Here is a 56,548-nt window from a genome sequence, read left to right on the forward strand (position 1 = left end):
CACCACCTGCCGCGAGATGCCCCGCTCCGGAGAATGCGGCTGGGGCAGGCCACCCGTATTTGGCTCGGCTGCGGAGTGGGCGCTGTGGGGCATGGATGGATCCTTTTCGGTGGTGCTTGGTCTTGCCTATTTGGTACTTAACCGCCAAGAACGCCGGTGCCGCCTCTCGGCAGTACCGGCGTCCCCTTGACGCAATTCCTAGGGCGAAGGCTCTTAGGCCTGCTCCTCTGGTGCTTGGGCGTCTCCGCCCAGGCCGTCGACGAAGTTGGAGGCTGCGCTCTGAGCGCCATCGATCTGGTCCTTGAACTTGTCACCGGTCTTGTCGTCGATGAAATCGCCGGCCTTCTCGATGCCGTCCTTGACTACGTCCTCGTGGCCGTGAAGCAGTTGCTCGGCCTTGCCCTTGATGTCGTCAAAAATAGACACGGGCACCCCCCCCTCGCTCGGCGGAGCCATTTTGCCCCAACAACAGTGATACTAACCCCGCTTCGAATTCGAGCCAAGGGTTCACGGAATCCAATTTTTGGGGTGTGTCGCAGCTAACTGCCGTCCCGGTGCGGATGTGAAAAGCTGAAGTGGCCAGCAGGCACCCGGACGAGGTGCGCCGTACCCGGCCAGCGACAAGACGGCGTATGGAGGTTAGATGTGGCGTGGATTGTTTTGATCATTTCCGGATTGTTGGAGGCCGTTTGGGCCACCGCTCTGGGCAAGAGTGAGGGCTTCACGAAACTGGGCCCAAGCGTGGTCTTCGGCGTGGGGTTGGTGGCGAGCATGACCGGCCTGGCCTGGGCGATGCGGACCCTGCCCGTAGGCACGTCCTACGCCGTCTGGGTGGGCATCGGCGCCGCCCTGACGGTTGGCTATGCGATGGCCACAGGCGCCGAATCCGTCTCCCTGCTCAAGATCCTATTGGTGTTGGGCATCGTGGGCTGCGTGGTGGGCCTGAAGATCCTGCACTAGGCTCCAGTTTCCAAGCGGCGCCCGACCTAGAGGCTGTCCGGCCCTCTGTCTGGAGAGCGGTGCTGGTGGCTTCCACCCTGACTTGACCAATCAAGAGCCGCCGCAACGCCTCCAGCCAGTCGCCCCGCGCCGGACGCCGGGCCGCAGCCGCCGTGTAGCACTTCGCCTAGGCCAAGCCGGGCACCGTCCTTCGTGGCGGTGCCCCGACCCGGATGCCGTTCAGACTGCGTCGCCGGAAAGTCCCCTCGGGGGACTTTCCGGCGACGCAGTCTTGCGTTTGGAGACCATTCGCATTAACCGTCGAGCCACGGACCTGCGGGGCCGTGGAGCCGCGGGAGCCCGGGACCGCTGTGGTGCGTGGAGCATGCGTGAGATTTTGGGATGGCGCTGGAGCGCTCTGCCGTCCTTCGTCTTGCTCCGTGCCGTTCGCGGCACCAAGCGCGGTGCCGCCTCCTTGGTGCAGGTCCGGGTCGACGACGGCGTGGGTGGCCGTACTCCTTTCCCTCGGGGGTACAGGGCCATGCCTTGCAGTTCAGCCCTGTGTGCCGCTGGGTGGCCCGCATCGGGGAATCCGGGTGCAAGGTCGGTGCTGTGGACAAGTGTTCTAATAGTGTCGCCTGTGGAGGAAGTGTCAGTTGTTTAGTTGACTGGAAACACTTGTAGTCATGGAATTATTTTAGAAAATATATTCGATTATCATCTGGTGCTGTCGTCTATGCTGGCGTAAAATTGGGGCATGGCGGCAGCCCGGACGGAGCCGCAAGGGGCATCGGGGCCCCGCCTCAACGGCGATGGGGGAACCATGGCGGACCGCACGGCAGCACCAATACTGGGTGACGGTCCGGCCTCCGGGCGGGCCGGTGCCGGCGGCCCTGGCGCCTTTGCCGCTTCCCGCACGAACTCCCTGACCGCGGCCGGCATTGCCGGCTGGATCGAGGCCCTGTCGGGACCCATCGGCGCCGTTTCGCCCGTGGCCGCGGGGCCGGACGGTGCCACGGCTCGCTTCTCCGATGCCGCCGATGGTTCCCTGATGCGCGGGGCCGTGCCGGACGGGGTGGCGGGGCAGGCCCGCGCGGCTGGTTTCCGAGGCACCGGCCCCTCCGCCATGCCCACCCCGGAACCTGTCTTTGGCGGTGGCCCCGATGCCGGTGCCGCTGCGTCCGGCCCGTGCGCGGCCACCACTTCTTCTTCCCCCGCCGGCGCCGCCAGCGCCCCCGGTGCCGGCGCCGCCAGCGCCCCCGGTGCCGGTGCCGCTGCCCCCGGCCCGGCCGTGTCCGCGGTGTCCGCCGGTGCGGGCCTGATTGACCAGATCCGGGCGTTGGAGGAGCTCAAGGGCGCCGCCGCGGCCCGGCAGGCGGTCCTGGCGACCGTGTTCGACGGGCTGCAGCGGGCGGGGCAGGAGGCCTTGGGCGTGCCCGCCACACGGCTCGGGAAGGGTGTGGCGGAGCAGTTGGCGCTGGCGCGGCGGGACCCGCCGGCCCGGGGTGCCCGGCATCTGGGCCTGGCGAGGGTGTTGGTGCGGGAGATGCCGCACACCCTGCACGCCCTGTCGCTGGGGCGGATCACGGAGTGGCGGGCCACTTTGCTGGTGCGCGAGACCGCGTGCCTGTCGGTGCCGGACCGGATGGGCGTGGACGAGGCGGTGGCCGGGGACCTGGACGTCCTGGAATCCTTGAACGACCGGGCCCTGGTGGGGCGGGTGCGGGCGTTGGCGTACCGGGCGGACGCGGCCGGGTTCGTGGCCGCGCGGGAGCAGGCGGTGGGGGAGCGGACCGTGTCGTGCCGGCCGGCGCCGGGGGGAATGGTGTTCCTTTCGGCCCTGCTGCCGCTCAAGGCCGGGGTCAGTGCCCTGGCCGTCCTGGACCGGGAGGCGTCCTGGCTGCGGAACACCGGGGATCCGCGCAGCCGCGGCCAGGTCATGGCCGACACGCTCGTGGAACGGCTGACCGGTGCCGCTGAGGCGGCCAACACGGTGGTCGAGGTCCAGCTGGTGGTCACGGACGGGGCGCTGTTCGCCAACGGGGACGACCCGGCCTACCTGCCCGGGTACGGGGTAATCCCGGCCGCGGACGCGCGCCGCCTCGCCACCCCCGCCGCCGACAGCGGCAGCAACGGTCCAACTGCCGGCTCCGCGACAGGTGGAGGCGCGGACGGAGCCGGGGGCGGCGCAGCCGCAGCCCCCTCTGCAGCCCCCTCCGCCGGCAGCGCCAAGGGCAGCGCCGGTGCGGCCACTGCCGCGGGCCCCGCCGCCGGTGGTCCTGCGGTTCCGGGGGCGGTGTTGGGGGCGTCGGACCGGGTGCGGATCCGGCGGCTGTTCACCGCCCCGGGCACCGGGGAGCTGGTCGGCATGGATTCGAGGGCGCGCCGGTTCCCGGCCTCGCTGCAGCGCTTCATTAGGGCCCGGGACCAGGTCTGTAGGACCCCGTGGTGCGGGGCGCCGATCCGGCATGCGGACCACGTCACAGCGTGGGCCGGCGGAGGGCCCACGTCCCTGGCCAACGGCCAGGGGTTGTGCGAACGGTGCAACCAGACCAAGGAACTTCAGGGCTGGGCCGCGGCAGTCATCGCCGGTCCCCGGCACACGGTGGTGACGACCACCCCGACCGGGCATTCCTACACGAGCACCGCGCCGCCGCTGCCGGGCACGCCTCCGCCCGGGACGCCGTCGTGGTTTCCGGCCGGGCAGGACGTACCGGAAGGGCTGGACGGGCTGCCGGACGTCCTTCCGGGGGCGCCGGGGCAAGGTGCCGGGTTCGTGGACGCGTACGGATCCCCGGCATCGCCCGGGTTCCCGTACCCGTCCTTTGTCCTGCTGGACCCGCCGCCGCCCTTTGATCCGCTGGACCCGGGCTTCCCGGACCCTGGTGCCGGCTGGGATGCCGGCCGGCCCGACGGGGCCTCGCTCGAGGAGGACGCGGCCCTGCTGGCCGGGTCCGAGGACTGGGACTGGATGGTCCTGCGGCCGCAACGCGACAGCACGAGCAACGCCCAACGCAGCGGACGGCGCAGCCAGCTCAACCGCAGCAGGAGGCGGCAGCGCTGGGCGGTCAGGGTAGGGGTGACGACGAGCCTCGGGGTGGGCCCGTCCACCGGCAACGCATAAGTCATCCAGGCTTGGCCGTCCGCGACCAACGGTGGTGACCCTCGACAAAGAGATAGGCCGGCCCTTTCGCCCTCTGTGCTTATGGCAGCTGCAACTCGGACATACCCAATTGCTGTCGCGGAAAAGGCCAGTCCCGCAGCCGATTGCGGGCCGGATCGGAGGATAGTGTCCAATCCGGAACGCTCTATTGGTGACATACCCCCTGGGGGTATGATTCAGGTACTGGTGCGGGAGACGGCTTCGGCGCCTGCGGAACGGTCGGGAGGTTTCCCATGATCTTGAAGCAGTACTACATAGACTGCCTCTCGCAGGGCTCCTATCTGGTGGGGGATGAGTCGAGCGGGCAAGCCGTGGTGGTGGACCCCCGCCGGGACATCCTTGAATACCTGGCGGACGCGGCAGCCAACGGCCTTCGGATTGTTGGCGTCATCAATACGCACTTCCACGCAGACTTTGTGGCCGGCCATCTGGAACTGGCCGAGGCCACCGGTGCCTGGATCGGCTATGGCAGCAAAGCCGCCACCGAATACCCGATCCGCACCTTTGCCCACGGGGAGCGCGTGTCACTGGGTGAGGTCGAACTTGAGATCCTCGAGACGCCGGGCCACACCTGGGAATCAATTTCCGTCCTCGTCCGTGAGCATGCGGGGGATCCGGTCCCGTATGCCGTGCTGACCGGCGATGCCCTGTTTGTTGGCGACGTCGGCCGGCCGGATCTGGCGGCCTGTGTTGGCGCCGATCCGGGCGAACTGGCCCGGGCCCTATACGGCTCCCTGCACAATGTGCTGATGGCCTTGCCTGATGCGGTCCGCGTGATGCCCGCCCATGGTGCCGGATCGGCCTGCGGCAAGAACCTGTCGGAGGAGCGTGAGTCCACCATTGGGGTGCAGCGGGCCACCAACCCGTCCCTGGCGCCCATGGCCGTGGAGGACTTTGTGGAAATGCTCGCCACGGGCCAGCCGGCCATTCCGCACTATTTTTCCACCGACGCACTTCTCAACCGGAATAATCGGGGCGTCATGGAGCAGATCCCCGCCGTACGGGAACTTTGCCCGGCCGACGTCGGGGCACTGGTGGATGCCGGCGCCATCATCTTGGACACCCGGAGCCCGAGGAGTTTCGCGGCTGGGCACCTGCCCGGCTCGCTGAATGTTGGCCTTGATGGACGCTTCGCCGAGACCGCGGGCATGGTTCTGGACTCTGCCGATGTGATCGTCTTGGTCACTGCTGCCGGCAGAGAGTCGGAGGCCGCGCTGAGGCTTGGCCGGATTGGCTACGACGGCGTGGCCGGCTACCTGGACGCGTCAGGGGCTGGATTCGCCGCGTTGGGGCATTCATTGGTCGCTGCCCGGCGGATTGCCGCGGCGGACCTTGGGTCCACGGCATCCCGGGAACTCGCCGTCGTCCTCGATGTCCGCAACCCGGGGGAGCGGGAGGCCGGGTCCATCCCGGGCTCCGTGCATATTCCGCTGGCGGAGCTTTCCGGCCGCTTCGCGGAACTGCCCGCCGACCGGCCGGTCATTGTCCACTGTGCCAGTGGTTGGCGTTCCAGCGTGGCGGCCAGCCTGCTGGCCCGGCATGGTTTCACGGACGTGTCCGACGTCGGCGGCGGCTACAACGCGTGGGCGGCACTGGATCCCGCTGCCCCATAGGCGGCAACTGCACCAGGGATTCGGGGTGGATCGCACGGGCCTACCGCGCCGGGCAAAGCAAAAGGCCCTCCGGACAGCGTTTCCGCTGGCTGGAGGGCCTTCTCTTTTGGTGGGCGATACTGGGTTCGAACCAGTGACCTCTTCGGTGTGAACGAAGCGCGCTACCACTGCGCCAATCGCCCGTAGGAAGACATAGTGGGCAATCACTTTTTCCTTCGTGATGCCCGCCGTTCCTGCGTGCTCAAAAAGCGTAACCGAAAGTTTCCCAAGTGCATAATCGGCGGCCCGGCCGTGTCGCAGCGACCGGATGCGCGCCTTGTTCCGGCGCCTTGAGCGAATGGGCCCACCCCTTGTGCTGGAGCTGGGAAGGGCTGGCACTTCGGTGCAGCAGCCTGCGCGTAGGGGAACGCGGTGGGCGGTGCAGAGGTTGCTTTGAATCGCCCCACACAGGGAACCCTCCAATGCGGAGTGCGCGTAAGGTGCCGAGCGGGAACGCGGCGGGCGGGGCGGGGGCCGCCGTCCCGCGCGCGCCGATGCATATGGGGGTGCCTGGTGGTGCCCGACGGCGGTGTGCCGGAAGCCTGCTCCCAACAAAGCGGGCCCGCGCCGCCTCCCCGCCTGTGCTGTTGATGCGGCTGTGGGTGCGGCGCGCTGGCAATCGCCATTCATCACCCACAAATGCGGGAAAACCGCCAGGATCCGGGCAATTGACGGGAGTGAAGGAAGAATCCGCCCTGGAATGTGGCGCAGGCAACATCGGCAAAATGGCTCGAAAGTGCCGGATTTGGCCCAAATCGGCCGGTAAATCACAACCATGTAATACACATCGTATTGGGCAAAATCCGCGCCAATGCTGGGATCCGGGCGGGTCGGGGCTGTCGCGGAGGGCCCGGAAGGCCGCTCGATTTGGTGGTTCGGGAAATGGTCGGGTACAGTTTTCAACGCAAGGAACACGGCAGACCGGTTCGAAAGAAACCGGGAAGCAAAGTTCCTTCTGCGGATGTGGCTCAGTGGTAGAGCATCACCTTGCCAAGGTGAGGGTCGCGAGTTCGAATCTCGTCATCCGCTCGCAGAACACTGTCTTAGTGTGTTTGCATCCGGCCTCCTGTAAGGATGCCGAATGCGGACTGCTAGCATGGTGGGGTGGCCGAGAGGCGAGGCAACGGCCTGCAAAGCCGTGTACACGGGTTCGAATCCCGTTCCCACCTCCAGCTCTTGGCGGTTTGCAAATCCCATTGCAGAATGGGCGATTGGCGCAGCGGTAGCGCGCTTCCCTGACACGGAAGAGGTCACTGGTTCGATCCCAGTATCGCCCACTCAACAGGACGAAAGTCCAGCGTTGAACCTGGTTCTCGATTGGTTATCGGGAATGCAATCAGGTAAAGTGGTACAGCATCAACATGCGGATGTGGCTCAGTGGTAGAGCATCACCTTGCCAAGGTGAGGGTCGCGAGTTCGAATCTCGTCATCCGCTCGTATGAAAAGCAGACTGCCGGACTCCTTGGGGTCCGGCAGTTTTGCACAGGCGGGGAAACCCGTTCTGGGCGATTGGCGCAGCGGTAGCGCGCTTCCCTGACACGGAAGAGGTCACTGGTTCGATCCCAGTATCGCCCACCAAAACACAGAGGGAACCACCTGCGGGTGGTTCCCTCTGTGTTTAACCCCAGCCCACCGCCGTCGCAGGCTTCCGGGCCGCCCTCCCGGTGGAACCGTGTCGTTGGCTAATGGAATAGTGGATGCATGACTAGCCCCGCTTTGGCCCACTCCACGGAATTCGGCCGGATGTACGCCCGCTCGCTGACGGAGGCGCCCCTGGTCCCGTCCATCACCACTGTGATCTCCCAGCAGGCCATCAGCCTGGATGGCTGGATCGGCTACATGGCCGCCACCGCCATGGCCCAGCACCCCAAGCTGTCCGACGCCGCCGGCAGCCCGGGTGCACTGAAGGCCCTCGTCCGGGAATCCAGCAACGCCGCCGAGCAATTCCGGGACTCCGCTGCCGCCCGCGGGGACCGCGTGCACAATTACTGCGAGCAGGTCTCCCTGCGTGAGCTCGGCATGCCGCACCAGATGAAGGAGGCGCGCGAGGTTCTGGCCCAAAACGGCGAGGAGGCCTACGCGGCCCGCTTTGATGCGTGGTGGCAGGAATACGAGGTCAAGCCCGTGGCTCCGGAGCTGACGGTGTGGAACACGGAGGTGGGTTACGCCGGCACCCTTGACCTGGTGGCCACCATCGGCGGACGGCTGTGCCTGATCGACTACAAGACCAAGGGGACGGACCGCAACGGCCAGGTGAAGCCGCTGGATGCCAAAGTGGTCATGCAGCTGGTGGCAGGCATGAAGGCGGAGGAGTCCATCGTGGACGCCGCGGCCGGCAATTGGGAGCAGTGGAAGTACGGCACGGATCCCATCCTGCTGGGTGTGGCCATTGGCGAAACCGAGGTCCGTGCCATGCGGGCCAATCCGGACGTCCTCAAGCACCACTGGTTCAAGTTCTGTGCCCTGCGCCGTGTCTGGCAGACGTCGATGGATGCCGCCGGCGCCGGCCAGGCGCTGTTTCCCATTGCTCCGCCCGGAAAATAGAGCCGCCGGCGGCACTGCCAACTAGACTTAGGAGCCAAGTAGTTGCGCGCTGTCGTTAACGCGGCCCGCGCCCGCCAATTCCACAGTGAGGACACCGGCATGGCCATCCTGAGCATTCGCATCATCGGGGACCCGGTATTGAGGACAGTTGCCGAGGACGTGACCGAGTTTGGCCCCGAACTGGCCAAGCTCATCGAGGACATGGTGGAGACCATGGTGGATGTGCAGGGCGCCGGCCTGGCCGCTCCGCAGATCGGCGTCGGCAAGCGCGTCTTCACCTACTCGGTGGACGGGCACAGCGGCCATGTGGTCAACCCCGTGGTCGCGGCCAGCGATGACTTCCAGCCCGACGTGCCCGAGGGCTGCCTGTCGGTGCCGGGGCTGGGCTTCAGCGTCCGCCGCCCGCGCTGGGTGCGCCTGACGGGCGTGGACATGCACGGCACGCCGCTGGACCTGGAGGCCACCGGCATGCTGGCCCGCTGCTTCGTCCACGAAACCGACCACCTGGACGGCAAGCTGTACGTGGACCGCCTCGAGGGCGAAGACCGCAAGAAGGCCATGCAGGCCATCCGCAACGCCAACTACGATTCCGTGGCCGAGCGGACCACCACCAAGCGCGCACGCACGGTGGAGTCCAGCTTCGGCGGCCTGGGGGCACGTGCGTGAAGGTTCTTTTTGCCGGCACGCCTTCGGTGGCCGTGCCGAGCCTTGACGTGCTCATCGGCGCCGGGTTCGACGTCGTCGCCGTCCTGACCCGCCCTGACGCGCCGATCGGCCGCAAGCGCGTGCTGACGCCCTCGCCCGTGGCCGCCCGTGCGGCGGAGCTGGGCATTGCGGTGATCAAGGCCTCAAAGATCGACGACGACGCCCGTGCCGCGATTGCCGCTGCCAAGCCAGATGTCGCCGCCATTGTGGCCTATGGTGCGCTGATTCCGCCCGCCGGGCTGGCCATCCCGGAGCACGGCTGGATCAACCTGCACTTCTCCCTGCTGCCGGCCTGGCGCGGGGCCGCCCCGGTGCAGCATGCCGTGATCCACGGCGACGAAATCACCGGTGCCTCCACCTTCCTGCTGGAGGAGGGGCTGGACACCGGCCCCGTCTATGGCACCATGACCGAGGCCATCCTGGCGCAGGACACCAGTTCGGTGCTGCTGGAACGTCTCTCGCACAGCGGCGCCGTGCTGCTGGCACAGACCCTGACCGGCATCGGTGCCGGCATGGTCACGGGTGTGCCGCAGCGCGGCGAGGTCACGCTGGCCCCCAAACTTGGCCTGGAGGATGGGCACGTGGACTGGGCCCGGCCCGCCCTGGCCATCAACCGGCAGATCCGCGGCGTCACCAGCGAGCCCGGCGCCTGGACCATGCACCAGGGCGCCCGCTTCAAGCTGGGCCCGGTGGCCCCGAGGCCCGACGCCGGTGATCTGGCCCCGGGGCACCTCGCCTTCGAGGGCAAGTCCGTCCTGGTGGGCACCGGATCGCATCCGGTGGAACTGGGCCAGGTCCAGCCCGCCGGCAAGAAAGCAATGAACGCAGTGGACTGGGCCCGAGGCCTGGCAACAAAGGAAGATGTGGTGTTTGAATGAGCAGCTCGACGGGCGGCCGCGGCAATGAACGCGGTGGCAGCAACCGCGGCAATGCCGGCAGTGGCGGCAACGGCGGGGGGCAGCGCGGCGGCGGTTCCGGCGGCGGAGCGAGCCCGGATGGCGGAGGTGCGTCCGGCATGAAGCGCCGCGACGCGGCCGGCCGTGAGCGCAACCGCAGCACCACCCGCAGCTTCACGGCCTCGGCCCCGGGCCAGCGCACCCGTGCGGCGGACCCCGCCCGGTTGGTGGCCTTCGAGGTGCTGCGCGCGGTCTCGGGTGAGGACGCGTACGCCAACCTGGTGCTGCCGTCGCGGATCCGGGCGCACCGGCTGGACAAGCGCGACGCCGGTTTCGCCACCGAGCTGAGCTATGGCGCGCTGCGCGCCCAGGGCACGTACGACGCCATTCTGGCCCGCTGTGTGGACCGTCCGCTCAAGGACCTTGACCCGGCCATCCTGGATGCCCTCCGCCTGGGCGTCCACCAGCTGGTGGCCATGCGCGTTCCGGCGCACGCGGCCCTGGACCAGACCGTGGGCCTGGCCCGCGCCGTCATCGGTGCCGGCCCGTCGGCTCTGATCAACGCCGTGCTGCGCAAGGTGAGCGCCCTTGACCTCGCCGGCTGGGTGGCGCTGCTGACCGAGGGCCAGAGCGACGCCGTCAAGGTCGCCGCCATCGAGCACGCCCACCCGGAGTGGATTGTGCGCGCCCTGCGCCAGTCCCTGGTGGGCCACGGCCGCGATGTTTCCGAGATCACGGCGCTGCTGGAGGCGGACAACGCCGCCCCCGTGGTGAACCTGGTGGCGCTGCCCGGCCTGGGTTCGCTGGATGAAGCGCTGGAGGCCGGTTTCACCCCCGGGCCGCTGGTGGCGGATTCCGCCCTGTCCACCGGTGGCGATCCGGGCCGGCTGGCGAGCATCCGCGACGGCAGCGTCCGTGTCCAGGACGTGGGCTCGCAACTGGTGGCGCGCGCCCTGGCCGCGGCCGAGGTCTCAAGCGCCAGGAACGACGGCGGCGAACGCTGGCTGGACCTGTGCGCCGGCCCCGGCGGCAAGGCCGCCCTGCTCGCCGCCCTGGCCGCCGAATCCGGCGCCACGCTGCTGGCCAACGAGCCCGCGCCGCACCGCGCCAAGCTGGTCTCCCAGGCCCTGGCCGCCGTGCCGCGCGAGGCCTGGACGGTGCGCACCGGCGACGGTCGCGAGGTGGGCACCGAGTCGCCCGAAACCTTCGACCGTGTGCTGGTGGACGCCCCCTGCACCGGGCTCGGCGCCCTGCGCCGCCGGCCGGAATCTCGCTGGCGCCGCAAGCTCTCCGACGTCTCGGAGCTCGGGCCGCTGCAGCGCGAGCTGCTCGAATCGGCCATCGCCGCCGTGAAGCCCGGGGGAGTGGTGGCCTACGTGACGTGCTCACCGCATCCGGCGGAGACCACCGCCGTCGTCGAAGACCTGCTGCGCAAGCACAAGGGCCTGACGCTGCTGGACGCCGGCGAGGCGCTGGACTCCGTGGCACTGGGCTCGGTGGTCCAGGCCGGAGGCCTCAAATCCGGCCACGACAAGATGGCCCAGCTGTGGCCGCATCTGCACCAGACCGACGCCATGTTCCTGGCACTCATCCTTAAGGAAGGCTAGCCCTATGACTGCCAACGCCCGCTGCTGCATCAACCCCAGCATCCTCTCCGCGGACTTTGTGAACCTGCAGGCCGAGCTGGACCGGATCTCCACCGCCGACGCTGTGCATGTGGATGTCATGGACAACCACTTCGTGCCCAACCTGACCATCGGACTGCCGGTGGTGGAGCGGATAGCTCAGGTCAGCCCGGTGCCGTTGGACGTGCACCTGATGATCGCCGACGTCGACCGCTGGGCCCCGTCCTACGCCGACGCCGGCGTGCACAGCGTGACGTTCCATGTGGAGGCCTCCAACGCACCGATCAAGCTGGCCCGGGAGCTGCGTGCGCGCGGATCCAAGGCGGGCATGGCACTGCGCCCGGCCACGCCGGTGGAGCCGTACCTGGACATGCTGGACGAGCTGGACATGCTGCTGATCATGACGGTGGAGCCGGGCTTTGGCGGGCAGTCCTTCCTGGATGTCACCTTGCCCAAGATCCGCCGGGCCCGCGCCGCCATCGAGGGCTCGGGCGCCAGCGTGGCCATCCAGGTGGACGGCGGCATCACGGCTGAGACCATCACCCGCGCCGCGGAGGCCGGTGCCAGCATCTTCGTGGCCGGCTCCGCCGTCTACGGTGCAGCGGACCCGGCACAGGCCATCGAGGCGTTGCGGGCCAAGGGCCAGCTGGCGCTGGGCTGACCCGGCGCTGCCGTGCCGCGGCCCATTGGCGCCGCCGATGGAGTCCATCTGTTACTTCCATGGAATAACTGTGACGGCCACTGAGTCGGCAGTGGCATAATGATTTTGTACTAACGTGCTCCGGGGTCGGTGTAAGTCCGAACCGGCGGTTATAGTCCGCGACCCGAAAGCATCCAGGCTGGCAACGGCTGGGGTGTGGACGGTTGAACCGGTGGAATTCCGGTACCGACAGTTAAAGTCTGGATGGGAGAAGCACGTACAGTCTTGGCCTGCCTTGGCCGGGGCGCCCTTTGGGGCACCCTGTCCGCGGAGGGTCCTGCTGTCGTTACCCCCGGAGCCATCGCGGTCTTCGGAAAGGACAAGTAACGATGGACCTCCTACGATGGCTCTTTGACGCCAAACTCGAATTTGCCGGCGGCGGATTCCTGTTGTGGCGCGAAGTGCTGGGAAACCTCTTTGGCCTGGCCAGCGCCTTGGGCGGCATGCGCCGCAAGGTCTGGGCCTGGCCCGTGGGCATCATTGGCAATGCCCTGCTCTTCACGGTCTTTATGGGCTCCGTCTTCGGCTCGCCCGTCTACGCCAACCTGCTCGGCCAGGCCGGCCGGCAGATCATGTTCATCGCCGTCTCCATCTACGGGTGGTACCGCTGGAAGCAGGCGCGCGCCGCCGCCTCCGGTGGAGACCCGGCGTCGGCCGATTCACACGGGGTCGCGGTCCAGCCGCGCTGGGCCTCCGTCAAGGCCCGCCTCGGCCTGGTCCTCGCCATGGTGGGCGGCACGGCCATCCTCACCCCCATCTTCAATGCCCTGGGCTCCTACCCGCCGGTCTGGGCCGATGCCTGGATCTTTATGGGCTCGCTGCTGGCCACCTACGGCATGGCCAAGGGCTGGGTCGAGTTCTGGCTGGTCTGGGTGGCCGTGGACCTGGTGGGTGTGCCGCTGCTCTTTGGCGCCGGCTACTACGCCTCGGCCTTTATGTACATCTTCTACGGCGGCTTCACGCTGGCCGGCTTCTTCATCTGGTGGCGCGTGCGCAACCGCAATGAGGCCCTCGCCGGCGCTGCCGCCACGACGACGCCGAGCCCCAGCCGATGAGCGCCCCCGCCGGGACGGGTTTCGCGCCTGCCGAGACCGCCGCCATGGAACAGGCACTGGCCCTGGCCGCCCGGGGTGTCCGCGGCGCCAATCCGCTGGTGGGTGCCGTGGTGGTCGACGCCGACGGCGGCATTGCCGCCACGGGCTACCACCGCGGCGCCGGCACCCCGCACGCCGAGGCCGATGCCCTGGCCGCGCTGCGGGCGGCCGGCGGCCTGAAGGACCCCGCAGGGGCCACCATCTTTGTCACGCTGGAACCGTGCAACCACCATGGCCGGACCGGTCCCTGCGCGCAGGCCATTTTGGATGCCGGGATCGGCCGCGTGGTCTACGCCGTGGATGATCCGCACCTCCCGGCCGCCGGCGGCGCCGGACGGTTGCGCGGTGCCGGCGTCCAGGTCCGCGCCGGACTGCTGGGCGGTCCGGCCGAGGAGCTGAACCGGCGTTGGTTCGCCGCAGCCCGCGCCAACCGGCCCTTCGTGACGCTCAAGCTGGCCCAGTCGCTGGACGGGCGGATCGCCGCCGCGGACGGCACCAGCCAATGGATCACTTCGCCCCAGTCGCGGGCGGACGGCCACGCGCTGCGGTCCCGGGTGGATGCCATCCTGGTGGGCACCGAAACGATGCTGGCCGACAATCCGCGGCTCAACGCCCGCACCGCCGACGGCGAGGCCTCGCCACGGCAGCCGCTGCGCGTGGTGATGGGCCTGCGCGACACGCCCGCGGGCGCCGCCGTCCGCAGCCTCGCCGGCACCGTGCCGGCGACGGATCCGGACACCGGTGGTGGTCCAGTCGGCGACGGCGGCTTCCTCGCGGTCCGCACCCGCTCGCCCCAGCAGGTGCTGCGAGTGCTGGGGGAGCGCGGCGTGGCCCACCTGATGGTGGAGGGTGGGTCGCGCGTCGCCGCGGCCTTCCTCGCCGCGGATCTGGTGGACCAGCTCGTCATCTACCTGGCCCCCACTCTGATCGGCACCGGACTCCCAGCCCTGGCGGACCTGGGCATCGGCACGTTGTCCCAGGCCCAGCACTGGGTGTGGGACGGCACCGGCGGCGGGGCCGCCGTCGGGCTGGGCCCCGACCTCAAACTCACACTGACCCCGGCCGCACCGGCCATTACAACCACCGAAGGATCCTGAGATGTTTACCGGAATCATTGCCGAACAGGGACGGGTTGTCAGCGTTGACACCGATCCCGCCACGGACAGCGCCACCCTCCTGATCAGCGCGGGAAGCACGCTTGAAGGGCTGGAACTGGGCGGTTCGCTGGCCGTCAACGGCGTCTGCCTGACCGCCACAGCCCTCCACGGCCGCATGGTCCAGGTGGATGTCATGGGCGAGACTCTCATCCGCACCACCACCGGCGAGCTGAACTCCGGGGACCCGGTGAACCTGGAGCGGTGCGTGCCGGCCGGCGGCCGGCTGGACGGGCACGTGGTCCAGGGCCATGTCGACGGCGTGGGCGAGCTGCGCGAGCGCGAGAACCTGGGCAAGTGGGAGCGCCTGCGCTTTGGCGTCCCGTCCCCGCTGGCCCGCTACATTGCCGAGAAGGGCTCCATCGCCGTCGACGGCGTGTCCCTGACCGTCACGGCCGTCAGCCCGGCGGCCGACGCCGAGCCGTGGTTCGAGGTGGGCCTGATCCCCACCACGCTGGCCGAAACCGGCCTCGGCGCCAAGGCCCTGGGCGGGCGCGTGAACCTCGAGGTGGACGTGCTGGCCAAGTACGCCGAACGCCTGCTGGCGTTCGCGGTCCAGCCGGTGGCGGCACAGACGGAGGCGGGCAAGTGAGCACGAGCATCCTGCTGGACACCATCGAAGAGGCCGTCGCGGCCATGGCCGCCGGCCGGGCCGTACTGGTGGTCGACGACGAGGACCGTGAGAACGAGGGCGACATCATCTTCGCTGCCGAGCACGCCACCCCCGCCCTGATGGGCTGGACCATCCGGCACACCTCGGGCGTGGTCTGCGTGCCCATCGAGGGCGGCCGGGCCGATACGCTGGGCCTGCCGCCCATGGTGGCTGTCAACGAGGACGCGAAGGGCACCGCCTACACGGTTTCCTGCGATGCCGCCGAGGGCGTCAGCACCGGGATCAGTGCGGCCGACCGCGCCTTGACGGCCCGGGTGCTGGCCGACCCCGCCGCCACCCCCGGGTCGCTGACCCGGCCCGGGCACATGTTCCCGCTGCGGGCCGTGCCCGGCGGCGTGGCAGTGCGCCGCGGCCACACCGAGGCCGCCGTCGACCTCGCCCGGCTGGCCGGCTGCGCGCCGGTGGGCGTGATTGCCGAGCTGGTCCACGACGACGGTTCCATGATGCGCCTGCCGGAACTGCGGGTCTTTGCCGACGAGCACCGCTGCCCGCTGGTGTCCATCGAGGACCTGGTCCGGTACCTGGCCAGCCGGGGCGGAGCGGAGCATTGAGCGCCGCCGCGACGCCGGCGGTGACCGGCGGGCCCGTGGTCCAGCTGCCCACGCCGCTGGGCACCTTCGCCACCCAGGCCTGGATCGACCATGCCAGTGGTGCCGAGCACCTGAGCGTCAGCGTTCCGCAGCCGGCGGACTACGCGGGGGAGCCGCCGCTGGTGCGGCTGCACTCCGAATGCCTGACCGGGGATGTCTTTGGCTCCTACCGCTGCGACTGCGGCGAGCAGCTGGACTACGCCCTGGGCCTGATCCGCGCCCAGGGCGGCACGCTGGTCTACCTGCGCGGCCATGAGGGCCGGGGCATCGGCCTGGCCAACAAGCTGGCCGCCTACGCCCTGCAGGACGGCGGCGCCGACACCGTCGAGGCCAACGAACAGCTGGGCCTGCCGGTGGACTCGCGCGACTACCAAGCCGCCGCGGAGATCCTGCACCAGCTGGGGCTCGGCAGCATCCGGCTGCTGAGCAACAACCCCCTCAAGCACCAGCACCTGGCCGACCACGGCATCAACGTGGTGGCCATGGTTCCCACCGAGGTCCCGTCCCGGGACGAGAACATCCGCTATCTGCAGACCAAGCGCGACAAAATGCACCACAACCTGTCGCTGCCCACCACCCACCCCACGGAAGGACCACACCTATGAGCGGCCACGGAGCACCCACCATCGGATTCAACGAGCAGGACAAGGCACGCACCAGCGCGCTGCGGCTGGCCATCGTGGCCGCCAGTTGGCACACCCAGATCATGGACGGTCTGCTGGATGGCGCCCTGCGCGCGGCCACCGACGCCGGCATCGAGTCCCCCACGGTGATGCGCGTCCCCGGCAGCTTTGAGCTGCCCGTCGCCGCCGCGCGGCTCGCGGGGGAGTACGACGCCGTCGTCGCCCTGGGCGTGGTGATCCGCGGCGGCACGCCGCACTTCGACTACGTCTGCCAGGCCGCCACCATGGGCCTGACCGAGGTCAGCATCCGCACCGGCGTCCCCGTGGGCTTCGGCGTGCTGACCTGCGACACCGAGCAGCAGGGCCTGGACCGTGCCGGACTGGAGGGCTCCAGCGAGGACAAGGGCTACGAGGCCACCTCGGCCGCACTGGCCACCGCGCTGCTCTTCGCCGCCCCGTAGCCGAACCGCCCGCCCCCCGTGGATCTGTCCATACTCTGGCCACAAACCGGACCCGGTTCAGGTCCCGGGGGGCAAAGCAAGTAGGCTAGAAGCGTGAAAACCTTCGAATCCCTGTTTGCTGAGCTGAGCGAGAAGGCCGCGGCGCGGCCTGCCGGTTCCCGTACCGTCACCGAACTTGAATCCGGCGTCCACGGCATTGGCAAGAAAGTGGTTGAGGAAGCTGCCGAGGTCTGGATGGCTGCCGAGTACGAATCGGATGAAGCCACGGCCGAGGAGATTTCCCAGCTGTTCTACCACCTTCAGGTATTGATGATCGCCAAGGGCCTGACGCTGCAGGACGTGTACAAGCATCTCTAGCCACTGTCCGTGGCCTGATGTGTACACCCTTTTCCTGCAACACCCCTTTTGATCCGAAAGAACACTGATGCTCAGAGTTGCCGTCCCCAACAAGGGATCCCTGTCCGAAGCCGCCTCCGCCATGCTTGCCGAGGCCGGCTACCGCCAGCGCCGCGACACCCGCGAGCTGGTCATGGTGGACCCCGACAACGACATTGAATTCTTCTTCCTGCGCCCCCGCGACATCGCGGTGTACGTTGGCCGGGGAACCCTCGACGTCGGAATCACCGGCCGTGACCTCCTGCTGGACGCGCAGGTCGAAGCGGAGGAATTGCTTCCCCTCGGCTTTGCCGCCTCCACGTTCCGTTTTGCCGGTCCCGTCGGTGACTTCACCGACGTCGCGCAGCTTGAGGGCAAGCGCCTCGCCACCAGCTACGACGGCCTGCTGCGCGATTACCTCGCCGAGCGCGGCGTCCAGGCCAAGGTGGTCCGTCTCGACGGCGCCGTGGAGTCCTCCGTGCGCCTCGGCGTCGCAGACGCCATCGCCGACGTCGTCGAAACCGGCAACACGCTCAAGGCCGCCGGCATGGAGATCTTTGGCGAGCCCATCCTCAAGTCCGAAGCCGTCTTGATCCGCCGCACCGGCGATGGCGGTGCCGCGAATGGCACCGTGAAGGAGATCGAGGTGCTCATCCGGCGTTTGCAGGGCGTGCTCGTCGCCCGCCAGTACGTGCTCATGGACTACGACATCCGCAAGGACCTCGTGGAGGACGCTGCCGCCCTGACGCCCGGGCTGGAATCGCCCACCGTGTCACCGCTGCGCGACTCCGAATGGGTCGCCGTGCGCTCCATGGTTCCGAAGAAGGAAACCAACCGGATCATGGACGAGCTCTACGACCTGGGCGCGCGCGCCATCCTGGTCAGCAGCATCCACGCCTGCCGCATCTAGGAGGACGAGCCACATGGCTGTAGCAATCCGAGTCATTCCGTGCCTGGACGTCGACGCCGGCCGCGTGGTCAAGGGCGTCAAGTTCCAGGACCTGCGCGACGCCGGGGATCCGGTCGAACTGGCGCGCCGCTACGATCTGGCCGGCGCGGACGAGCTGACGTTCCTGGACGTCACGGCCTCCTCGGGCAACCGGCAGACCACCTTTGATGTGGTGGCCCGCACGGCGGAGGAGGTCTTCATTCCGCTGACGGTGGGCGGCGGCGTCCGCGCCGTCAAGGACGTGGACACGCTGCTGCGCGCCGGCGCGGACAAGGCCTCCATCAACACCGCGGCCATCGCGCGTCCGGATGTCATCAACGAGATCACCCACCAATTCGGTTCCCAGGTGCTGGTGCTCTCCGTCGATGCCCGCCGCACGCGCGAGGGGCACACGCCGTCGGGCTTTGAGGTGACCACCCATGGTGGCCGCCAGGGCACCGGGATTGACGCCATCGCCTGGGCCCGCGAGGCAGCTGACCGCGGCGTGGGGGAGATCCTGCTGAACTCGATCGACGCCGACGGCACCAAGGAGGGCTTCGACCTGGAGCTCATCCGCCTGGTCCGGGCCGCTGTCCACGTGCCGATCATTGCCTCCGGCGGCGCGGGCAAGCCGGAGCACTTCCCGCCGGCCGTGGCCGCCGGGGCGGACGCCGTGCTGGCCGCCTCCGTGTTCCACTTTGGCCCCAGCGATGCCATCGCCCAGGTCAAGGCCGCCATCCGCGCCGCGGGCTACGAGGTCCGCTAACGCACGCGAACCGGCATTTGTGGGCAGTGTTTTCAGGAAACACTGCCCACAAATGCCGGTTCGGCGGGTTTAAGGGCCGACCTCGGCGGTCTGGAGGAGGGCGACGGCGTCCTGCTGGCCCTCGAAGGTGACCAGGGCGTGGCTGGTGCGGCCGTGGGCGTGCATCAGCAGCTCGCCGGGCTCGCCGATGATCGCCACCGACACGGGAGCGCGCTTGGCCACATGGCGGGGGCCGGAGGGGCGGACCAGCACAATGCCCAGGTCCACGCCGCGGTACAGGATGGCCGCACGCTTTACGAGCTCGTTCCAGAGCGCGTTGGAATAGGCGGCGTCGAGGGCGCGGGGCGCCCAACGGTCGGTGGCCCGGCGGATGTCCTCGGTGTGCACAAAATATTCGATGAGGTTGGCGCTTTCATCCAGCGCCTTCAGCTTCATGGGGGAGAACCTCGACGGTCCGGCGCGGAATTTCTCCACCAGCGCCGTGTAGTCCGCCGGCGAGCCCGATGCCTCGGCCAGCCTGGCGGTCGCCTTGTCGGAGACCTTGCTCAGCGGTTTGAACAGCAGCCCCATCCCCACCTTGGCGCTGCGTTCGCGCAGGTACAGGTGTGCGGCCAGTTCCTGGGTCCGCCACCCCGCACACAGCGTGGAGGCTCCCGGCCCGGCGGCAAGCAGGGTTTCGGCAAGGACTTCGCGGGAGGGATCTACAAAATGCATCACTTGTGAAATTAGCACGCAAATGGGGCCAACGGCCGCTTTGAACCGCCGCATTCTGCCCGGCGGCGGGGACGGCGGCGGGGAAGGTGGGCCGGGGTGCCGGAACGCCTGCACGGGTGGCACTAGAATTGCAGTGATGCAAAGCGTTCCCAATACCGAGTCTCCGTCCGCCGCCACCGAAGTGGCCGCGGCACCTGTCGGCCGTTTCGATGCCCCACCGGCCGCCCTTCCCGCCGAGCTTGCCGCCGTGCTCAAGCGCGACGCCGCGGGCCTGGTGGCCGCGGTGGTCCAGCAGTTCGACACCAACGACGTGTTGATGCTTGGCTGGATGGACGACGAGGCCCTGCGCCGGACGCTGACCACCGGCCGGGTGACGTTCTACTCCCGGTCGCGGCAGGAATATTGGCGCAAGGGGGACACCTCCGGGCACATGCAGTTCGTCAAGAGCGTCGCCCTGGATTGCGACGGCGATGCCCTGCTGGTCCGCGTGGACCAGGTGGGCGCGGCCTGCCACACCGGCACCCGCACCTGTTTTGACGGCCGCGAGCTGGCCGCCGTCGTCGGCGACCGCCCGTCCGGCTAGACCGTTAGCAGCATCGGGCCCCACCGGCCCGGCCGCACTTTGCGAAGGAAGACACACATTTCATGCAGGATCTAGGCGTCATCAGCCCCACCCTTGAGGAATTCCGCGAGCTCGCGCGCACCCGCCGGGTGGTGCCCGTGCGGCTGAAGGTATTGGCCGATGCGGAGACGCCCATCGGGCTGTACCGCAAGCTGGCCGCCGGACAGAGCGGAACCTTCCTGATGGAGTCCGCCGCCGTGGGCGGGGTCTGGTCGCGCTATTCCTTCATTGGCGTCCGCTCCCGGGCCACCCTGACCACCCGCGGCGGCGACGCCTGCTGGCAGGGCGAGCCGCCGGCCGGCGTGCCGCTGGAGGGCAATCCGGTGGATGCCATGCGCCGGACGCTGGAGATCCTGGCCACGGAGCGCTTCGAGGGGCTGCCGCCCTTCACCTCCGGCATGGTGGGCTTTGTCGGCTGGGAGAGTGTGCGGCACTGGGAAAAGCTGGTGTCGCCGCCGGAGGATGACCTGGAGCTGCCCGAGCTGGCACTGAACCTTGTCTCGGACATGGCCGTGCATGACAACGCCGAGGGCTCGGTGATGCTCATTGCCAACGCTATCAACTTCAACGGCACCGAAGACAACGTCGACGACGCCTGGCACGACGCCGTGGCGCGTGTGAACGCCATGCTGGACACCGTCAGCACCGCCGTCGCCCAGCCCATCTCGATCCTGGTCGAGCCGGCCGCCGGCTTCGAGGAGCTCGTGCACGAGCGGTGGGACGAGCCGTCCTACCTTGCAGCGCTCGACCGCGGCAAGGAGGCCATCGTGGACGGCGAGGTCTTCCAGGTGGTGATTTCGCGCCGTTTCGAAATGGACTGCGAGGCCTCCGCGCTGGACGTCTACCGCATCCTGCGCAAGACCAACCCGAGCCCGTACATGTACCTCTTCAGCTTCGAGGACGCCGACGGGCGCCCGTACTCGATCGTGGGCTCCTCGCCGGAGTCCCTGGTCACCGTCACGGGCGATGAGGTCATCACGCATCCCATCGCCGGTTCGCGTCCGCGCGGGAAGACGGTGGAGCTGGACAAGGACCTGGCCACCGAGCTGCTGGCCGACGCCAAGGAACGCTCCGAACACCTGATGCTGGTGGACCTCTCGCGCAACGACCTCTCCAAGGTCTGCGTGCCCGGCACCGTCGATGTCACCCAGTTCATGGAGGTGGAGCGCTTCAGCCACATCATGCACCTGGTTTCCACCGTCGTCGGCACGCTTTCCCCGCAGGCCAGCGCCTACGACGTACTGGCCGCGACGTTCCCGGCAGGCACGCTCTCCGGTGCGCCCAAGCCGCGCGCCCTGCGCCTGCTCGACGAGCTTGAGCCGCACCGCCGCGGCATCTACGGCGGCGTGGTGGGCTACCTGGACTTCGCCGGCGACATGGACATGGCCATCGCCATCCGCTCCGCACTGCTGCGCGACGGCCGTGCCTATGTCCAGGCCGGTGGTGGCATCGTGGCGGACTCCGTCAATGCCACCGAGGCGCTGGAAACCGTCAACAAGGCCGCCGCCCCGCTGCGCGCCGTGCACGCGGCCGCCTCGCTGCGCAACCTGGCCGCCCATGCGGCACCGGTCGACGCCGGCAAGGGCGCACTGTGAGCCAGCCCTGGTTTGCCCGCAAGTCCACGCTGGTGATGCTGGCCGTGCTGGCGGCGCTGGCCGTCTTCGGCACCACCACCCAGACCTGGCTGCACATTGACCTGTCCGCGGGGGAGGTCAAGCAGGCGGACCTGAACGTGCCCGGCTCCAAGGCCGCCGTGGCCGTCTCCGCCTTGGCCCTGGTGGCCCTGGCCGGCTCGCTGGCCGCCGCCATCGCCGGACGGATCGGACGGATCGTCTCCGCCGCCATCATGGCCCTGGGCGCCGTGGGCATTGTGGCCGCCTCCCTCGGGGTGGCTCTGGACCCGGCCGGCGCTGCGGTGGGCCCGGTCGGCACCGCCACCGGCGTCGTCGGCGGCGGGATCAACGCCACCACCACCGTCTTCCCGTGGCTCGCCGCCGGCGCCGCCGTCGTGCTGGCCGCGGCCGCCGCGGCGATCATCATCGCAGGGCGCGGGTGGAGGGTGCGGAGCAAATATGACACGGTTCCGGCCGCCGGCAAGGCCGGAACTGCGGCCGCCGCGGCACCCGCCGGGCCGGACGATGACATCGAGCGCTGGGACAGGCTGAGCCGGGGCGAGGACCCCACGTCCTAGCCCGGCGCACGGTTCGGTTCTACCGGACGAGTAATGGCAGAATGTAAAGCAGTATCCGCACCAAAGGGAGATTCATCATGAGCAACAAGACCGCTACTCAGACCAACACCGCCGGCGGCGAGGTTGTTGTCCACAACGGCGATCTGGGCCACGGGAACAGCCCGGCCGCCTGGACCTGTGTTGTTGTCATGCTGATCGGCGCCCTCATCAGCTCCGTCGCCTTCGTCATCGGCGTGGACGCCACAGTGCTGTTCATCGTCGGCCTGGGCGTCATGGTTGTCGGCCTGATCGTCGGCCTGGCCATGCGCGCCGCCGGCTACGGCGTGGGCGGCAGCAAGCTGAAGAACACCGGACACTAGGCGTGAGCGTCCTCGACGACATCATTGCCGGGGTCAAAGAGGACCTTCAGGTACGCAAGGCCGCCGTCAGCCTGGCCCAGCTGCAGGAGCGGATCGCCACGATCCCTCCGGCACTGGATGCCTATTCCGCCTTGGGCGTGGGGGACTTGGCCCGCAGCGAGCTTCGGGTCATTGCCGAGGTCAAGCGCCGCAGCCCCTCCAAGGGTGAGTTGGCCAGCATTGCCGACCCGGCGGCCCTGGCCAGCCAGTACGCCGACGGCGGAGCCTCGGCGATCAGCGTGCTGACAGAGGAGCGCCGCTTCTCCGGATCCCTGGCCGACCTCGACTCCGTGCGCGCCGCCATCCCCGGCGTCCCGCTGCTGCGCAAGGACTTCACCTGCGATCCCTACATGATCTGGGAGGCCCGCGCCCACGGCGCGGACCTGGTCCTGCTGATCGTGGCGGCCCTGACCGACGCCGAACTGGCCGAGTACCTGGCCCTGGCCCACGAGCTCGGCATGGCCGCGCTGGTGGAAACCCACACGGACGAGGAAGTCGCCCGGGCCGTTGCCGTCGGGGCCAAGGTCATCGGCGTGAACGTGCGCAACCTCAAGACCCTTGACGTGGACCGCGGTGTCTTTGCCCCGCTGGCCCAGCTCATTCCCGACACCGCCGTCGTCGTCGCCGAATCCGGTGTGCGCGATGTGGCAGATGTCAGCGGCTATGCCGCCAGCGGCGCGGACGCGATCCTCGTGGGCGAGGCCCTGGTCATCATCGGCACCCCGCGTGAGCGGATCGGCGAGTTCAAAGCGGCCGGAGCGGCGGCCATCAGCGCCCGCTAGCCAGCCCCGGCTCCACCGCTAGTCATTAGCTTTTTTTGCACCAGTAATCAGAAAAGGACGGTGGAACTGATGGCCAGCATGCCAGCAGATTCGTCTCAGGCAGGCACCCCCGGGGACGCCCCCGAACAGGGGACCGAGACGGTGGACGCATTCTTGGCGGGGGGGCGCGCCGAGGCCGCTCCGGGAAGCCTGCGGCATGCGCCCGGGCCCTACTTTGGCGCCTACGGTGGCCGTTGGATGCCCGAATCCCTGATTGCCGCCCTGGACGAACTCGAGGACACCTTCGAGAAGGCCAAGGCCGATCCCGACTTCCTCGCCGAGGTTGCGGAGCTCAACAAGAACTACTCCGGACGCCCGTCGCTGCTGACCGAGGCCAAGCGCTTCTCCGCCCACGCCGGCGGCGCACGCATCTTCCTCAAGCGCGAGGACCTCAACCACACCGGATCGCACAAGATCAACAACGTGCTGGGACAGGCCCTGCTGGCCAAGCGGATGGGCAAGACCCGTGTCATCGCCGAGACCGGCGCCGGCCAGCATGGCGTCGCCAGCGCCACCGCCGCGGCCCTGCTGGGCCTGGAATGCGTGGTTTACATGGGTGCCGAGGACTGCCGCCGCCAGGCACTGAACGTGGCCCGCATGCAGCTGCTCGGAGCCACGGTGGTCCCGGTGACCAACGGCTCCCAGACGCTCAAGGACGCCATCAACGACGCCCTGCGCGACTGGGTGGCCAATGTGGACACCACCCACTACCTGCTCGGCACCGCCGCCGGGGCCCACCCGTTCCCGTCCCTGGTGCGCTTCTTCCACGAGGTGATCGGCGAGGAGGCCCGCGGGCAGATTCTGGCCCAGACCGGCCGGCTGCCCGACGCCGTCTGCGCCTGCATCGGCGGCGGGTCCAACGCGATCGGCATCTTCCACGGCTTCCTGGACGACGCGGACGTGAAGATCTACGGCTTTGAGGCCGGCGGCGACGGCGTCGAGACCGGCCGCCACGCGGCCACCATCACCCTGGGCCGCCCCGGTGTGCTGCACGGCGCCCGCTCCTACCTGATGCAGGACGAGGACGGCCAGACCATCGAGTCGCACTCGATCTCGGCGGGCCTGGACTACCCGGGCGTCGGCCCGGAGCACTCCTACCTGCACGACATCGGGCGCGTCAGCTACGAGCCCATCACGGACAGCGAGGCCATGGAGGCCTTCCGCCTGCTCTGCCGCACCGAGGGCATCATCCCCGCGATCGAGTCCTCGCACGCCCTGGCCGGCGCCATCAAGGTGGGCCAGCGGCTGACCGAGGGCAAGGAGAACCCGGCGGACGTCATCATCGTCGTGAACCTCTCCGGCCGCGGCGACAAGGACGTGGAGACCGCCGCCGACTGGTTCGGCATGCTGGACGAGGACGGCAACGTCAAGGGCACCACCCTTTCCACCCGCGCCCACAAGGGCCCCGCCACGCAGAGTGAGGACGCACAGGCATGAGCAGCACCGCACCCCTGAGCACACCGGCCATTGCCAGCAAGTCCGCGGCCGCCATCGACCGGGCCAAGGCCGCCGGCCGCGCCGCCCTGGTGGCGTACCTGCCCGCCGGCTACCCCGACGTCCAGGCCACCATCGACGCCGGCATCGCCATGGCGCGCAACGGCGCGGACCTCATCGAGATCGGCATCCCGTACTCCGACCCCGTCATGGACGGACCCGTCATCCAGGCCGCCACAGTGGAGGCCTTGGCCAAGGGCTTCCGCGTCGCGAGCGTGTTCGACGTCGTCGCCGGCATCACCGCCGCGACCCACGCCGCCGTGCTGGTGATGACCTACTGGAACCCCGTGATGCGGATGGGCGTGGACGAGTTCGCCCGGCGCCTGGCCGAGGCCGGCGGCGCCGGCCTGATCACGCCGGATCTGATTCCGGACGAGGCCGCCGAATGGTTTGCCGCCTCGGACAAGTACGGACTGGACCGCGTCTTCCTGGTGGCCCCGTCCTCCACACCCGAGCGCGTGGCCATGACAGTGGCAGCCAGCCGCGGCTTCATCTACGCCGTCTCGATCATGGGTGTCACGGGTGCACGGGATTCCGTCTCCAGCGCCGCCGAGTCAGTGGTGGCCGCCGCCCACAACGCCGGCGCCGAGCGCGTCTGCGTGGGTCTGGGCGTTTCCCGCCCCGAGCATGTGCGCGAGATCGCCGCCTACGCTGACGGCGTGATCGTCGGCACCGCGCTGGTGGCTGCGCTGCGCGACGGCGGCGTCCCCGCCGTCGCCGCCCTGACCCGGGAACTGAGCAGCGGCTTCGCCCCGGCGGCCGGCGAATGAGCCTCGCGCTGACCCTTGCGGCGGCGTTGCCGGCCAGCATCCCCAGCCCGACCTGGTCGGGCTTTGACCTCGGTCCGCTGCGCATCCACGCCTACGCACTGTGCATCCTGGCCGGCATCGTGGCGGCGATCGCCGTCACCAATGTGCGCTGGAACCGCCGGAAGGCCCCTGAGGGGTCGCTGTGGGACATCGCCATCTGGGCCATTCCCTTCGGCATCATCGGCGGGCGCCTGTACCACGTCTTTTCCTCGCCGGACGCGTACTTCGGCCCGGGCTACAACGGCACCGGCAACCTCTGGCTGATCCCGCAGATCTGGCTCGGTGGCCTCGGCATCTGGGGTGCCGTGGTGCTCGGCGTGGTGGGCGCGTGGATCGGCTGCCGCCGCGCGGGCGTCAAACTCTCCGCCTTTGTCGACACCGCCGCTCCCGGCCTGTTGCTGGCCCAGGCCCTCGGGCGCTGGGGGAACTACTTCAACCAGGAGCTCTTCGGCGGCCCGACCACGTTGCCGTGGGGCCTGCAGATCGACCCCGCGAATGTGAACTTCCCGCCCGGCTACCCGGCGGACACGCTGTTCCACCCCACGTTCCTGTACGAATTCCTTTGGAACCTGGCCGGTGTGGCCGCCCTGCTGCTGCTGGACCGCAAGTTCCGCTTCCGCCGCGGCCGGCTCTTTGCCCTCTACGCGCTGATCTATACCGCCGGGCGCGTGTGGATCGAGCTGCTGCGCATCGACGACGCCGAGCAGATCACCTTCTTCGGCATCACCACCCGGCTCAACGTCTGGACCAGCATTTTCGTCTTTGTTGGCGCCCTGCTGGTCTTCCTGTTGCTGACATTTGTCCGGCGGAATGCCGTTGATGAGTCGGTCATGTTGAAGAAGTACCAAAATTCAGCAGTCCTTAGTGCAAGTGCACAAGAGGAAGCCGTGGCGGGAATTGCTCCGGAAAATGGCGAAAATGGCCCCGCGGGGGAGGGTGTCCAGCATACGGACAATTCTGCGGAAACTGTAACGCAGCCGACACAGCGTGATAATCTCGCCGATACCGGAGACATGAGTGTCCCCGGCCCCGAGGCCCCTGCCAAGGGAACTGCCGACTAAGCGTCGCGCGGCTCCTTGTCTGGGTATGGAGCCAAGGGGACATCGCAGCCGGCCACGGGTTACCGCCCGCGGCCGGATGCGAACCACGCCGACGTGGAAGAACCGCCGCCAGCGGCCGGTGAAGGAACAATCTTCGCCAGCCCCGGCGGCGGAATGGCAGCCTGCACGCGCCTCTAGTTGCGATGCCGGCACTGCCATACAATTCGATACAACACCGCCTCCGGTAGTCACGCGTGTCCGGAGGTGCGCTAGGGCCAACGTCGTCCCCTCCATACGCTCAACCAGGGGGAAGGACAGATTGTCATGACTCGAATCCCAACAGGCAACAGTTCCCCGGAGGCTGTTTCTCCGTTCAAACGCTTTGCCGCCATGCCAGAAGCCCGCGGCCTCTACAACCCGGATGCGGAAAAGGATGCCTGCGGCCTGGCCATCATTGCCACGCTGCGCGGCGAGCCCGGGCACGACATCGTTGCCTCGGCCCTGACCGCGCTGCGCAATCTGGAACACCGCGGCGCCGTGGGCGCCGACGAGGGCACCGGTGACGGCGCCGGCCTGCTGACGCAGGTCCCCGATGAGTTCTTCCGTGCTGTGGTGGACTTTGAACTGCCGGCCGCCGGCTCCTACGCCGTCGGCACCGCCTTCCTCCCCGCCGAACCGGCCGAGGCCGTCGTGGCACGGACCGGTCTGGAAACCCTGGCGGCAGCAGAGGGCCTGGTAGTCCTGGGCTGGCGCGAGGTGCCCATCGTGGCCGACCTCGTGGGCGCCATGTCCCGGGCCTGCATGCCGCACTTTGTGCAGTTGTTCATCGCCATCGACCCGGCGCGCGGCGCCGAGGGCGAGGCCAATGCGCTGGACGCCCGCGCCTTCCGCCTGCGCAAGCGGGCGCAGAATAAGTACGGCGTCTACTTCCCGTCGCTGTCCTCCAAGACCATCGTCTACAAGGGCATGCTGACCACCGCGCAGCTGGAGCCGTTCTACCCGGACCTCTCCGACCCGCGCTTCAAGACCCGCCTGGGCATTGTGCACTCGCGCTTCTCCACCAACACCTTCCCGTCCTGGCCGCTGGCCCAGCCGTTCCGCACCATTGCGCACAACGGCGAGATCAACACGGTCAAGGGCAACCGGAACTGGATGCGTGCCCGCCAGTCCACGCTGTCCCACCCGCTGCTGGGCGACAGCCCCGAAGAGCTGTTCCCGATCTGCACCCCCGGCGCCTCGGACTCGGCCTCCTTCGACGAGGTGGCCGAGCTACTCTGGCTCGCCGGCCGGCCGATGCCGCAGGCCATCATGATGATGATCCCCGAGGCCTGGGAAAACCACGCCACGATGGATCCGGCCCGCCGTGCCTTCTACGAATACCACTCGCTGCTGATGGAACCGTGGGACGGCCCCGCCGCCGTGTCCTTCTCCGACGGCACGCTCGTCGGCGCCACGCTGGACCGCAACGGTCTGCGCCCGGGCCGCTACTGGATCACCGAGGACGGCCTGGTTATCTTCGCCTCCGAGGTGGGCGTGATCAACGTCGAGCCCGCCAAGGTGGTCAAGAAGGGCCGTGTGGCCCCCGGCAAGATGTTCCTGGTGGACACCGACGCCGGCCGGATCATCTCCGACTCGGAGATCAAGGCCGAGGCGGCCGGCGCCAACCCCTGGGCCGAGTGGGTCAAGGACAACATCATCTCCCTGAAGGACCTGCCCGAGCGCGAGCACGTGGTGCACACGCCGGCGTCGGTCAACCACCGCCAGCGCACCTTCGGCTACACGCAGGAGGAGCTGAAGATCCTGATCGGCCCGATGGCCCGCACCGGCGCCGAGCCGCTGGGCGCCATGGGCTCGGACACGCCCATCGCGGTGCTGTCAAAGCGCCCCCGGCTGCTCTTTGACTACTTTGTGCAGTCCTTTGCCCAGGTGACCAATCCGCCGCTGGATGCCATCCGCGAGGAGCTGGTGACCAGTCTGTTCACCTCCATCGGGCCCAATGGCAACCTGCTCTCGCGCAGCAAGGTCACCCAGCCGCAGGTGGCGCTCACCTTCCCGGTGATCAACAACGACGAGCTGGCCAAGATCGCCAACATCGCCAACGCCGACGGCGAGAAGATCGCCATGAAGGTCCGCGGCCTGTACAAGCCCGACGGCGGCGAGGCCTCGCTGCGCTCCCGGCTCTCGGAAATCTGCGAGCAGGTCTCCGGCGCCATCAACCGTGGTGTGCAGTATGTGGTCCTTTCCGACCGCGACTCCAACGCCCAGTGGGCGCCCATTCCGTCGCTGCTGCTGGTCAGCGCCGTGCACCACCACCTGCTGCGCAGTGCCAACCGCACCAAGATCTCCCTGGTGGTGGAGGCAGGCGACGTCCGCGAGGTCCACCACGTGGCAGTGCTGGTGGGCTTCGGCGCCGCCGCCGTCAACCCGTATCTGGCGATGGAATCGGTCGAGGAGCTCATCCGCACCGGCGACATCACCGGCGTCACCGCCGAGGAGGGCGTCTACAACCTGATCAAGGGCCTGGGCAAGGGCGTGCTGAAGATCATGTCCAAGATGGGCATCTCCACCGTGGCCTCGTACTGCGGCGCCCAGACCTTCGAGGCCCTGGGCATTGCGCAGGACCTGGTGGACGAGTACTTCTCCGGCACGCACTCCCAGCTGGGCGGCATCGGCCTGGATGTCATCGCCGCCGAGGTGGCGGCCCGCCACGCCACGGCCTATCCGACCGACGGCGTCGAGCAGCCGCACCGCCCGCTGCTGGGCGGCGGCGAGTACCAGTGGCGCCGCGAAGGCGAGCCGCACCTCTTCAGCCCGGAGACGGTCTTCCGCCTCCAGCACGCCACCCGCGAACGCCGCTACGACATCTTCAAGGCCTACACCAATGGCATTGACGACCAGGCCGAGAAGCTGATGACCCTGCGCGGCCTGCTGGCCTTCAAGGACGGCGTCCGCCCGGCCATCTCGATCGATGAGGTGGAACCGGTCTCGTCCATCGTCAAGCGCTTCTCCACCGGAGCCATGAGCTACGGCTCCATCTCCAAGGAGGCCCACGAGACGCTGGCCATCGCCATGAACCAGTTGGGCGCCAAGTCCAACACCGGCGAGGGCGGCGAGGACGTGGACCGCCTGCTGGACCCGGCGCGCCGGTCCAAGATCAAACAGGTTGCCTCCGGCCGCTTCGGTGTCACCAGCCTCTACCTGACCAACGCCGAGGACATCCAGATCAAGATGGCCCAGGGCGCCAAGCCCGGCGAGGGTGGCCAGCTGATGGCCCAGAAGGTCTACCCGTGGGTGGCCCGGACGCGGCACTCGACCCCCGGCGTCGGACTGATCTCCCCGCCGCCGCACCACGACATCTACTCGATCGAGGACCTGGCGCAGCTCATCTACGACTGCAAGCGCGCCAACCCCTCCGCCCGGGTGCACGTCAAGCTTGTCTCCGAGGTGGGGATCGGCACCGTGGCCTCCGGCGTGACCAAGGCCAAGGCCGACGTCGTCCTCGTCTCCGGGCATGACGGCGGCACCGGTGCCAGCCCGCTGAACTCGCTCAAGCACGCCGGCGTTCCGTGGGAGCTCGGCCTGGCCGAGACCCAGCAGACGCTGATGCTCAACGGCCTGCGCGACCGCGTGGTGGTGCAAGTGGACGGCCAGCTCAAGACCGGCCGCGACGTCGTCATCGCCGCCCTGCTGGGCGCCGAGGAGTACGGCTTCGCGACCGCCCCGCTGGTGGTTTCGGGCTGCATCATGATGCGCGTCTGCCACCTGGACACCTGCCCGGTGGGCGTGGCGACGCAGAACCCCGAGCTGCGCCAGCGCTTCACCGGCAAGCCCGAGTTCGTGGTGAACTTCTTCGAGTTCCTGGCCCAGGAGGTGCGCGAAATCCTCGCCTCCCTCGGCTTCCGGAGCCTTCAGGAGGCCATCGGCCACGCCGAGTTCCTGGACGCGGCCGCCGCCATCAACCACTGGAAGGCCGACGGCCTGGACCTGGACCCGATCCTGCACGGCATCGAGTTCGACGCCGACGCCCCGCTGCGCAATTTGGTGGGCCAGAACCACGAGCTCGAGAAGCACTTCGACGTCCAGCTCATCGCCATGAGTGCCGAGGCGCTGTCCGAGCGCACTCCGGTGAAGATCTCCCTTCCGGTCATCAACACCGACCGCTCCGTGGGCACCATGCTGGGCCACCACGTCACCAAGACGTTCGGCACCACGCTGCTGGGCCCTGACACCATCGACATCACGCTGACCGGCCAGGCCGGCCAGTCGCTGGGTGCCTTTCTGCCGGCCGGCATCACGCTGCGCATGTTCGGGGACTCCAACGACTACGTGGGCAAGGGGCTCTCCGGCGGACGCATTGTGGTCCGCCCGGACCGCACCAACGTCTTCCCGGCCGAGGACAACGTGATCGCCGGCAACGTGATCGGCTACGGCGCCACCAGCGGCGAGATGTTCATCCGCGGGCAGGTGGGGGAGCGGTTCCTGGTCCGCAACTCCGGCGCCACCGCCGTCGTGGAGGGCATTGGCGACCACGGCTGCGAATACATGACCGGCGGCCAGGCCCTGGTCCTGGGCCGCACCGGACGCAACTTTGGTGCCGGCATGTCCGGAGGAACGGCCTTCGTGCTTGACCTCCAGCGGGCCAAGGTCAACAAGGCGGCGCTGGACACCGGCGAACTACAGCTGGTGGAACTGGACGCCGAGGACCGCGACATTGTCCGCGGCCTGCTCATCAAGCATAAGGAGGAGACGGATTCCGCCGTCGCCCTCCGCTTGCTGGAAGATTTCGAGGCTACCGCCGCGCGGATCACCAAGGTGCTCCCGCGCGACTACGCCGCCGTACTGGAAACGCGCTTGGCAGCCGTGGATGCGGGCATTGACCCGGATTCCGAGGAAGTCTGGCAGAAGATTTTGGAGGTTACCGGTGGCTGATCCCCGGGGTTTTTTGAAGGTCCGCGAACGCCAGACCCAGACGCGCCGGCCCGTGCCGGTGCGCATCATGGACTGGAAAGAGGTGTACGAGGCCCAGGAAAAGGGTGTCCTCAAGAGCCAGGCCGGGCGCTGCATGGACTGCGGCGTGCCGTTCTGCCACCAGGGCTGCCCGCTGGGCAACCTCATTCCCGAGTGGAACGATTTGGTCTGGCGGGACAAGGGTGAGGACGCCATCGAGCGTCTGCACGCCACCAACAACTTCCCGGAGTTCACCGGGCGGCTCTGCCCGGCACCCTGCGAGTCCTCCTGCGTGCTGGGCATCAACCAGCCCGCGGTGACCATCAAGCAGGTCGAGGTGTCCATCATCGATGCGGCGTTCGACAACGACTGGGTCAAGCCCATGCTGCCGGCCCGCCTGACGGGCAAGACCGTGGCCGTCATCGGCTCCGGCCCGGCCGGCCTGGCCGCCGCCCAGCAGCTCACCCGCACCGGGCACACCGTGGCCGTCTACGAGCGCGACGACCGCATCGGCGGCCTGCTGCGCTACGGCATCCCGGACTTCAAGATGGAAAAGGAGCAGCTGGACCGCCGCCTGGCCCAGATGACTGCCGAGGGCACCCGGTTCCGGCCCGGCGTTGAGGTGGGCACCGACATCAGCTGGGAGCAGCTGCGCCGCCGCTACGACGCCGTCCTGGTCGCCACCGGCTCCACCGTGCCCCGGGATCTGACCATTCCCGGCCGCGGCCTCTCCGGCGTGCACTTCGCCATGGACTACCTGGTCCAGGCCAACCGCGTGGTGGCCGGGGACACCGTGGAGAACCAGATTGATGCCAGGGGCAAGCATGTGGTGATCCTCGGCGGCGGCGACACCGGTGCGGACTGCCTCGGCACGGCGCACCGCCAGCAGGCAGCCTCCGTGACCACCCTGGCCATCGGCAAGCAGCCCCCGCTCGAGCGTGCCTCGCACCAGCCCTGGCCGACGTTCCCCACCCTCTTTGAGGTGGCCAGCGCCCACGAGGAGGGCGGCGAGCGGACCTACCTGGCCTCCACCGTTGAGTTCATCGGCGAGGATGGCGTGCTGAAGGCCATCAAGGTGGCCGAGACCGAGTTTGTCGACGGCAAGCGCGTCCCCAAGGCCGGCACCGAGCGGGAAATCCCCGCGGATCTGGTGTTCCTGTCCCTGGGCTTCACCGGCCCCGAGCCCAAGGGCATCGACGAGCAGATCAAGGTCGAACTCGACGGCCGTGGCAACATCATCCGCGACGGCTACTACATGACCAACACCGACGGCGTGTTCGTGGCCGGCGACGCGGGCCGCGGACAGTCGCTGATTGTCTGGGCCATCGCCGAGGGCCGTTCGGCTGCCGCCGCGATGGACAAGTACCTGGACGGCTGGACCATCCTGCCCGCCCCGGTCGCCCCGACCGACGTCGCCATGGGTGCGCTGTAGGTGCACCCCGCACGCCCGTTTTGAGACACGTTTTTTCGAAGAGAATCCACACCATTAGGGTAGGTATATGAGACGCGCAAAGATTGTTGCAACCTTCGGTCCGGCCATCGCCAGCTATGAGAACACCCTCGCGGTGCTCGAAGCCGGCGTCGACGTTGCCCGCATGAACATGAGCCACGGTGACTACATCGTGCATGACAATACCTACGAGAACGTACGCAAGGCTGCCACGCAGCTGGGCAAGGCCGTGGCCATCATGGCCGACCTCCAGGGCCCCAAGATCCGCCTGGGCCGCTTTGTGGACGGACCGCACAAGTTGGAGGTCGGCGATGTCTTCACCATCACCACCGAAGACGTCCCCGGCACCAAGGACATTTGCTCCACCACGCTCAAGAGCCTCACCGAGGACGTCAACGTCGGCGACACCCTGCTGATCGACGACGGCAAGGTCTCCCTGGTTGCCACCGCCGTCGACGCCGTCAAGGTCGTCACCAAGGTGACAGTGCCCGGCATGGTCTCCAACAACAAGGGCATCAACCTGCCCGGCGTGGCCGTCAACGTGCCGGCGCTGAGCGAAAAGGACGAGGACGATCTGCGCTGGGCCATGCGCCGCGGCGTCGACCTCGTTGCCCTGTCCTTCGTCCGCGATGCCAGCGACATTGTCCGCGTGCACGAGATCATGGACGAAGAAGGCCGCCGCGTGCCGGTGATCGCCAAGATCGAAAAGCCGCAGGCCGTGGAGCACCTCTCCGAGATCATCGATTCCTTCGACGCCATCATGGTGGCCCGTGGCGACCTGGGCGTGGAGCTTCCCCTGGAGGAAGTGCCGATTGTCCAGAAGCGCGCCATCGAACTGGCCCGCCGCTGGGCCAAGCCGGTCATTGTGGCCACCCAGGTCCTGGAATCCATGATCGACAACCCGCGCCCGACGCGCGCCGAGGCCTCCGACTGCGCCAACGCAGTGCTCGATGGTGCCGACGCCGTCATGCTCTCCGGCGAGACCAGCGTGGGCCAGTTCCCGATCGAGACCGTCAAGGTCATGGCCCGGATCATCGAGTCCACCGAGGTCCACGGCATGGAGCGCGTGCCGGAACTGGGCACCAAGCCCAAGACCCGCGGTGGCGCCATCACGCGTGCCGCCGTCGAGATCGCCGACCAGCTGGACGCGAAGTACATCGCCGCGTTCACCCAGTCCGGCGACTCCGCACGCCGCCTGTCCCGCCTGCGCCCCAAGAAGCCCGTCCTAGCCTTCACCCCGGTGGAGCAGGTGCGCAACCAGCTGGCCCTGACCTGGGGCATCCAGCCGGTGCTGGTGCCCATGGTGCACCACACCGACGAGATGACCGAGCAGGTCGACCGCACGCTAATGGAGATGAAGCTGGCCGAGGATGGCGAGCTCGTCATCATCGCCGCCGGGTCCCCTCCCGGACAGGCCGGTTCCACCAACTCCTTGAAGGTGCACAAGGTGGGCGACCTCTCCGACACCACCAAGGGTGGCGGCACCAAGGAAAAGGTCGGCCCCTGGCCCACCGCATAACCTAACTGCCTCGCCGGTTGAGCGAAGCCGAAACCAAAGGCGGCCCGCACCATATGGTGCGGGCCGCCTTTGTCGTTGCCGGTGGTCTCCGGTGGTCGAGCCTGGGCCCGGTGGTCGAGCGGAGCCGAGACCCGCTGACCCGCCCCCGGTGGTCGAGCGGAGCCGAGACCGTGCCCGGCGTCGCTAGTTGACCTGGTTGATGATCGTCTCGGCAACCTCGCGCATGCTCAGGCGGCGGTCCATGGACGTCTTCTGGATCCAGCGGAACGCCTCCGGCTCCGTCAGGCCCATCTTGGTGGTCAGCAGGCTCTTGGCGCGCTCCACGAGCTTGCGGGTGGCGAACTGCTCTTGCAGGTCCGTCACCTCCAGCTCCAGGGCGCGGATCTCCTCGTGGCGGGACAGCGCGATCTCCAGGGCGGGGATCAGGTCCGCCGGGGTGAACGGCTTGACCACGTAGGCCATGGCACCGGCGTCGCGGGCCCGTTCTACGAGTTCCTTCTGGCTGAAGGCCGTCAGCAGCACCACAGGGGCGATGCGGGCCTTGACGATCTTCTCGGCGGCCGTGATGCCGTCCATGACGGGCATCTTCACATCCATGAGGACCAGGTCGGGCCTGAGCTCTTCGGCCAGCTGGACGGCCTTCTCGCCGTTGTCGGCTTCGCCCACCACGTCATAGCCCTCGCCGCGGAGGATCTCCATGATGTCCAAGCGGATCAGGGTCTCGTCCTCGGCAACCACCACACGGCGTGCGGGGGTGGTGGGTGCGGATTCCGTAGGTTCAGACACAGGGGCTCCTTGAAAGCAATACTTCGGTGGTGCGGACCGTAAAGTCCGCGGGTACTGGCCGGCTCTGCTGCGCCGGTTCTGTGAATTAGCCTATCGGCATGTAGAGTGGTTTCGCGCACTTGTTCGGGAATGAGTCCCGTTTCAAGTGCTGTGCTTTGCACCACATGGTGCATGCCCGAGTGGCGGAATGGCAGACGCGCTGCACTCAAAATGCAGTATCGAGAGGTGTGTGGGTTCGAGTCCCACCTCGGGCACAGCGTTTCCGCAGGTCAGAGGCCCTTTGGGCCTCTGACTGTGGACAAATCTCCCAATCTGTGCACACGACGGGCACTTGGCGCGGCCAGTTGGCCCTGAATCTACGGGCCCATGGCGTGTGGGTTGCGCTGGCTGCTGGTCATTGCGAGTCCTCGATTCCTGGGTCTGCGGTCCAGTTTTCTGCCCTACACCTGTTCATCGGGGGAATGACCGTCGGCAACATGATGTTCCGAAACAAATTCGTGATTCCGTTGGCCGCCGGCAACCTCTAATTCGATGGACGGCCGGATCCCTTCGTCCCTTCCCGCGGATCATCCATGCGAGTTCATCGGACCACTTCTGACAATCAGCATGATCTACCGCAGGGGCTGTGGGCTCAGCGTCGGCCGCTACCTCAGACGCGAGGCGGGGCGATGGCTTGTTGGTCGGCTGCCTTCGGTGCTGTGGAGTGCCAGTTCATCATCATCGGGCTGTCGCTGTAGTCGAGAACTGCCTGGACGTGTACCGAACCAACTTCCACCATTGGTTGGGGTGTCGTCTGATGGGCAAGAGGTTTGCGGGCCAAAGGGAAAGCCCGCCAGAGGGCGCATACGGGAATGGTGACAGTCAAGAACGGAATTGGTGGAAGATTTCGAATAGCGGGGCAGCGCCGGAATGTGATGCGGTGCGGGACCGGTTTCCAGGCTCCGCGGAATGGCCCTTATGCCCGTGTCGTGAACTCAATCCGAATGCGTTCCAGCGAGGTGCGTGGAACCACAGCGGTGACAACGCCACCGCCTGCCAGGTCCGCACCGATGCCGTACACGAACGGGTCCGTGTCGACCTCCGCGGCAGGCACTTCCAAGCCACCGACGAGCACATGGACCCGGCTGTTGACCATCCGGCCGGTCACGACGGGCGCGGGCATTTCCCACGGTTTGGTATCCGATCCGAGTTCCTGCCGGAACTGGTTCATCAGGATGTGGTTGACGTGGTCCACCAGCACGCTGGCCACCGCTGAATGCTCGGACGGGTCACGATGCCAGGTGGTCCACACGGCCTCCCACAGCTGCGGGTAGTGCATCCGTCCAACCTGCTCGACCAGCCATGCGGGCCGCGGCCAGGGCGGCACGGCCTCGATCGCCCTGCGCGTGGGCTCGTCCAGGTCCGCGAGGTTGACCGGGTCGGAATGGTCGTCCGGGTTTCGCCAGAGCGTGTAGGTGATGCTGGCTGTCATGTCGCTGTAGCCGCGATCGTCCTGTCCATACGTCACACCGATGGTGTTCGTGTCCTCCAGCGAGGGCTGGGGCACGAGCCCCATCACCGGGATGGGCATAAGTTTCAGGCGTTCGGCCTGCTCGGTTCGAGGGTCGGGTGCGTCTTCGGGGAGAATTCCAGCCAGTCTCATGCTCCGATTATGAACCCACCCCGTTGTCTGTGGCCCGCATAGGGGACGCGATTGCTGGCTTGCACCGGGCCGAAGTGTGGTGCTGGTAGTCTCTGGCCGCATGAGGATTCTCCTTGAGACGGCGTCCTTTCTCTTATCGCGAGTGCTGTGTGTGGTCGGCGTGTCGTCCATCGCCGCAGGGACGTCGGATGCGGCGCGGTATCTGGGCTATGTCCAGGAACATCCGGAGCTGTACAGCGGCATGCCTCAGGGTGGCGTGGCCATCATGGTCGGGGGCGGATCTGCAGTCATTCTGTGTGGATGCCTGGCGCTGGTGTTGCTGCGTCGTCGTCGTTGGGGAAGTGCGGTCCCCTTGATGATTGGCGGGCTGCTGACCTACTATCCGTCCGGGCTGCTTCTTGCCGGGGGACCGACTTATGTACAGCCGCTTCAATCATGGCCAGCCTGGCTGGCCGGTGCCGCCGTCCTGTGCGGCGTCTTGGTGCTGGCGATGGGACCATCCCGGAGGCCCACTGTCCCCTAAATGCCATGCCGAAAGCTGCATTGGTCCGGGTTGCCGCATGCGGAGGGACGTCCACCTGTCGGTGATGGTTCTGCCCGTGCCGTGGAGTCTCCTTCCAAGTGCGTTGAATCGTGTCTGCCATGTGAATTGTCCCAGCGATCATGCCGCCTCTCTTCTTTCTGGAGGCGTCGCCGGAAGGCTGCTCAACGATTCGCACGAAGTGTCTTCGCTCCTACATCCCCGCCGGCCGACGGCGTTGCGGGGCGTATGGGCTAGTGGTCGGCTTCGGGCGTGAGTGTTGCCGCCGCGTCGAGGGCGTCGTCGACGACGATCAGGTAGTTCTCCCGGCCGGCTGCCAGTGGGATGGAGTGTTCGCCGTATTTGTTGTAGGCGAGGTTGACGGCGTCGGCGGCGTTGGTGATGCTGGGTTTGCGCAGCAGCCGGGCGATGTCGAGGGTGTCCTTGTCCCGTTCGGCGGCGATCTTCATGGCCAGCAGGGTTTCGGTGTCGGCGGCCTGGATGGTGAGCCCGTCGAGGTGTTCGAGGTCGATCCACGTGGCGTTGTCCGGGACGAAGGCCGCGGCATTGGAGTTGAACCAGTCAGGGGCCAGATCATAGTCGGACGCCATGCCAGCGACCACGGCGTTGACCGTGTCCCTGTTGGCGTAGCTGGCGTCGATGTCGGCGGTGGGGTGGTTGCCGATGCCCTGCAGGATGAGGGCGGCACCACCGACGAGTTTGATGTCGCCGTGTACGCCTTGGGCCGCCAGGTGCCGGCCCGGTTCGTGGAGGAGGGCGCGGATCTGTTCTGCGGTGGGTTCGCCGCCGTTCATGGCGGCCAGGCTGCGTTCGCGGATGAGGACGTTCATGGCGGCCAGCCCGGGTGGTGTTTCGGAGCGGGTGGGTTCCTTCATGGGTGCCCGGACTCTCCGGTAGGACTCGGCCGGCATCCATGCCTCGCCGAGGGGTTTGGTGCGCCGTGCCCAGGACGGTGCAGGTTGTCCGAGCCGGCGGGCGGTGTAGGCGGTGATCCCGGCCAGGGCCGCGGACCAGGGCCGGTCCTTGAGCCGGGGGCGGCGTTGGAGCAGGGGCCTGCCCGCCTTCAGGGATGCGGCGGCGTAGTCGGCGAGCATCTTGGCCGCGAACTCGAAGTCCTTCTCAGCGATCAGTTGGGTGAAGGTGGCCCCGCAGTCGCGCCGTTCCGGGTCATGCCCGCGGCCGCGGGGGAGCGGATCGGTGGCGGCCAGGGACAGGCCGAGGGCGGTGAGGACGGCGAGGGTCTTGCCGAGTTCGGCGCGGTCGTGGCCTGCTTCCAGGTCGATGAGGAACTTCCGCGAGACCCCGGCGGCGTCGGCGAGGGCCTGTTGGGACCAGCCGCGGGCCGTTCGCCGGGCACGGATCATGGCGCCGGCCGCGGCGGGGGTGCCGCTCGTGGAAATGGTCGACCGCTCATCGCCGAGATCATCGCGTGCTGGAGGGCCGGACCCGGAAGCCATGGGGCCACCAGTGGTGGTGGTCATGGGCTGGCGGCTGCATCAAGTGGTGAGATCGCCACTGACGCCTCCCGCCGGTTTGGACTGCGCCCGGAGGGTGGAAAAGGAGGGTGTGCACTTTGTGCACGCCCTTGCCGTCTGACTCGGCCGCACCGGTGCCAGACGGGGCCGCGTTCGGCACGTTTTCGGAACTTTCCAGTGTTTGTAGTTGGCGAGTGGACAGGCAAGGGGCTTGAGGACCAAATTTCGGGAAAGTCACGCCAAGCCGATTCCGCGTGGTGACGAGGGGGCCTCGGTTCGCTGCGCCTGCATGGCTAAACAAAAATATCTGGCTGCGGCCGAGGATGCCTCATACGGGCGATTCGATGCGCAGGCGACTACCACCTCTAAGACGGGGAGGGAGCGTCTGAATTGGGCTAGGCGTAGGGTGGAAGTTGGACGATAGGAGCACGTCATGAAGAAAATCCTCATGGTACTGACCAGCGTTTCCGAGATCGGCGATACAGGTAAGAAGACCGGCTACAACGTGGCCGAGGCTGCACATCCCTGGAAGGTCTTCAAGGATTCCGGGCATTTCGTCGACTTCGCATCCATCCAGGGCGGCCAGCCCCCGCACGATGAGGTGGACCCGGAAGATCCCATCCAGGTTGCCTTCACGGAGGACGAGGCCACACGCGCCGGTCTCTACAACACTGCCCGCGTCGACGTCGTTGATCCCGGCCAGTACGACGCCGTCTTCCTCGTGGGAGGCCACGGCGCCATGTGGGACTTCCCGGACAGCGAAGGCTTGCAGAACCTGGTGGCCAGCGTCTACGACGCCGGCGGCGTGGTGGGCGCGGTCTGCCACGGCCCGGCGGGCCTGGTGAACGTGGAACTGGCCAACCGGTTCCGGCTCGTCGGGGGCCGGGAGGTGGCAGCCTTCACCAACGACGAGGAGGTTGCCGCAGGGATGGACAAGGTCATCCCGTTCTTCTTGGCAGACCGGCTTGAGGAACAGGGCGCGATCCATGTCTCCGCCGACGTCTTCGCTGAAAAGGTCGTAGTCGCCGACCGGCTGGTGACCGGCCAGAACCCGGCCTCCGCAGCCGGCGTGGCCAAGGAGATGGAGAAGCTCCTCGCGGAGGTCATCCACCAGGAAAAGGCCGAGGAACAGCACGAGGCGGAGGCCCTGCGCGCCGAGAAGGACGCCAAAAAGGACGCCAAGAAGGCGGCTGCGGCAGGCGCCGAGCACTAGGGCGTGTCTCCCAATGCGGCGCTCCAGATGACGACGGCGTGCAGGACGGCCGCTGAGCGGTAGGTGAGGGCCAGTTTGTCGTAGCGGGTGGCCAGGGACCGCCATTGCTTGAGGGTGTTGAAGCTGCGCTCGACCACATTGCGCCGTTTGTAGGCGTCCCTGTCGTATCTGACGGGGCGTCCCCCGGCGGAGCCCTTGCGTTTCCGGTTGGCCTTCTGGTCGTCCTTTTCCGGGATAACGCACTCGATGCCCCGCCCGCGCAGGTACGCCCGGATTGCTTTGGAGGAATAGGCCCTGTCGGCCATGGCCCGGTCCGGGCGGGTGCGGGCCCGGCCGGGACCGGGCCTTTCTACCTTCAGGGCCTCCATGAGGTTCTCAAACATCGGCGAGTCCCCGCCCTGGCCCGGCCCCAGCAGCAGGACCAGGGGACGCATGTTGCCATCCACCAGGGCGTGGATCTTGGTGGTCAGCCCGCCGCGGGACCGGCCGATGGCATGGTCCTCAGGCTCGTCGAGCAGATTCCTGTAATTCGACAGGTCCCCCTGTGTGGCGGGGCAGGTTCGTGCCGTGCTGGTGGGCACGGTTGACCGTGGAGTCGATCGAGACCTCCCAGTTGATCAGCCCGGCCGTGTCCGCGCGGGTCAGCAACGCCGCCAGGACCTTGTCCCAGGTCCCGTTGGCGGCGTTGCGGCGGTGGTGCTTCCACACGGTCTTCCACGACCCGAAATAGGCAGGGAGATCACGCCATGGGATCCCTGCCCGGTAGCGGTAGATGATGCCCTCGGTCATCAGCCGGTGGTCGTTGAAGGGTCGGCCCGGTTTCCCCGACGAATCGGGCATCAACGGGGCAATGGACTCCCACTGGGCATCGGACAACACGGAATAGCGAGAAGGCACCCATCAATCATGCCAAACCGCAAAACCACTGATTAGGAGACACACCCTAACACCCGCAGCGCACTGAAACTGGCGGCCGCCCCGACGACGGGGCGGCCGCCAGCCGGCGTACGTGCGCCGGCACATCAACGTCCTCGGCCACTGCTCCTTCCAACTTCCCGATTTGGCCGGCGGCTGTCGTCCCCTTGTGTGTGATCGACTATCTGTAGGCCGTTTCAGCCGAGAATATGGGCCACGTTGGTGGCTCGTTTCAGGCCAAAAGAGCGGTAAGAATCAGGCCAGTCATTTCATCCCGGAATCAGGTTTCGGGGGCTGGTTTGGAGATAGAGATCACCCGGTGGTTCGGGCCCCGCCTTGAGTGTCAGGGACATGGGCCCGCCACCCCCAGATAGGTTCCTACGGCGCTGCCATTGCGAAGCGTATGCGCCGGAAGGGCTGGAAAGCAGATGACGGTACCCATGTCCGTACAAGAAAATATCAGACGACTCGACTCCCAGGGAGTCCCCGTGCGGGAGATCGCCCGCAGGCTGGGAGTCAGCCGGACCTCGGCGGCCAAGTACGCCGAGCAGCAGGACTTCTCCCCGGCGCCGCCGGCACCGCTGGCCAGGCCGGGTGCCTCGGTCCTGGCCGGGTTCGAGCACATCATTGAGCGGTGGCTCATCGAGGATGCGCGCCGGAACCGCAAGCAGCGGCACACGGTCAAGCGGATCTTTGACAGGCTCGTGGAAGAGCATGGGTTCACCGGCACCTATTCACCGGTCCAGCGGCACGTGAAGAAATGGTTGGCCGCCAACCGGCAGCCCGGCGAGGGGTTCACCGAACTGGTCTGGCCTGCCGGCACCGTGCAGGTCGACTTCGGTCAGGCCGAGGCCATCATTGCCGGGATCCGGCAGGTCCTGCACATCCTCGTGGTGACCTTCCCGTTCTCGAACATGCGCTTCGTCCAGGCATACCGCGGCGAGACCGCTGAATGCGTTGCCCACGGGCTGCGGACCGTGTTCGAGCACATTCGGGCTGCGCCGCGGCACATGGTCTTTGACAACGCGACGGGCATCGGAAACCGGGTGGGAACCAGGGTGACCGAGACGAAGCTGTTTGGCGCCTTCAAACTCCATTACCGGTCCCAGTCCCGCTATTGCAATCCATACTCGGGCCACGAGAAGGGCAACGTGGAGAACGCGGTGGGGTTCCTGCGCCGGAACTTCATGGTCCCCGAGCCGGAGGCCGCCACCTTGGAGGGGCTCAACAAGGTCCTCATGGCGCGCTGCGATGCGTTGGCCACCACAGTGCACTACCGCAAGGGCCTGCCCCTGGGTGAGCTGTTCGCCCAGGACGTGGCCGCCTCCATGGAACTGCCGGGGATCGGTTTCGATGCCGTGCGCTACGAATCGCGCAAGGCCGACAAGACCGGGAACCTGCTCATTGACGGGAACACGTACGCCGCCGGGCCCGTCTTCCACGGGCGGATGCTCACGGTGGGGTTGGGACACGACGTGGTGCAGATCCTTGACGAGCATTCCGAACCCGTCCGCACGTTCCCACGCGTCTTCGGGAAGCAGGCCGAGACGGTCTTCGACCCGGCTTCCCTGGTGCCGCTGCTCGTGACGAAGCCCGGGGCGTGGTCCCATTCCCCGCTGCGGGCCCTGGTCACCGACCCCGTGCGTGACTGGCTGGACAAAGCCACCGCCACCGGGCGGCGCCGCCTGTTCAACGCCGTGGACGCCGCCTCGTCGGCGGCGGGATTCGATGCCGCGGTGGCCGCTGCCGACACCCTGATCCAGCGCGGGGATGCACCGGACATGGCCATGCTGGGCATGCTGGCCCGCCGTCTGGCTGACGGCACCGAACCGCCGGCAGCCAACGTGGATCTGAGTGTCTATGACACCTTCACCACCCTGAACACCACCACCGGAGAAGTCGCATGAACCCGATCACCGTCCAAGACATCCTCGAAGCGGGCAAGCATGCCTCGCTGACCGGCAGCGTGTTGACCGAATGGGCCGAGAAGGGCACCCCGAAACAACGCGAATACCTCCACGAGGTCCTGCTGGCCGAGCACGAATCCCGGCAGGAGTCACGCCGCCAACGATTGCTGAAGGCAGCGAGGCTGCCGGCCATGAAAACACTCACCGGGTTCGACTACGGCAGTGTCCGGTTCCCGGAGGACTACGGCCGCGAACCCCTCGAATCCCTGGATTTCATCAACCGGGCCCAGGACCTGGTCCTCTACGGGGACGTCGGCACGGGCAAGACCCACATGGCCACCGCCCTGGTGGCCGCAGCCTGCCGGCAGGGCATCCAGGCCAGGTTCTTCACGACCTCCGCCCTGGTCATGATGCTGCGCCGCGCCAAGGACGAAGACCGCCTCGACAAGGAACTGGCCGCCCTGGCCAAGAACCAGCTCCTGGCGATTGACGAACTGGGCTACCTGCCGATCGATACCGAAGGGGCCAGGCTTCTCTTCCAGGTGATCGCTGACGGGTATGAAAAACGCAGCCTGATCATCACCACAAATTTGGAGTTTTCCCGCTGGGGAACAGTGTTCGGGGACGACAACATGGCCGCCGCCGTCATCGACCGGCTGGTCCACCACGGACGGCTTCTGCAATTCCGCGGCGAGTCCTACCGGGTCAAAAATGCCCTCATGAAATAGCCAACCGCTGAAATGGACCAGAAACGGGCCGAGGTGGCCTAATTCTTAGCGCTGAAACGGCCTACTTAGACTTGACGAAACACACCCTGCGCGAATCCAAACCGCGGCGACAGCAACGCGGAGTATGACGCCCGAACCTCACCCCCCTATCAGGCCCGCCATGCCCAACATCTCTACGGAGCAGAGGACCACACCGTCCAACGCATCGCCGACCTGCTTCAGGTCCCGCCCTCCACGATTCTCTGTTGACCGATGGAGGTGGGTAGTGATCATGAAGCTTGACCGACTTCTTTGGGCGGTGTCCGGCGGCCACGCATCACGGTGGCATTGTCTGGGTAGCTCTCCGGCCTACAGTGATTGCCGCAGACCCCTCCGGCCCGTCTGGGTTGCACCGGAAGGAAATAATTTCGGTGTGGACAATGTCCACACCTTTGCCGGCGGACTCGTCCGTACCGGGGCCGGACTGGGCCGGTTTCGGCATGTTTCCGCAACTTCCCAGTGTTTGCAAGACCGAAAATCCGGTTCGAGTCCCACCTCGGGCACAGTGTTTCCGCAGGTCAGGGGCCCTTTGGGCCTCTGGCGGTGGACAAAACCCGCCAAAGTGTTGACGCGAGGTCCGCTTGGCGAGGCCTCTTGGGCAGATTCTACGGGTCCCTGGCGTGGGGGTTGCTGTCGTTTCTAGCCACTGTGGGTCCTCGATTCTTGGCACCTGTGCTCTGGTTCTGTGTCCTACACTCGTTCATCGGTGAAACAGCTGCCGGCGACATGACGTGGCCAAACAGATTTTGAGATCGCAGATGGGCCCACCGCATAGTGGGCATCGGGCTGTGAATGACGCAGATTTTGAGAACGTTGGGGTTTGGGTCCTTCCGATCATGCCCATCGTGGGCATTCTGCCCATTCGTGACGCAATGCCAGGTCAGCAGCATGGTTTCTGGCGATCGGCACAATCGGCTGGGTATTTTCGGGATCATGCGTGATACGGCGTGTTGTTCTGGTTCCCGAAGCCCTATTCATCCGGTTGGGGTCTGGGTCCTATAGGAATCCCGCTGGTCTTTGGGCCATGGCTTGGAGGTCCTGCTGGGTTGTGGCGGCGTTGACGTCTTCGGCCAAGTCCAAATCGATTCGATAGTGACAAGGCCGCCCATCAGTGGAAGGTCAGAGCACTTGGAGGCAAATCTCCCCAACATGACGGCAGCGCGATTCCTAGGACGGTTCATTTTTCCCTCCCCGTATGTTGCTGCTGTGCTTGTGATGATGTGCACCGCCTCTGGTCTCGCGGGGCAGTGCAGATGACTACGAACGTTCCGTGCGGTTGAGTTCGGAACGTGACAGTAGCCGGACATCCTCATACCCGTCTTGCCTCAAAAGGCCTCTTTCTGTGCCGTGAGACATGGCCGACTGTGAGATGCCTTTCCGAGACGGTGGGGGAGCGGGATTCCGCGCGGAACCGCCACCGGAATCCGCCCCCTTCCGGCGTCTCAGAAGCCTGTAGCTTTTGAGATACGCGCATTGACAGGTCTCGATTTTCTCCAGTGGTTCCGGGGCAGGCGTAACCACCTCCTTCCCGGGAGAGTGGCGACGGTCGCATGGATACGTGCAGGGAGGAATGCGAGGTGGCCGCGATGGTCACAAGCAGTCGTGGAGGATTTCGTCGGCTGCCCGGCGGCCGGAGCGGATGGCGCCGTCCATATAGCCATTCCAGATTGAGGAGGTCTCCGCGCCCGCCCAGTGGATGCGGCCGACGGGAACAGCCAGGGCTTTGCCGTACTGCGTCCAGGCGCCTGCGCCAAGTCGTCCGCCGTAGCAGCCGCGGGTGAATTCCTCAGCTGTCCAGTCCTGCTCCACGATGTCGAACGGCTCTGCCGCCTTCGGTCCAAAGTACTTCACCAGGGCCTTGATGACGAGCCCGCGGCGTTCCTCCGGGCTCATTAGGCTGGCGGTGCGGGCGTGGGAGCCTTCAAGGAAGCCGACCAACACTCCGCACGAGGCATCGCTCGGGCTATTGTCCAAGACGACGTTGAAAGCATCGTCGAAACTCCATACTGTGCCGTTTAGGCCGGCCTCGCGCCAAAACGGCGTGTCGTAACCGATCTGGAACCTAATTACGGCCCCAGCCGGCATATGCTGGGTGAGCCCGTCGCGCAGCGGTGGCAAGGGCGGGACGTAGTGCAACCGTCCAGCCAGCGTTTGCGGTACGGCGACGATGACGTGCTCGGCCGTGATGCTACCCCCCCTCGTACTCGATCAGTACGCCCGTCCCGTCCTGTTGGATGGTGCGGACCACGCTATTGAGCCGAACCGCGTCGCCCAGTGCGGCGGACATCCGCTCGGATATTTGGTGGGTTCCGCCGCCGACTCGCGTCTCTTGGGCACCTCCCGTGATGTTCATGAGTGAATCCAGGCTGGTGCCGGATTTGATGTAGAAAAGAAAGTGCAGGAGTGAAAGTTCGGGAGACTCGGCAGAGAACAGCGCCGGGACGAGAAGCCGGAAGAACCGTCGGGCAAGGCTGTCTTCCATGTTGGCGACAAGCCAAGAGTCAAGGGTCTGCCGGTCCAATTCCTGGGCACCAGCGGATTCCCATGGTTCTTCAATCGCCACCGTTGAGGCCAAGGCCTCCAGCTGTTTCCAGAGTCGGCCAACCTCCAAGGCCGACTCAGGCGGAAGTCCATACGTCTTGTCTGCGTAGCGAACGACGTTTCCGTCGAACACGGTCAGGGCTTCGCCCATATCGAAGCTGGGGAATGCCTCAAGTCCCAGTTCCTTGATGAGGTCAAGTGCCACATCCTGCGTCGGGCCGACCCATTGGCCGCCCATCTCCACCGGCACGCCGTTGCTGAGAAAGCCTCCCATGTTACGGCCCGCCACCCGGTCACGGGCCTCAAGCACGACCGCGGTCTTGCCCGCGCCTACCAGCTTTCGGGCAGCGCTGAGGCCGGCGAGGCCCGCGCCCACGACAACTACGTCGACATCAAACATTACAAAATCGTCCAAGTACTAGTTCAGCCGTATGACCAAGGCTTCGGGTTCGATCGCTCTCGGACTGGATGCATCCATCTGCCCCGTAAAGGTTCAGCCTGGCATTCAGCTCGTCGCAACCTGGGCCCTGCCGTTCTTGCGGCAGGTCCCTGGCAACGGCAGGTTCGCCGGAGGAGCCGTGCGGTTGGTCTTCGCCGTTCTTGAGCGGCGGCATGATCGCTATTTTCAAAGGTCTTCCAATCCCGTTTTCGTCAACATCAAATCCGGCGAAACCCCGCCCCTCCACTAGTTGGTGGGCATGCCGTAGTGGTCTGCGATCAGTTCCACTGTGCGCGCTTGGGCACGGCGCGAATGTCCCTGAACAACCAGCATCACCTCGTCGACACCGGTTTGGGCATGGAGCTTCTCCAAGCCCTCTGCCACCTCGGAGGCGGTTCCATGAAGTGCCCGATCGGTGTATTCCTCAATCACCTGCCGCTCCTGGAAGGTGGCTTGAAAGGCCTCCACTTCCTCGGGAGGAAACAGAGAGAAGGACCTGCCCTGGAACATTCTCAGCATTGCCACGGCCCCGGACGCCGACTGACGCCGCGCCTCGACCCGGTCCTCGTCAGCGACAACCCCCACGCTCACCAAGCTGTATGGTTCCGTGAGGAAGCTCGACGGGCGGAAGTTCTCGCGGTAGATCCGCATGGCAGTCAGGATGTCGGCGCTGCCAAACTGCAGCGCGAAGGCGTACGGTCGACCGAGTCGGGCGGCCAGTTGTGCGGAGTAGACCGAGGACCCCAGAATCCAGACATCGGCGCGGGTCTCCGGTTGCGGGACCCGGTTCTGCTCGGCCTGCCAGGGACCCGGCACTGCCGGCACATCCCTGTAGGGGTGATCTTGCGGGAAGTCGTTTCCCAGGAACCCCAGCAGTTCTGCGACTTGCTCCGGAAAGTCTTCGTTCGCCGACTGGTGACGGCGCAGGGCCGCAGCGGTTGCTCCGTCGGTGCCCGGAGCCCGCCCCAGGCCGAGATCGATCCGTCCGGGGGCCAGCGCGTCGAGCATGCCGATTTGCTCGGCGACCACCAGGGGCACATGGTTGGGCAGCATGATCCCGCCGGCACCGAGCCTGATGCGCTCGGTCTCGCCGGTGAGCCTCGCCATCATGAGTGGTGGCGATGGGATCGATGCGCCGGGCATGGCATGGTGTTCGGACATCCAGAACCGCTGGTACCCGCGCCGGTCGGCCAGCCGCGCCAACGAGATGACTTCATCGTAGGATTCCTGGGCTGAAACACCGACCCCAGTGAGCGCATTGTCGAGCACCGATAAGACGAAGGGCGCGGTACCGGAAGGACGTGGACGATTCATGAACTACCTCACTCATCACGGGATAATGTTGTTTTTGACGTGATACGACCACTGTAGGGGTTTATCACGTCAAAGCACAACTGATACCGTGAGTAGCATGGACAAGGTCCCCCTACCCCCCGCTCCCGGAACCGCCGAGCATTTGTGCCTGGCATTGGCCAACAGCATCGTCATGCTCCCGGGCGGACAACGGGCCGATGAACTGAACACACCAGGGAACGCCACCGCATGGCTCATCAGCCACGATCTCGCGCCCGAAGGCACCGGCTTGCTGGCCTATTGCCAGCGTCAGCTCACGGATCTGAGAGGGAACATCCGGAGGGTGTTGGACTCGCACACCGAAGGCCTCGCGCCGGATCCCGGGTCGTTGGACGGCATCAATCGTGCCTTGACCGCGGTGCCCAGCGCGGCGCTGCTGCGATACGGCCCCGACGAGGGATTGCTCCGGGTTCCGGGCCATCCATTGACGCAGCTCGTCGATCACGCGATGGCTCAAATCGCGGAGGATGCCGCTGCGTTGTTGACCGGCCCGGATGCGCATCGCATCGCGCACTGCGCATCCGCCCCGTGCGATCGGTTTATGGTTCGAACGCACGCGAGGCGGCAGTGGTGTTCTGAACGATGCGGCGCCAGGCGGCGTGCCAATCGTGCCTATGCCCGCAAACAGGACAAGACTCCCGCCCGGTGAACGGAGCGATTCCAAGTCGAACCCGGGGTAGGCAGCGGCGGGAAACGAGGAGAACCTTTCCCTGGAGTACCAAGCCAGCCATGCTTGTCGCCAAACGCTCGCTGCCTAGCCCCGTCCGGACGTGTGCGTCCGGAGGTTAGCGTCTGGTGAAGCGGTTCCGGTACGAGGTCGGGGTCGTGGAGTAGGCCGCGACAAAATTCTGGCGGAAGGTCACCGGGCTGCCGAAACCGCACGACTCGGCAATGCGGGTGACGCTCCAGCTTGTGGTTTCCAGGAGCTGGCGGGCATCATCGAGTCGTCTGCCCAGCACCCAACGCGCCGGGGAAAGCCCGGTGACTTCCTTGAACCGGCGGGTGAAGTTTCGCTTGCTCATGGTGGCGTGCGCAGCCAAGCTTTCCACTTCGAGGTCTTGGTCCAGGTTTGCCAAGGCCCACTGGATGGTCCTACCCAGCGGGCCGTCAAGCTCGGGGTCCTGCAACGGGCGCGCGATGTACTGCGCCTGGTCGCCTTCTCGGTGCGGGGCCACGACGATGTGGCGGGCCACCGCGGACGCGGCCGCCGCGCCCAAATGCGTCCGCACGATATGCAGGCAGGCGTCCAATGCAGAGGCCGTTCCTGCGGATGTGAGCACGTCCCCGTGGTCAATATAGAGGGCGGAGTCGCTGAACACTACGGCAGGTTGCCTGGCGGCCATTGTCTGGACCGCCTCCCAATGGGTCACCGCCGTGCGGCCGTCCAGTATGCCGCTGCACGCCACCGGATACGCTCCCAGGCACAGTCCTGCAATCATTGCTCCACGCACGTGGGCTTCTCGCACTGTACGAAGCAGGTCCTCCGAGGGGTCCGACAGACTGGGTTGCCATGACGGGAACACGACGATATCCGCATCCAGCGTGATATTCGGGCCGGAGACGTCTCCAATCACGTAACCTTCGGCGCTACGCACGGGATGACCGGATTGGGTGAAAACCCTGGCTTCCCAGTCTTCGGCCAGTCCCAAGCGGGCGACTTCGCCGAACACCAGGAGCGGGGTGGCCAGATGGAACAGGGTCATTCCGTTGAAGGCGTTGATGGCAATCTTCACCGTGGCCCATTTTCATCGAAAGTATGCATATACGCCACTCACAGTACCAGTGACGGTGTTGCCAAGATGGAATCACCCAATCAAGCAGCAAACAAAATGGAGTACCCCATGGCTGAATTGCGCCGCGCCCTCGTCATCATCGACGTTCAGAATGACTACTTTGCCGAAGGTGGGCCGCTGGAAATCCAGTATCCGGACCGCTTCGAATCCCTCGCCAACATCACCCGTGCCATCGACCTTGCTACAGAGCAAGGGATGCCGATTGCCGTGGTCCAGCACGAATACCCGGCCGGCGCACCGGTGTTCGCCGAGGGGTCGGAGGGCTGGGAACTGCACCCGGAGATTTGCTCTCGCCGCACGGATTCGTGGAAGCACATCGTCAAGAGCTATGCCAGCGTCTTCGCCGGCACCGACTTCGAAGCCTGGCTGCGGGAAAATCAGGTCGACGCCATCACCATGGTCGGCTACATGACCAACAACTGCGACCTGGCCACCGCAGCGACTGCCGAACCGCTGGGCTTCGGGGTTGAACTGCTGTCCGACGCCAGCGGCGCGATCCACTTGGCGAACGAGCTGGGCCGGGTCGACGCGCAGCAGCTCCACGAGACCCTGCTGGTGCTCCTGCAGTCCAACTTCGCCGCCGTTGCCACCACGAACGACTGGGAGCGGGCCGTCCAGGCCGGCTCCACACTTCCCAAGGGCGACTTGGGGTCCTCAGCGATGCAGGGACGCGCGGCATTCGCGCCGGTCGCCTGATCAATTCGATGCCCATGTTCTGAGGCTCGGGGCTGTCTTTGAATATCCCGCGGACAGCCCCGAGGAACCGGAGTGAAGCAGGCCGCGACCGTGGTCTCGAACTGCTACGCCACCGATCTTCATCGAAAGGCAGATCAGCTGATGCCCCGGTCCTTGATTTCCCGCTCGGTTGTTGGTGCCGACTTTTAGCGGTCGGTTTCGACAATTCTGGAGGACAACCTGTTAATAGCCGGGCGCACGTGACTTTCTGACCGTCGATCAAGTCCCCTTCTTGACTGATCGACCCCCACCCTCGAGTACGGGGGCGGCGATGAACGTAGAAGCGGGAGCAGTCATACCCCACTCGTACATCGCATCCAACACCGATCTGAGGCTCCATCCCAGCTCGGTCAGTTCATAGACAACTCTCGGGGGAATCTCCGCATACGAGGTCCGTGTAACCAGCCCTCGGGCCTCGAACATACGAAGTCGGTTCGTCAAAGTGTGTGCACTAATCCCCGGAAGTGCCTCACGCAGCTGACCGAAGCGTTGGGGCCCATGCATGAGCTCGCGCACGATCAACGTGGCCCAAGGGCCATCGAACAGCAGCAGGAATCTTGCTACGCCACACTCAGGGAGGTCAGTTTCTCTCATAAATTCCAACCGTACGCCATTAGTGCAGTTGACGTAACTGATGCATCTCATGCACTAATGGAGTTATGGTCTACATAATTCATGGCGCCACAGGCGCCCAAGGTTCCCCTGTTCTCACCGCGCTGCTTGCATCCGGTCGCAACGCTGTCGCAGCTGTGAGGGACAGTACGTCTGTTCCTGCAGGCATCGATGCAGTCGCCGTCGAACTAACAGACGCCCCTTCTCTCGCAGCGGCGTACGCCGGCGCGGACGGCGTGTTTGTGCATCTGCCGATGGGAAGCCCCAGCGACGGTAGCGCGCAGGCGGCAGCAATCGCCGCCGCTGTGGCCGAGGCACGTCCTGGCCGGGTAGTGATTTCCACCAGCGGACAAATCGTCGATGACCATGGGTCGCCGCTGCAGGCCGCCGACGACAGCCCCATCATGAGTCTCATCCGCGACGTCACGGCCACCGGAATCCCGACCGCGATCGTCGCGCCGCGGTTGTACCTGGAGAATTTGCAGCTCCCCGTCGTCGCTGATTCCATTCAAGAAGAAGGCGTGCTGCGCTACCCCTTGCCCACTGACTACCCGGTTTCGTGGAGCTCACACCAGGATGTCGCTGACGTGGTCGTGCAGTTGCTCACCGGCCCGTTGGTCACCGGCACGATCGCTCTTGGACACCTGCCCGGCCTGACCGGCCAGGACCTTGCAACCGCCTTCGCCACGTATTTGGGTCGCCAGGTCCATTTTGAAGCAATCACTCCCGAGGTATTGGGCGACCTCATTGCACCGATATTCGGCCCTGCGAGCCTCCCAGTCGTCGGCCTCTATCGTGCCCTCAATGCCCAAGAGGCCAATGTCATTGATGATTTGAACAGTGCCCAGAAGGTGCTCGGAATCAGCCCCCGGCCGGTTTTGGAGTGGCTGGCCGAAGCAACTGCATAGAGCGCCCAAACACCCTGCGGCGCCGTGTCGCCGCGGGGTGTTTGAGTCGCGGAATCTCCCCACTGGTGCCTGCGGATCCTAGGGTGTGTCTCCTAATCAGTGGTTTTGCGGTTTGGCATGATTGATGGGTGCCTTCTCGCTATTCCGTGTTGTCCGATGCCCAGTGGGAGTCCATTGCCCCGTTGATGCCCGATTCGTCGGGGAAACCGGGCCGACCCTTCAACGACCACCGGCTGATGACCGAGGGCATCATCTACCGCTACCGGGCAGGGATCCCATGGCGTGATCTCCCTGCCTATTTCGGGTCGTGGAAGACCGTGTGGAAGCACCACCGCCGCAACGCCGCCAACGGGACCTGGGACAAGGTCCTGGCGGCGTTGCTGACCCGCGCGGACACGGCCGGGCTGATCAACTGGGAGGTCTCGATCGACTCCACGGTCAACCGTGCCCACCAGCACGGCACGAACCTGCCCCGCCACACAGGGGGACCTGTCGAATTACAGGAATCTGCTCGACGAGCCTGAGGACCATGCCATCGGCCGGTCCCGCGGCGGGCTGACCACCAAGATCCACGCCCTGGTGGATGGCAACATGCGTCCCCTGGTCCTGCTGCTGGGGCCGGGCCAGGGCGGGGACTCGCCGATGTTTGAGAACCTCATGGAGGCCCTGAAGGTAGAAAGGCCCGGTCCCGGCCGGGCCCGCACCCGCCCGGACCGGGCCATGGCCGACAAGGCCTATTCCTCCAAAGCAATCCGGGCGTACCTGCGCGGGCGGGGCATCGAGTGCGTTATCCCGGAAAAGGACGACCAGAAGGCCAACCGGAAACGCAAGGGCTCCGCCGGGGGACGCCCCGTCAGATACGACAGGGACGCCTACAAACGGCGCAATGTGGTCGAGCGCAGCTTCAACACCCTCAAGCAATGGCGGTCCCTGGCCACCCGCTACGACAAACTGGCCCTCACCTACCGCTCAGCGGCCGTCCTGCACGCCGTCGTCATCTGGAGCGCCGCATTGGGAGACACGCCCTAGCTAGCGCGGTGGAGGGGGCCACTGGGGCACACCTTTATGGGTATCCGCAGCTCCCCACCCGAAAGAGCACAGGGCCGGGGCCTGCCCGTTTCAGCGATCTGCGCAGCCATCCGATGATGCGGAGCAGCACTCCAATGCGGGTCTGGTCAGCATTCGTCAAGGATTCTTGCCGGGTTGATGCGTGCGTCCAAAACGAGATCCGCCAGCCCACCGCATCTCCGGAAGCCGAGCACCTCGTCCATCCGGACCAGGTCAAGGGTGGCCATTTCAGGGGAGGCAACCCGCGACATGCAGGCACCCCAGCGGGGGCCTGGATCCCAAAACGGTGAGACAGTCTACATCGTCAAGATCCTTGACCCCGTCACCGGTGTTCTCGGACAGGCCTCGACCGGGCATCTGGGCGAAGCCACCGAGGAACGCAGCACTACGGCCCAATCGAAAGGACCAGAACCAACGAAACGATCCCGGCAAGCACAGTTGTCAGGGCGAGGACTGCCGGAAGGCGCCCGTCGGCGGTCCGGGGCAGCTGGCCGTCCAGGGTCGTGAGGGAGTGGTGCTGTCGGAGGTACCGGCACCGGACCACGAACAGCAGGAGGGATGATTCGAGAACACCTGCGAAGGCCAAAAGCAGAGACCATGGCCCGAGGATGGGGGGCAGAACCTTCATCGAGGCCAAGGATCCGGCAAGAAGGCCCAGGCAGGTGCGCTGCCAGGCAAGCCCGGTGCGTTCCGGCTGGAGGCCGGGGTCGAACAGGGTGGTCATCGCAAAAGGATTCCGAGCAGAACAAGGACCGCGACCGACACCAGCAGGACCGCCAGCGGGAGCGAGAACGGGGCGGAGGGCAGAGGGGACCCCGTTCGGAGTGCGTGCTCCACCCTTTTCCATCCGGTCCAGGCCTGGACGGCCGAGAGCACCCCGGCGAGGATCGCCAGGATCGAAGCGGTGAGCCTGTAGCCGGACTGGATGCCGAGACCGAGGGCCTCGAGAGCGACCCCGCCGGCGAGTAGCGCCAGTGCCGTGCGGATCCAGGCCAGGAAGGTGCGTTCATTGGCCAGACTGAAACGCGCATCCGGTTCACTTCCCTGGCTGAAGACCACTTTGGGAAAACGGCTCAGCTCAGCCAACGGTCTCGTCCGTCTTCGTCTGCACCTGGAACACCGTAGTGGGGTGTTCGGTCCATTCATCGATGCGGATCCTGACCGCGGTGCGGGGACTTCGGATCGCGTAGGGGCCACCGAAGTAGTGCGCCGTCATGGCATCAATGCTCTGAAGGTTCTCGTCGTCGAAGAATTCAACCGCGGTGCCCAGGACGGTGACGGCTTCCGTCCAGTCATCGCCATTGAGAACCGTCAGTGACATGCGGGGGTCATCCCGGAGGTGCTGGAGGCGTCCGCCGCGGGAATTGCCTGCGGCGATGCTCAGGAGGATGTGCTCGGCATCTTCAACCAGATACACGATCTGGACGCTCACGGGACGCCCGTCGGGGCGGACCGTAGCCATGACTGCGGGGTTGGGCTGGGAGATGAAGTCGAATACTTGCTGGGGGAGAGCGGGCATGGTGGCGCGCTCCTTTCACTGTCTGAAGGGGTGTAGTAAATGCGGCGGCCGGGGCTGCGGGGCGCACAGGTGCCGGCTGCCAGCCGGCCCAGAGGGGTTTCCTGGGCTACTGCTTGGGGGTTCCCCAGGCAGCGCGGAGTTGGTCCAGGTAGACGCGGAGCTCCGTAACCATGGACATGGTGTGTGGTTCGGCCACCCACTGCTGCTGGAGCCCGTCAAGCACGGCAATGGTGTTGCGGACAATGGCGTCGACGGGGGCGCCCGGGAGAATTTCGCCCGTACGCTGGCCGTCCTCGACCGCCTGGCTAAGCCATTGCCGCGTGCTGCGGTAGTGATCGAGCATCCATTGGTTTGCGGGGTGTTTCGCTTCGGTGGCCTCTGCGGAGATGCGAACGAACAGGCCGATCCACTCAGGCCGGGTGGAGTTTCTGGCCACGAGGGCGACGAGGGAGTCGAATGCGGCCCAGCCCAGAGGAGCTTCCCCTTCACCGAAGAGGAATTCGCTGTCTTCCCTTTCCCGCTGTTCGAGCACGGCGGCAAGCAGGGCGGTCTTGTTCGGGAAATGGTGGAGCAGGCCCGACTGGGACAATCCGGTCCGCAGGGCCACCTCGGCGATGGAGGTCTTGTTGTAGCCGCTGGTGGAGAACAGCTCAATTGCTGCCTGGATGGCCTTGGACCTGGCAATATCGCCGGCCTTTTCGGAACGGTTTCGCTCGCGTTCGATGCGGTATCCGGGTGGGTAAGACATGCCTTAGGACTCCTGTCCGTTTTCGAGCGGTACCGTGATTCGGCGATCGCCGAGGCCACGTGCAATCACGATGGAACCGCCGGAAAGCGGCAGCCACTGGTGTTGGTCCACATCCCACAGTCGCTGGGTTCGCAGATCACAATTGATCTGAACAGTACCGCTCTCTCCAGGGCGGAGTGAAACCTGGTCCCAGCCGATGAGACGTACGGGCTGGCCGTCGTCGAGGGGGACGCGGTACACCTGAACGGTTTCCTTCCCGGCTCGCTGGCCCGTGTTGGTCAGGGTGACGGTGACAGCGTTGACCCCTGCTTCGTCGCGGTCCATGAGCTGCGCGGAGGTGTAGTCCCACGTGGTGTAACCGAGGCCGTGGCCGAACCAGAACAACGGCTCCGCTGCAGACTGGTACCAGCCGCGGTACCCCACACCCGGCCCTTCCGTATACTCAAGGCGTCCGCCGGTGGGTGCCGTCTCCCAGGCCGGCCCCTCGCCGTCGTGGACGGGGAAGGTGGTGACGAGGCGCCCTGCCGGCTCAATCTCCCCGGTGAGTGCCGCCGCGACTGCGTCGCCGGCCTCCTGCCCCGGCAGCCCGGCGAAGAGTACCGCATCAACGTCATCGATCCAGGGCATGAGGACCGGGGTGGCGGCGTTGACGACGACGACTGTACGTGGTGCCACGGCTGCCACGGCGGCGAC

Annotated in this window: 50 protein-coding genes, 7 tRNA genes, 1 pseudogene and 2 riboswitches (2 of these 60 cut by a window edge); of the genes and pseudogenes, 41 read left to right on the top strand and 17 right to left on the bottom strand. The window is 66.7% G+C overall.

Translation table 11 applies throughout. The features are described from left to right. Together ACQCSX_RS00970 and ACQCSX_RS00975 are read right to left on the bottom strand one after the other, a co-directional pair. Positions 1-93 carry the 5' portion of a benzoate/H(+) symporter BenE family transporter gene (locus tag ACQCSX_RS00970; protein ID WP_427017272.1) on the bottom strand. It extends 1,254 nt beyond the left edge of the window, so the window shows 93 of its 1,347 coding nt (coding positions 1-93); the start codon lies at positions 91-93; its stop codon lies beyond the left edge, outside the window. A 120-nt stretch (positions 94-213) separates the two neighbouring features. Beyond that, on the bottom strand, positions 214-426 hold the full coding sequence (locus tag ACQCSX_RS00975) for an antitoxin (protein ID WP_427017273.1): 213 nt from the start codon (positions 424-426) through the stop codon (positions 214-216). Positions 427-573: 147 nt separating this feature from the next. Further along, positions 574-635, top strand: a riboswitch (guanidine-III (ykkC-III) riboswitch). A gap of 10 nt (positions 636-645) precedes the next feature. Here ACQCSX_RS00975 and ACQCSX_RS00980 point away from each other — a divergent pair. The 3 genes from ACQCSX_RS00980 (at position 646) to ACQCSX_RS00990 (ending at position 5,715) form a co-directional block, all read left to right on the top strand. Then, entirely contained in the window at positions 646-960 is a 315-nt protein-coding gene (locus tag ACQCSX_RS00980; protein WP_427017274.1) for a DMT family transporter, read from the top strand. Between the two features lie 736 nt (positions 961-1,696). Further along, positions 1,697-4,063 carry an HNH endonuclease gene (locus ACQCSX_RS00985; protein WP_427017275.1) on the top strand — a complete coding sequence of 789 codons (2,367 nt, stop codon included), beginning with the start codon at positions 1,697-1,699 and terminating at the stop codon, positions 4,061-4,063. Positions 4,064-4,335: 272 nt separating this feature from the next. Beyond that, complete coding sequence (locus ACQCSX_RS00990) at positions 4,336-5,715, top strand: rhodanese-like domain-containing protein (RefSeq protein ID WP_427017276.1); 1,380 nt, start codon at positions 4,336-4,338, stop codon at positions 5,713-5,715. Positions 5,716-5,822: 107 nt separating this feature from the next. Here the strand turns inward: ACQCSX_RS00990 and ACQCSX_RS00995 are convergent. After that, positions 5,823-5,897 (bottom strand) — tRNA-Val (locus ACQCSX_RS00995). Between the two features lie 814 nt (positions 5,898-6,711). Between ACQCSX_RS00995 and ACQCSX_RS01000 the strand changes: the two genes are divergently transcribed. The 19 genes from ACQCSX_RS01000 to hisF all read left to right on the top strand — a co-directional run bounded on the left by ACQCSX_RS01000 (position 6,712) and on the right by hisF (position 18,888). Then, positions 6,712-6,783: transfer RNA gene (locus tag ACQCSX_RS01000), tRNA-Gly, on the top strand. Between the two features lie 69 nt (positions 6,784-6,852). Next, positions 6,853-6,926, top strand: a tRNA-Cys gene (locus ACQCSX_RS01005). A 33-nt stretch (positions 6,927-6,959) separates the two neighbouring features. Then, positions 6,960-7,031, top strand: a tRNA-Val gene (locus tag ACQCSX_RS01010). Positions 7,032-7,117: 86 nt separating this feature from the next. Continuing rightward, positions 7,118-7,189: transfer RNA gene (locus ACQCSX_RS01015), tRNA-Gly, on the top strand. A 68-nt stretch (positions 7,190-7,257) separates the two neighbouring features. After that, positions 7,258-7,332: transfer RNA gene (locus tag ACQCSX_RS01020), tRNA-Val, on the top strand. A 123-nt stretch (positions 7,333-7,455) separates the two neighbouring features. After that, entirely contained in the window at positions 7,456-8,298 is an 843-nt protein-coding gene (locus ACQCSX_RS01025) for a cytochrome (RefSeq protein ID WP_427017277.1), read from the top strand. Positions 8,299-8,397: 99 nt separating this feature from the next. After that, positions 8,398-8,964 carry a peptide deformylase gene (gene def / locus ACQCSX_RS01030; RefSeq protein ID WP_427018935.1) on the top strand — a complete coding sequence of 189 codons (567 nt, stop codon included), beginning with the start codon at positions 8,398-8,400 and terminating at the stop codon, positions 8,962-8,964. Continuing rightward, positions 8,961-9,881: a methionyl-tRNA formyltransferase gene (locus ACQCSX_RS01035; RefSeq protein ID WP_427017278.1), complete on the top strand. Its 921-nt coding sequence runs from the start codon at positions 8,961-8,963 to the stop codon at positions 9,879-9,881. Before def ends, ACQCSX_RS01035 begins: the two co-directional genes overlap by 4 nt. Continuing rightward, positions 9,878-11,506, top strand: coding sequence for an RsmB/NOP family class I SAM-dependent RNA methyltransferase (locus ACQCSX_RS01040; protein WP_427017279.1), 1,629 nt, complete (start codon positions 9,878-9,880; stop codon positions 11,504-11,506). The genes ACQCSX_RS01035 and ACQCSX_RS01040 overlap by 4 nt, the downstream gene beginning before the upstream one ends. Before the next feature lie 4 nt (positions 11,507-11,510). Then, on the top strand, positions 11,511-12,185 hold the full coding sequence (gene rpe, locus ACQCSX_RS01045) for a ribulose-phosphate 3-epimerase (protein WP_427017280.1): 675 nt from the start codon (positions 11,511-11,513) through the stop codon (positions 12,183-12,185). A gap of 111 nt (positions 12,186-12,296) precedes the next feature. Further along, positions 12,297-12,445: riboswitch (FMN riboswitch) on the top strand. A 108-nt stretch (positions 12,446-12,553) separates the two neighbouring features. Beyond that, entirely contained in the window at positions 12,554-13,279 is a 726-nt protein-coding gene (gene pnuC, locus ACQCSX_RS01050) for a nicotinamide riboside transporter PnuC (protein ID WP_427017281.1), read from the top strand. Beyond that, positions 13,276-14,415 carry a bifunctional diaminohydroxyphosphoribosylaminopyrimidine deaminase/5-amino-6-(5-phosphoribosylamino)uracil reductase RibD gene (gene ribD, locus ACQCSX_RS01055; RefSeq protein ID WP_427017282.1) on the top strand — a complete coding sequence of 380 codons (1,140 nt, stop codon included), beginning with the start codon at positions 13,276-13,278 and terminating at the stop codon, positions 14,413-14,415. Before pnuC ends, ribD begins: the two co-directional genes overlap by 4 nt. Before the next feature lies 1 nt (position 14,416). Then, positions 14,417-15,064 (top strand): riboflavin synthase, encoded by a 648-nt coding sequence (locus ACQCSX_RS01060; protein ID WP_427017283.1) that lies wholly within the window; start codon positions 14,417-14,419, stop codon positions 15,062-15,064. Positions 15,065-15,108: 44 nt separating this feature from the next. Next, positions 15,109-15,696, top strand: a complete 588-nt coding sequence (gene ribB, locus ACQCSX_RS01065; protein ID WP_427018936.1) for a 3,4-dihydroxy-2-butanone-4-phosphate synthase — start codon at positions 15,109-15,111, stop codon at positions 15,694-15,696. Continuing rightward, positions 15,693-16,340 (top strand): GTP cyclohydrolase II, encoded by a 648-nt coding sequence (ribA, locus tag ACQCSX_RS01070; protein WP_427017284.1) that lies wholly within the window; start codon positions 15,693-15,695, stop codon positions 16,338-16,340. The genes ribB and ribA overlap by 4 nt, the downstream gene beginning before the upstream one ends. After that, positions 16,337-16,819, top strand: coding sequence for a 6,7-dimethyl-8-ribityllumazine synthase (ribH, locus tag ACQCSX_RS01075; protein ID WP_427017285.1), 483 nt, complete (start codon positions 16,337-16,339; stop codon positions 16,817-16,819). The genes ribA and ribH overlap by 4 nt, the downstream gene beginning before the upstream one ends. A 93-nt stretch (positions 16,820-16,912) precedes the next feature. Then, positions 16,913-17,176, top strand: a complete 264-nt coding sequence (locus ACQCSX_RS01080) for a phosphoribosyl-ATP diphosphatase (RefSeq protein WP_427017286.1) — start codon at positions 16,913-16,915, stop codon at positions 17,174-17,176. Between the two features lie 67 nt (positions 17,177-17,243). Further along, the gene (gene hisG, locus ACQCSX_RS01085; protein WP_427017287.1) at positions 17,244-18,104 is read left to right on the top strand and encodes an ATP phosphoribosyltransferase; all 861 of its coding nucleotides are present in this window, start codon (positions 17,244-17,246) and stop codon (positions 18,102-18,104) included. Between the two features lie 13 nt (positions 18,105-18,117). Then, the gene (gene hisF / locus ACQCSX_RS01090; protein WP_427017288.1) at positions 18,118-18,888 is read left to right on the top strand and encodes an imidazole glycerol phosphate synthase subunit HisF; all 771 of its coding nucleotides are present in this window, start codon (positions 18,118-18,120) and stop codon (positions 18,886-18,888) included. Positions 18,889-18,957: 69 nt separating this feature from the next. On the opposite strand, the gene ACQCSX_RS01095 is transcribed toward hisF, so the two are convergent. Continuing rightward, positions 18,958-19,602: a TIGR03085 family metal-binding protein gene (locus ACQCSX_RS01095; RefSeq protein ID WP_427018937.1), complete on the bottom strand. Its 645-nt coding sequence runs from the start codon at positions 19,600-19,602 to the stop codon at positions 18,958-18,960. Positions 19,603-19,738: 136 nt separating this feature from the next. On the opposite strand from ACQCSX_RS01095, the gene hisI reads away from it, so the two are divergent. From hisI to pyk, 11 genes are all read left to right on the top strand, one after another. Then, positions 19,739-20,185: a phosphoribosyl-AMP cyclohydrolase gene (hisI, locus tag ACQCSX_RS01100; protein ID WP_427017289.1), complete on the top strand. Its 447-nt coding sequence runs from the start codon at positions 19,739-19,741 to the stop codon at positions 20,183-20,185. A 62-nt stretch (positions 20,186-20,247) separates the two neighbouring features. After that, the gene (locus tag ACQCSX_RS01105) at positions 20,248-21,819 is read left to right on the top strand and encodes an anthranilate synthase component I (protein WP_427017290.1); all 1,572 of its coding nucleotides are present in this window, start codon (positions 20,248-20,250) and stop codon (positions 21,817-21,819) included. Then, on the top strand, positions 21,816-22,415 hold the full coding sequence (locus ACQCSX_RS01110) for a Trp biosynthesis-associated membrane protein (RefSeq protein WP_427017291.1): 600 nt from the start codon (positions 21,816-21,818) through the stop codon (positions 22,413-22,415). The genes ACQCSX_RS01105 and ACQCSX_RS01110 overlap by 4 nt, the downstream gene beginning before the upstream one ends. Positions 22,416-22,492: 77 nt before the next feature. Further along, positions 22,493-22,774, top strand: coding sequence for an HGxxPAAW family protein (locus tag ACQCSX_RS01115; RefSeq protein WP_427017292.1), 282 nt, complete (start codon positions 22,493-22,495; stop codon positions 22,772-22,774). Between the two features lie 2 nt (positions 22,775-22,776). After that, positions 22,777-23,595, top strand: a complete 819-nt coding sequence (gene trpC, locus ACQCSX_RS01120) for an indole-3-glycerol phosphate synthase TrpC (RefSeq protein ID WP_427017293.1) — start codon at positions 22,777-22,779, stop codon at positions 23,593-23,595. Positions 23,596-23,673: 78 nt separating this feature from the next. Beyond that, positions 23,674-25,071 (top strand): tryptophan synthase subunit beta, encoded by a 1,398-nt coding sequence (gene trpB / locus ACQCSX_RS01125; RefSeq protein WP_427018938.1) that lies wholly within the window; start codon positions 23,674-23,676, stop codon positions 25,069-25,071. Continuing rightward, positions 25,068-25,898, top strand: coding sequence for a tryptophan synthase subunit alpha (gene trpA, locus ACQCSX_RS01130; RefSeq protein ID WP_427017294.1), 831 nt, complete (start codon positions 25,068-25,070; stop codon positions 25,896-25,898). Before trpB ends, trpA begins: the two co-directional genes overlap by 4 nt. Further along, on the top strand, positions 25,895-26,998 hold the full coding sequence (gene lgt, locus ACQCSX_RS01135) for a prolipoprotein diacylglyceryl transferase (RefSeq protein ID WP_427017295.1): 1,104 nt from the start codon (positions 25,895-25,897) through the stop codon (positions 26,996-26,998). The genes trpA and lgt overlap by 4 nt, the downstream gene beginning before the upstream one ends. A 303-nt stretch (positions 26,999-27,301) precedes the next feature. Beyond that, complete coding sequence (gltB, locus tag ACQCSX_RS01140) at positions 27,302-31,906, top strand: glutamate synthase large subunit (RefSeq protein WP_427017296.1); 4,605 nt, start codon at positions 27,302-27,304, stop codon at positions 31,904-31,906. Beyond that, positions 31,899-33,356 (top strand): glutamate synthase subunit beta, encoded by a 1,458-nt coding sequence (locus ACQCSX_RS01145; protein WP_427017297.1) that lies wholly within the window; start codon positions 31,899-31,901, stop codon positions 33,354-33,356. Before gltB ends, ACQCSX_RS01145 begins: the two co-directional genes overlap by 8 nt. Positions 33,357-33,423: 67 nt before the next feature. Further along, positions 33,424-34,893 carry a pyruvate kinase gene (gene pyk, locus ACQCSX_RS01150; RefSeq protein ID WP_427017298.1) on the top strand — a complete coding sequence of 490 codons (1,470 nt, stop codon included), beginning with the start codon at positions 33,424-33,426 and terminating at the stop codon, positions 34,891-34,893. Positions 34,894-35,076: 183 nt separating this feature from the next. Here the strand turns inward: pyk and ACQCSX_RS01155 are convergent, their stop codons facing one another. Then, positions 35,077-35,679 carry an ANTAR domain-containing response regulator gene (locus tag ACQCSX_RS01155; protein ID WP_427017299.1) on the bottom strand — a complete coding sequence of 201 codons (603 nt, stop codon included), beginning with the start codon at positions 35,677-35,679 and terminating at the stop codon, positions 35,077-35,079. Positions 35,680-35,852: 173 nt separating this feature from the next. Here ACQCSX_RS01155 and ACQCSX_RS01160 point away from each other — a divergent pair. Further along, a tRNA-Leu gene (locus ACQCSX_RS01160) sits at positions 35,853-35,933 on the top strand. Between the two features lie 701 nt (positions 35,934-36,634). Here ACQCSX_RS01160 and ACQCSX_RS01165 read toward each other — a convergent pair. Then, positions 36,635-37,321, bottom strand: coding sequence for a hypothetical protein (locus tag ACQCSX_RS01165; RefSeq protein ID WP_427017300.1), 687 nt, complete (start codon positions 37,319-37,321; stop codon positions 36,635-36,637). Positions 37,322-38,095: 774 nt separating this feature from the next. Further along, positions 38,096-39,343, bottom strand: coding sequence for a helix-turn-helix domain-containing protein (locus ACQCSX_RS01170; RefSeq protein WP_427017301.1), 1,248 nt, complete (start codon positions 39,341-39,343; stop codon positions 38,096-38,098). A 427-nt stretch (positions 39,344-39,770) separates the two neighbouring features. Between ACQCSX_RS01170 and ACQCSX_RS01175 the strand changes: the two genes are divergently transcribed. Continuing rightward, complete coding sequence (locus ACQCSX_RS01175; RefSeq protein WP_427017302.1) at positions 39,771-40,550, top strand: type 1 glutamine amidotransferase domain-containing protein; 780 nt, start codon at positions 39,771-39,773, stop codon at positions 40,548-40,550. Here the strand turns inward: ACQCSX_RS01175 and ACQCSX_RS01180 are convergent. Next, a protein-coding gene (locus tag ACQCSX_RS01180) for an IS5 family transposase (protein WP_427018939.1) occupies positions 40,547-41,390 on the bottom strand; the annotation gives its coding sequence in 2 pieces (ribosomal slippage) (positions 40,547-41,083 and positions 41,085-41,390; 843 coding nt in all). The two genes, ACQCSX_RS01175 and ACQCSX_RS01180, sit on opposite strands and share 4 nt — an antisense overlap. 515 nt (positions 41,391-41,905) lie before the next feature. Between ACQCSX_RS01180 and istA the strand changes: the two genes are divergently transcribed. Continuing rightward, positions 41,906-43,372, top strand: a complete 1,467-nt coding sequence (gene istA, locus ACQCSX_RS01185; RefSeq protein WP_427016398.1) for an IS21 family transposase — start codon at positions 41,906-41,908, stop codon at positions 43,370-43,372. Then, positions 43,369-44,100, top strand: coding sequence for an IS21-like element helper ATPase IstB (gene istB / locus ACQCSX_RS01190; protein WP_427015968.1), 732 nt, complete (start codon positions 43,369-43,371; stop codon positions 44,098-44,100). The genes istA and istB overlap by 4 nt, the downstream gene beginning before the upstream one ends. 1,629 nt (positions 44,101-45,729) lie before the next feature. On the opposite strand, the pseudogene ACQCSX_RS01195 reads toward istB, so the two are convergent. Together ACQCSX_RS01195 and ACQCSX_RS01200 are read right to left on the bottom strand one after the other, a co-directional pair. Further along, a pseudogene (locus tag ACQCSX_RS01195) lies at positions 45,730-47,080 on the bottom strand (flavin monoamine oxidase family protein). A 285-nt stretch (positions 47,081-47,365) separates the two neighbouring features. After that, complete coding sequence (locus tag ACQCSX_RS01200) at positions 47,366-48,433, bottom strand: LLM class flavin-dependent oxidoreductase (protein WP_427017303.1); 1,068 nt, start codon at positions 48,431-48,433, stop codon at positions 47,366-47,368. 97 nt (positions 48,434-48,530) lie between these two features. Here ACQCSX_RS01200 and ACQCSX_RS01205 point away from each other — a divergent pair, with 97 nt between their 5' ends. Beyond that, positions 48,531-49,121: a CGNR zinc finger domain-containing protein gene (locus ACQCSX_RS01205; protein ID WP_427017304.1), complete on the top strand. Its 591-nt coding sequence runs from the start codon at positions 48,531-48,533 to the stop codon at positions 49,119-49,121. Positions 49,122-49,257: 136 nt separating this feature from the next. On the opposite strand, the gene ACQCSX_RS01210 is transcribed toward ACQCSX_RS01205, so the two are convergent. Next, on the bottom strand, positions 49,258-50,205 hold the full coding sequence (locus tag ACQCSX_RS01210) for a GlxA family transcriptional regulator (RefSeq protein ID WP_427017305.1): 948 nt from the start codon (positions 50,203-50,205) through the stop codon (positions 49,258-49,260). Positions 50,206-50,313: 108 nt separating this feature from the next. On the opposite strand from ACQCSX_RS01210, the gene ACQCSX_RS01215 reads away from it, so the two are divergent. Beyond that, positions 50,314-50,961 (top strand): isochorismatase family protein, encoded by a 648-nt coding sequence (locus tag ACQCSX_RS01215; protein WP_427017306.1) that lies wholly within the window; start codon positions 50,314-50,316, stop codon positions 50,959-50,961. A gap of 258 nt (positions 50,962-51,219) precedes the next feature. Here ACQCSX_RS01215 and ACQCSX_RS01220 read toward each other — a convergent pair whose 3' ends face one another. Then, positions 51,220-51,645 (bottom strand): winged helix-turn-helix transcriptional regulator, encoded by a 426-nt coding sequence (locus ACQCSX_RS01220; RefSeq protein ID WP_427017307.1) that lies wholly within the window; start codon positions 51,643-51,645, stop codon positions 51,220-51,222. 14 nt (positions 51,646-51,659) lie between these two features. Between ACQCSX_RS01220 and ACQCSX_RS01225 the strand changes: the two genes are divergently transcribed. Then, positions 51,660-52,520 (top strand): SDR family oxidoreductase, encoded by an 861-nt coding sequence (locus tag ACQCSX_RS01225; protein ID WP_427017308.1) that lies wholly within the window; start codon positions 51,660-51,662, stop codon positions 52,518-52,520. Between the two features lie 185 nt (positions 52,521-52,705). Beyond that, positions 52,706-53,549 (top strand): IS5 family transposase gene (locus ACQCSX_RS01230; RefSeq protein ID WP_427018933.1). Its coding sequence is split into 2 segments (ribosomal slippage): positions 52,706-53,011 and positions 53,013-53,549, totalling 843 coding nucleotides; the frame shifts between segments, so codons are not numbered across the junction. A gap of 424 nt (positions 53,550-53,973) precedes the next feature. On the opposite strand, the gene ACQCSX_RS01235 is transcribed toward ACQCSX_RS01230, so the two are convergent. The 5 genes from ACQCSX_RS01235 to ACQCSX_RS01255 all read right to left on the bottom strand — a co-directional run. After that, positions 53,974-54,312, bottom strand: a complete 339-nt coding sequence (locus tag ACQCSX_RS01235; protein WP_427017309.1) for a DUF202 domain-containing protein — start codon at positions 54,310-54,312, stop codon at positions 53,974-53,976. Next, positions 54,309-54,665, bottom strand: a complete 357-nt coding sequence (locus tag ACQCSX_RS01240) for a YidH family protein (RefSeq protein WP_427018940.1) — start codon at positions 54,663-54,665, stop codon at positions 54,309-54,311. Before ACQCSX_RS01240 ends, ACQCSX_RS01235 begins: the two co-directional genes overlap by 4 nt. Position 54,666: 1 nt before the next feature. Then, on the bottom strand, positions 54,667-55,107 hold the full coding sequence (locus ACQCSX_RS01245) for a pyridoxamine 5'-phosphate oxidase family protein (RefSeq protein WP_427017310.1): 441 nt from the start codon (positions 55,105-55,107) through the stop codon (positions 54,667-54,669). A gap of 106 nt (positions 55,108-55,213) precedes the next feature. Next, positions 55,214-55,855: a TetR/AcrR family transcriptional regulator gene (locus tag ACQCSX_RS01250; protein ID WP_427017311.1), complete on the bottom strand. Its 642-nt coding sequence runs from the start codon at positions 55,853-55,855 to the stop codon at positions 55,214-55,216. A 3-nt stretch (positions 55,856-55,858) separates the two neighbouring features. Beyond that, positions 55,859-56,548, bottom strand: the 3' portion of a protein-coding gene (locus ACQCSX_RS01255; RefSeq protein ID WP_427017312.1) for a glycoside hydrolase family 3 C-terminal domain-containing protein. 1,782 nt of this gene lie beyond the right edge of the window; the window shows 690 of its 2,472 coding nt (coding positions 1,783-2,472); the start codon falls outside the window, past its right edge; the stop codon is at positions 55,859-55,861.

This window comes from Pseudarthrobacter sp. P1, assembly GCF_050156935.1.
Lineage (GTDB): Bacteria > Actinomycetota > Actinomycetes > Actinomycetales > Micrococcaceae > Specibacter.

Coding starts and splice junctions, on each gene's coding strand:
- ACQCSX_RS00985 (WP_427017275.1), top strand. CDS start 1,697: ATGGCGGCAGCCCGGACGGAGCCGCAAGGGGCATCGGGGCCCCGCCTC.
- ACQCSX_RS00990 (WP_427017276.1), top strand. CDS start 4,336: ATGATCTTGAAGCAGTACTACATAGACTGCCTCTCGCAGGGCTCCTAT.
- ACQCSX_RS01025 (WP_427017277.1), top strand. CDS start 7,456: ATGACTAGCCCCGCTTTGGCCCACTCCACGGAATTCGGCCGGATGTAC.
- def (WP_427018935.1), top strand. CDS start 8,398: ATGGCCATCCTGAGCATTCGCATCATCGGGGACCCGGTATTGAGGACA.
- ACQCSX_RS01040 (WP_427017279.1), top strand. CDS start 9,878: ATGAGCAGCTCGACGGGCGGCCGCGGCAATGAACGCGGTGGCAGCAAC.
- rpe (WP_427017280.1), top strand. CDS start 11,511: ATGACTGCCAACGCCCGCTGCTGCATCAACCCCAGCATCCTCTCCGCG.
- pnuC (WP_427017281.1), top strand. CDS start 12,554: ATGGACCTCCTACGATGGCTCTTTGACGCCAAACTCGAATTTGCCGGC.
- ribD (WP_427017282.1), top strand. CDS start 13,276: ATGAGCGCCCCCGCCGGGACGGGTTTCGCGCCTGCCGAGACCGCCGCC.
- ACQCSX_RS01060 (WP_427017283.1), top strand. CDS start 14,417: ATGTTTACCGGAATCATTGCCGAACAGGGACGGGTTGTCAGCGTTGAC.
- ribB (WP_427018936.1), top strand. CDS start 15,109: ATGGCCGCCGGCCGGGCCGTACTGGTGGTCGACGACGAGGACCGTGAG.
- ribH (WP_427017285.1), top strand. CDS start 16,337: ATGAGCGGCCACGGAGCACCCACCATCGGATTCAACGAGCAGGACAAG.
- hisG (WP_427017287.1), top strand. CDS start 17,244: ATGCTCAGAGTTGCCGTCCCCAACAAGGGATCCCTGTCCGAAGCCGCC.
- hisF (WP_427017288.1), top strand. CDS start 18,118: ATGGCTGTAGCAATCCGAGTCATTCCGTGCCTGGACGTCGACGCCGGC.
- ACQCSX_RS01095 (WP_427018937.1), bottom strand. CDS start 19,602: ATGCATTTTGTAGATCCCTCCCGCGAAGTCCTTGCCGAAACCCTGCTT.
- hisI (WP_427017289.1), top strand. CDS start 19,739: ATGCAAAGCGTTCCCAATACCGAGTCTCCGTCCGCCGCCACCGAAGTG.
- ACQCSX_RS01105 (WP_427017290.1), top strand. CDS start 20,248: ATGCAGGATCTAGGCGTCATCAGCCCCACCCTTGAGGAATTCCGCGAG.
- ACQCSX_RS01115 (WP_427017292.1), top strand. CDS start 22,493: ATGAGCAACAAGACCGCTACTCAGACCAACACCGCCGGCGGCGAGGTT.
- trpB (WP_427018938.1), top strand. CDS start 23,674: ATGCCAGCAGATTCGTCTCAGGCAGGCACCCCCGGGGACGCCCCCGAA.
- trpA (WP_427017294.1), top strand. CDS start 25,068: ATGAGCAGCACCGCACCCCTGAGCACACCGGCCATTGCCAGCAAGTCC.
- lgt (WP_427017295.1), top strand. CDS start 25,895: ATGAGCCTCGCGCTGACCCTTGCGGCGGCGTTGCCGGCCAGCATCCCC.
- gltB (WP_427017296.1), top strand. CDS start 27,302: ATGACTCGAATCCCAACAGGCAACAGTTCCCCGGAGGCTGTTTCTCCG.
- pyk (WP_427017298.1), top strand. CDS start 33,424: ATGAGACGCGCAAAGATTGTTGCAACCTTCGGTCCGGCCATCGCCAGC.
- ACQCSX_RS01165 (WP_427017300.1), bottom strand. CDS start 37,321: ATGAGACTGGCTGGAATTCTCCCCGAAGACGCACCCGACCCTCGAACC.
- ACQCSX_RS01170 (WP_427017301.1), bottom strand. CDS start 39,343: ATGACCACCACCACTGGTGGCCCCATGGCTTCCGGGTCCGGCCCTCCA.
- ACQCSX_RS01175 (WP_427017302.1), top strand. CDS start 39,771: ATGAAGAAAATCCTCATGGTACTGACCAGCGTTTCCGAGATCGGCGAT.
- istA (WP_427016398.1), top strand. CDS start 41,906: ATGTCCGTACAAGAAAATATCAGACGACTCGACTCCCAGGGAGTCCCC.
- istB (WP_427015968.1), top strand. CDS start 43,369: ATGAACCCGATCACCGTCCAAGACATCCTCGAAGCGGGCAAGCATGCC.
- ACQCSX_RS01200 (WP_427017303.1), bottom strand. CDS start 48,433: ATGAATCGTCCACGTCCTTCCGGTACCGCGCCCTTCGTCTTATCGGTG.
- ACQCSX_RS01205 (WP_427017304.1), top strand. CDS start 48,531: ATGGACAAGGTCCCCCTACCCCCCGCTCCCGGAACCGCCGAGCATTTG.
- ACQCSX_RS01215 (WP_427017306.1), top strand. CDS start 50,314: ATGGCTGAATTGCGCCGCGCCCTCGTCATCATCGACGTTCAGAATGAC.
- ACQCSX_RS01220 (WP_427017307.1), bottom strand. CDS start 51,645: ATGAGATGCATCAGTTACGTCAACTGCACTAATGGCGTACGGTTGGAA.
- ACQCSX_RS01225 (WP_427017308.1), top strand. CDS start 51,660: ATGGTCTACATAATTCATGGCGCCACAGGCGCCCAAGGTTCCCCTGTT.
- ACQCSX_RS01235 (WP_427017309.1), bottom strand. CDS start 54,312: ATGACCACCCTGTTCGACCCCGGCCTCCAGCCGGAACGCACCGGGCTT.
- ACQCSX_RS01245 (WP_427017310.1), bottom strand. CDS start 55,107: ATGCCCGCTCTCCCCCAGCAAGTATTCGACTTCATCTCCCAGCCCAAC.
- ACQCSX_RS01250 (WP_427017311.1), bottom strand. CDS start 55,855: ATGTCTTACCCACCCGGATACCGCATCGAACGCGAGCGAAACCGTTCC.